Below are 55,871 nucleotides of genomic sequence, written 5' to 3'. Positions count from 1 at the left end.
CACGGACAGGACGCGCTCGCGGCGCTGGGCGCGTGGGACGGCGAGGACCATCCTTGCGGTCCATGGATCAAGTGCAAGGGCGCCGGCATCGACCTGCTCAACCCGGCCCTGCAGGTCTGAGGGCGGCTGCGGAGCGCCCACCGCATCGGGAAAGAGGCCGGCGCGCGGGAACCGGCCGCATGCGCCCTTGAAGGCGCAAGGCGAGGCGATAGCCTGGAAACACACAGGAGCCTCGCCATGCCATCTTCCCTTCTCGATCTTCCATCGCGCGACGCGCCGGCCAAGCGCCCGCCCTGGCCCGACTGCACGACGCGCAGACAGACGCCCTCATCGGCGCCGTCCGCACCCTGCGCGCACCCCGGGGCGTTGTCGGCCAAGCAGGCGCACCCGCACCCGCGTGAGGACGGGGTCGTCCCGCCGGCCGCCGCGCAAGCGTCCCTGCGCTGCCGCCTGTGCACCTGCATCCTCGGTGCGGAGGAGGACGACGACCCCTCGCTGGCGCTGTGCGGCGCCTGCAAGCGCCGGCCCGAGGCGCGCCGCCTGGGGCTGGGCCAGCCCGGCGCCTCGCCGCCCACGGCGCCCGCGGCCCTGGCCGCGCGCGCGCCGTCGGCGCCTGCGCGCGAGTTCACCGAAGCCGAGCGCGCGCTGATCCGCAAGGTGCACGGCTTCATGCCGGCCCAGCAGTTGCTCGCGCTGCTCAACGAGCGGCTCGCCTGCGACCTCGGCCCCGATGCCACGCCGTACGGCATGGACCAGCTGCATGCGCAGATCGGCACCTTCACGGCGGCAGCCCCTGCGGGCGGCCACGGCTGGGCGGCCCAGCGCAAGCTGATCGCCCAGGCGCGCCGCTCGGGGCTGCTGGCCGCCATCACGGAGCAGGTCATCGACGACTTCGCCGTGGTGTTCTCGCTGAACCCCAAGCAGGTGCTCTGCCTGCGCGACACGCTGCTGCAGCCGGAGGACGGGCAATGAACCACCCTATGGTCCCCCACGCCGTCATCCGGCGCGAAGAGATGCTGACCGCGCACCTGGACCTCGGCGGCGCGCCGATCGACCTGGCCGAGTACGCCACCACGGGCCTGCTGGCGGTCGCGGTTGGCCCGCGCGGCATGGGCAAGACCAATGCCGGCCTGCTGATGGCCGAGCAGCTGTCGGCCCAGGGCTGGGTCAGCGTGCTGATCGACCCTGAAAGCGAGATGGAGTCGCTCTACGGCGCGGCGGTGCGCGACGCGGAGCATCTGGCCGCGCTGCTGCAAAGCCGCGCGCAGTCCATCGTCGTGGTCAGCGCGCGCGATGCCACCGCGTTCCTGCCCTATGGCCGCGCCATCCTCGACGCGGCCGAGCGCATCCGAAAGCCGCTGTTCGTCGTGGTGGACGAGGGACAGTTGTTCAGCACCGCCAAGAAATGCGCCGAAGATGCGGGCGAGGCCGCCGGCATCATCAACGAGTTCGCCGGCCGGGGCCGCAAGCGCGCCCTCGACCTGTTCATCACTGCCTTGCGGTACACCGGCACGCTGCACCGCACGCTCTTCGCGAACAAGAACCTGACCTTGATCGGCTGCCAGGAGGACGCGACTGCCTGGGCGGCACTGGCGCCGCAGTTCCGGGCATCGCGCATCGAGTTCACGGACCTCAATGCGCTGGCGCCGGGCGAATTCTTCTGTCTCTCGCGCCGCGGCGTCGAGAAGGTGCGCATGCCGATGGCGCAGGCGTTGGCCAGGGTGGCGCCCAAGGCCCGGCCCGTGCGCCGGACCCTGCCGGCCACCTTCAGCCAATGGGACCGCGCCATGCGGGGCATCCCGACCGGGCGCCTGCAGGCCTTGACCGATCCGGTGGTGGGCCTGCTGGGCGCCATCGCGGGGCTGTCCACCCAGCAGATGCTGGCCGGCGCTGCCGCGCTGCAGGACGAACTGGAGACGCGATGATGGAACGGCACGATGCTGCCGCGCTTGTTCCGGGCGGCGCGGACGAGGAACCGCGCTGGGTGGACTTCGTGCTCGCGCACGGCTGGCGCGCGGCCGTGCACCATCTGGCCACCGTGCTCGGGGTCGCCCGAGGCGGTCGCGTCGGTGCGGCGGACGGGCGCCTGCGAGAGGCGGGACAGGCCGCTCGACTTCGCCGAACTGTTCGCCCTGCGGCACGGCCGCGCTCCGGCCGAGGAGGAATGGCCCGCGCCGCGCAGGACGGGGCGGGGCGGCTACGAGTGGCAGGCGCCGGAGGTCGCTCTGCTGGCTGGGCTGGTGGGCCAGCTCGGGACGGAAGAAATCGCGCAGGTGCTCACGGCGCGCCTGCGCGAACGCACGGGCGATGCGGCCGCCGAGCGCACCGCCGTGGCCGTGCAGGGGCGCGTCCATCTGATCGGCCTGCAGTCGGGCGACGTGCTCGGCGGCATCACGACCACCGAGGCCGGGCGCGAGGTTGGCTCGACGGCGCTGATCCACCAGGCCATCCGCAGCGGCGCGCTCGCCGCGCACAAGGTCGGCCGCCGGCTCGTGATACCGCACGCGGCCTGGGCCGCCTGGAAGGCGCAGCGCGCCGCGCCACCCGAGGGCTTCGTGCGCCTTGCATCCCTGCGCGAACCCCTGGGCATCCGCAGCGACAAACTGTCCGAGTTCGCGCGCATGGGCCATGTGCCGACGGCCCTGCGCTGCAACCCCTTCGGGGTGCCCGGGCCGTCCACGCAGTTCGGCACCTGGCACATCGCGGCCGACATGGCGCGCCAGCTCATCGCGGACCGGCGCGCGGGCCGGCCCATGCCCTGGCATGGCAAGCCCCTGGCCGACAACCTGCGGGCCACCTGGCGCCGGTGGCAGCAGCGGCGCCACCCCGAGGACTGCGCGACCTGCCGGGACATCTGGGGCGTGCAGGGGGCGCCGAAGGACTTCGACGACTTCGCGGCGCGCTACCCGGGCCTGGCCCAGGGCGCCAAGCGCCACCTGACGCGGCCCTGGACGCCCGGAAGCACGGTGGCGGAGGTGGCCGCGGCGGCCTGCTGCCCGCAGAGCCACGTGCGCCGCGCCATCGCCAGCGGCGTCCTGGCGGCCGCGTCCTGCAACGGCACGCTCTACGTGACCCGCACCGACGCCACGCGGTGGATCGCTCGCCGCTGCCCCAGCGGCGAGGGAGAACGGTCCTGGATCGCGCTGGAGACGGCCTGTCGCCAGTACCTGTTCACGCCGCGCGAACTGCGCCAGCACATCGCGGCGGGCACCCTGGGCTCCAAACACGGCACGGAGGGCGCGATGCGCGGCAGGGACTACGTGCTGCGCCAGCAGTGCGCGCAGTTGCGCGAGCGGCTGGGGTTCAGCGAAGCGGAGGCCGCGCGCCGCGTGGGCGTCTCCATCGAGCGCCTGCGCGTGCTGCTCGACGGGCTCACGTGGCGGACGGCCCGGGGCATCCCGCTGGTGACGGTGCAGGCGGCCATCAAGCGGCGGGAATCCCAGGAGGGCCACACGCTGGAAGAGGCGGCGGCACTGCTGGACGTGCCGCTGGCCTGGGTGAAGGCGCGCAAGCGCGACGGCACCGTCCGCGTGGCGCAGGCGCGCTGGGACCGGCGCCGCCAGTACCTCACCGGGCCGATGGTGGAGCGGCTGCGTGAAGCGCTGCGGCATCCCCAGGCAGTGCGCGAGCCGCAGGCCCCCGAATGGCTGAGCCTGGGCGCCGCCGCGCGCGAGGCCGGGGTGAGCGCCACAACCATCCAGCACTGGGTGAACGCAGGGGAGCTGGCGTACCGGGGCACGCCGGGCCAGCGGCGCTACCACCAGGAGGCCTTGCGCGCACGGGCCCGGCGCCACTGGGCCACCTGCCGGTTCCACCGCGCCCGGCGGCCGGCGTGGCTCGAGTGCGCGCAGGACCCGTCCCCGACCCCCTGAGCGGCAGCGCCGGCCTGGAGCCGCCATCGGCGCTGTCCGATGCGCCGGCGTCCAGGCCACGGCCCTGGCCGGGCCCCGCCGGACGCGGGGTTGATCCGCCTGCTTTGCCTTCGAACCTGTCTCCGACGCCTCGCCATCGCGAGGACGAAGGAGAACGTGATGAAGCAACACCCTTCCGGCCGGGAAGGCCGGGGAATCGAGGATCCACGGCGCGAGCTTGTCGCGCTGCTGCAGGGCATGGCGCCGCGCTGGAGCGTTCGCGACGTGTTCGCCGACTTCATCGAGCTGTCGTGCCTGTCGATCAGCAACGCGGTGGACAAGGCCCAGTTCGACCAGCGGGAGGCCCGCTACCACGACATCGTGAAGAAGTACCCGCGCGAGGACTTTGAGCGCTTTCCGCGCATGCTGGGGTACCTCTCCCTCGCGATGGAACAGTGCTGCGCGCAAGGCGAGTTCGAGGACCTGCTCGGCAGCCTGTACATGACGCTGGACCTGGGCAACGACAGGGCGGGCCAGGTGTTCACGCCGTTCCACGTCTCGCAGCTCATGGCGCGGGTCCTCGTGGGGGACGCGGCCGCCGCCAGGGGCGAGGTCGAAGCCAATGGCTTCGTCGACGTCATGGAGCCCGCCTGCGGGGCAGGGGGGATGGTGATCGCGATGGCCGACGCGCTGCATGCGGCGGGGCTGAACTACCAGCAGGTCCTGCACGCCACGTGCGTCGACATCGACGTGCGGTGCGTCCACATGAGTTTCCTGCAGCTCGCGCTGCTGCACATCCCGGCCGTCGTGGTGCATGGCAACTCGCTGAGCGGAGAGGTCTGGAGCCGGTGGCATACCCCGGCCCATGTGCTCGGCGGCTGGCGATACCGCCTGCAGCGCCGGTTCGCCAGCGAGGAGGCATCCGCGCCCGAGGGGCAACCGGCCGCCGGAGCCGGCACCGGCGAGGTGCCGCGGCATGGGGGCGATGGAGGCCACGGGGCTTCGGCGTCGGCGACGCGCACGCATGCCGCCGCCCGCGAGCCGGGCTCCGCGCCGCACCTGCCACGCGCGCACGTGCAGAGGCTGCTGTTCGGGCCTGACGGCACCCAGGATACGGCGCGGCCGCCGCCCGGCGGGGTTGAACCCGCGCGCAAGCGCGGGAAGCTTGGGCAACGCGGCGACAGCGGCCGCCCCGACGACGAAACACCCCCTTCATCATGAACACGACCCGATTCTGCGAAGAAGTGCGGCGCCTGCTGCAGGCCGATGGCTACGAGGTCCACCGTGGCCGGCCGGAGGACGGCGCCGATCTGGCCGGCGCGTGCTGGTTCACCTGGATGCGGCCGGGCATGGCTAGCGCCGAGGTCGGCCCCACGGTCGCAGGCGAGCGGGAGGCGTGGGCAGCGGCGCTCGCACCGCCTGGACAACAGCGCCATCGCGCTGCAGCGGCTCGAGACGCCCCTGCCGCCGATGGGCCCCTTCGAAGCCGCGCGCCTGCCCGATGGCGCGTTCAATCCGCGTGTGCTGGCCGCGCGCTTCGGGATCGACGTGGAAGCGGCGCGCGCGCAGGCTGCGGCGCTTAGGCGCCAGCGCGTCTACGTGAACGAGCGCTACCAGGTCAACGTCCAGCGGATCGCGGCGCCCTTCGGGCCGGACACCAGCGACATGCTCTGGCTGTCGATCAAGCGCCGCGACCGCGCGCCCATCCACGACTGGCGCGATCTGCAGCGGATCAAGAACGCCATCGTCGGCGAGGAGCACGAGGGCTTCGAGGTCTATCCGGCCGAGTCGCGGCTCGTGGACACGGCGAACCAGTTCCATCTGTGGGTCTTCGCCGACCCCCAGGTGCGGCTGCCGGTCGGGTTTCGCACCCGCGAGGTGATGGATGCGCGCGCCGCAGCGGCGCAGGGGGCCCGGCAGCGGCCGCTCGATGGCGCGGCCCCTCCCGCGCACGCTGCCAAGGATGAGGACTGAGCGGCCGCGAGGCCGCACCACCACACATAGGAGCATTTGCCATGGAAATCAGAATCACGGATGCCGACGGATTCGGTCGCCTGTCGCCGAAGGCGGACCTGGCCATCGTCGTCATCACCCGCGCCGACATCGAGGCCTTCCGCGTCGGCAGCACGGTCGAGCGGCTCCTGCTGTTCAGCGATGACGCGAACCAGGTGATGCGCTTCGCCGGCCGCATGGTGATCCAGGTCGAAGGCTACGACGACGATCCCCGGCCGCTGCCGCTGATCCCCGAATGCGTGCGCTTCTTCCGCGCGGTCGATGCGCAGTGGGGCTATTGGCTGCACTTCCTGCTGCCCCTGCCCGACCAGTTGAAGCTGATCGTGCTGATGCTGGTGGACGCGGAGCCGCAGCCCGGGCAGGGCGCCGCGGTCAGCTACCGGATGCGCGCGCCCGAACAGCTGGGCCGCGTGATGCACCGCCTGTTCCATGCGATGAACACGTTGCACGAGACCTTCGACGTGCCGCGCGCGCTCAATGAAGCGATGACCGAGGCGCTGGTGGCGGCGTTGGAGTTGCCGGGCTGACCCCGACCCCGGTCCTCAGCCTGTGCGTGCACTCGCCGCAGCAGCTTTCGCGGCGGGTGATGCTGATGCTGCTGCAGGTCGTGGAGGGTCGCACCGACGGCCTGTAGCCGCCGCCAGCATTCCGGTGCAGCGCACCAAGCCGGGCACTGCCGCATGTCGGCTGCTGCGTTCTGGTGCAGCAAGCGCAGGCTTGTCGGTGTACCGGCGCTATATCCGTGGAGGTATATCGCTGGCACAAGTCTTGCGACACCGGATCCATGATCTAGGCAGATCCATGGACCTCGCCCGATGTTGGGCGTGATTCAGGCAGGACAACGGCGTCCGCACGTTCCTTCATCGCTTCAGCGCGGTGGTCAGGAAGGTGCGGACGCGTTTTTTTTGCGCATTCGACAGGCTGCTGTTGCCGACCGCCGCAGGACCCCCTGCGCCGCGCGCAGCGGCTCTCCGGGAGGACGGGATGAACTCGGCGACCACGACCTCGGTGAAGACCGTGTGCCCCTATTGCGGGGTGGGCTGCGGCATGGCCCTGGACGTGCAGGGTGGCAAGGTGGTCAAAGTCTCCGGCATCAAGACCCACCCCACGAACTTCGGACGGTTGCGGGAGCAGGGCGCGCTGCTGTGGGCCTGGTTGCAGGAGGGCGCGCACTTCTATGTTTGCGGCGATGCCGGCCGCATGGCCAGGGACGTGGATGCAGCGCTCCGGCAGATCGTGCAGGAGCATGGCGCCATGACGGCGGATGCCGCCACGGACTACCTGGCCTGTATGTCGAGAGACCGGCGCTATGCCCGCGACGTCTATTGAGGAGAACGTGCGCTGCTGTTCAGAGCGCGCGGGACGACAGCCTCCCTGCAGCCCCGGCGGCAAGCTGGAGGCGAATGAGGAGGGCGCGCGTGCGGGGCCGCCCTTGAATGCGCGCTGTTCGCAGGGATGCTGGGAGCATGACAACCCGCCCTGGCTCCGTTCCCGCACCGCGCTTCGACATCGCCCGCGATCCCATGATCGACGCGGCACTGGCGGAGCACGCGCCGGCCTATGTGGGGGTGAGCGGTGGCAAGGACAGCCAGGCGCTCGCGTACCGCGTGTGCAGCCATCTCGACGCCATCGGGCATATGGGGCAGCGGGTCCTGATCCACAGCGACCTGGGCCGGATTGAGTGGAAGGATTCGGCGCCGGTGTGCGAGCGCCTCGCGCAAAGGCTGGGCTGGGAACTGGTGACCGTCCGCAGGCCGGCCGGCGACATGGTGGACCGCTGGGGGGTGCGCTGGGAGACCAACGTGCGGCGTTACCGAGCGCTGTCGTGCGTCAAGCTCATCATGCCGTGGAGTTCGGCGTCCTCCAGGTTCTGTACCAGTTATGGGGAACGAGACATTGTAAATAGCGCATGCCCCATGTCGAACTGCCATCCTCGAGCAGCAGCAAACGCAATTGGATTGCGACCTTACGGTCGGAGGCGAAGAGGAAGTGTGAATTGACACGAGAGTGTGTGTTGGAACCTCGTGAATCTGTTGGATTCAGCAGTGGGAGCAGGTGTTCACGGCTTTGCAAACTTTCAGCCCGGTCATCGCACTAGAGCGTCATCTTCACCCACAGGTGGCGCAAGTGGATTGAAGGCAGACTGTTCCGGCTATGCACTGACTCATGTACCGCAATGCCGGCCGTGGGGTCTTGACCATGAGTTACCAGCGCATCGGCGACCGACCAGCCGGGAGTACCACTGGTGTGTAAGTCATGAATCCAGCCACTGATCAAAGCAAGCCAATGATCGAAGCTTTGTTCCTGCACGTACGCGATCAAGGCTGCACGAACATGCGCAGCACCATGCTTGCCCTCCTTGTAGCGTTGGATACCTCCACCCACTCCAACGCGTGTCACGACGTATTCGCGCTCGTCTCGTCCCGAGCCGACGGGAATGGGCAGTCGCTTGCATTCAATTGGCAAAATCGTCTCGAAATCACTGTAGCTCCGACCTTGCACGATCAGCGCATCGCCTGCAGCCGCAGCCACGAGATCGATCTTGCGCGAGACATGTGTCTCATCAGCTTCCTCCACACGAAATTGCAGGCAATCCCAGCCTGGAGTCTTGCGTGCTGCACTGTTGAGGTGGGCGCACAGTTGCGACGTAAGCATCGTCTCGCTGGTGCGTAGAGGTCGATCAGGCCGGTCTCGCCAGCGGGGGAGCTGTCCGAGAATAAAGTCCAGGATGGCGGCACGAGATTGGCCTTCGGCAAGAAACCCCGAGGCCAATTGGCCCAATGCGTGAGAGGTAGATCCGTCCGCCAGCATCGCGCCTCGCTAGTAGCCCTGGGCCCGCAGATCTGCCAAGATGTCATCGGCATCGCGCAGTCCGACGGAGCGCATCCAGTAGCGCAAACGGTCAGGTTTCAGTATGAACAGGAAACGGTGGTCATACAGTCGGCAGATGCGCGTGAGAGCCAGGTGCTGGTGCGATGGTGCGTGCAGCAAAGCCGAGATGCGGTCTCGCAGTTCTTCCGCCCCTGACCAATCGATCTGAGCGTCGCCAAACGCGTAGGCTTGGCACACCGCACCCGACCAACTGAACTGGCCACGCAGCCCGAAGCTGGGTGACCCGTATAGTGCGTTGACCTGATTCGCCAGAACCTCCGCGTACACCTGGAGGTCTTCATCGGCGACCTGGCGCATCGCTATCGACGATTCCCCCAGCCGTATCAGATCCGACTGGTAGTCCACGATGTCGTCGACCACGATGCGCTCGTTGTCGCTCAGATCGAACGATCCGTCAGCAGGGTATGGAATCGAGTAGATATCGTCGGCCTGCAGCGCAGTCGCCTTTTGAGCGAACAGCCCGGGGCTGGTCAGAGCCAAATAGGCCCGCAGAGTGCGCTTTTCGGCGCTCATCCAACGATCAATGGCGTTGAGCTTTGGCAAGTCCTTCTGCGGCGCGCAGAAGCCAACCATCCGCTGGCTATACGTTAGGTAGTGCCCTTGCCATACTGCGTGGGCGAGGTGCATCTGTTCACGCACCAGCAACATTGGCGGGGTGAAGCGTCGCTCGGTATACGCCGAGCGGAAAAACTCGTCTTTCAGGGGCTGAATCTGGGACTCGTCGATGCCGCTTGTCGTCAACGCCTTGGAGGGCAGATAGGGATGTCCTGTTAGATGGGGCGCGCGCTTACGCTGGACTTTTTTGCCAACAATGAAGCCTTCGCCAACGTCCCAATCCCGCTGTTCCGCATATTGGCGCAGCGTGCGCATCTGTGCTAACCGGTTCACAAGCGACAAGGTTCGACCGCCTCCCAGGAGGTTTGCACGCCAGAGGCGGTCGTTCGTCTGTGCAACGCGATATGGCACGACGTGCAGGTCGTAGTAGTCCAGATCCAGTCCCTGCTCGGCGTCAATGCGGCCGGTTCGGCGGAACGTTGCATGGAGCAAAGTGGCGGTGTCGGGACGGACTCGCTTTTGCGCCACGACAACAATGACTTTGGTATCGGCATCGCCCTTCTGGAAAAGGCCACGCACCGAAACGAAGTCCAGGATCTCGCGCACCCAGTAGCGCTCCAGGTACTGCTGCCGAAACGCGAGCGCATTCTGGTTGTACAAAAAGTTGTACTGCTGCAGCATGGAGATCGTTGCACCGTCCTCCATGATCTCGCTGGCCTCGTGCAGAAAGAGGTAGCCCGCCTGCTTGTCGGGGAGTTTCTTGTGATGCTCGGTTTGATACCGTGCATAGGCCCGTTGGGTGGCCGGTGTCTGCAGTGTGGACGCGAACGGTGGATTGCCCAGGACGGCCCCAATTCGGGCCGGCAACTGCCCGGCCTCTTTGGCTGCAAAGAAACAGCCATGATGCAATGTCTGTTGACGCAGGTTCGGGAACAGCTTGATGCTGCGCCGGATCTGTGCCGGCTGCAAGGCGTCGCACATGGCCAAGCACAGGCTGAAACCGGCGAGTTCGACGGCGTCCTCCTCAAGATCGACCCCATGGACGAAAGCCAGCAAGCTCTGCAGCACATGCTTGTCCGGGCGCCGCCACTGATGACGCAGGCGCCAGTGCAACACTAGGCGCTTGTAGGCCTCCACCAGGAACACGCCGGAGCCGCAAGACGGATCCAGCACCACTTGGTTGTGCGAAGTGATGTGGTCAAGTGCATCCCAGTTCAGGGCTTCCTCCACCAGGAACCGCACTAGGAATGGAGGGGTGTAGACCGAGCTGTCCTCGTTCTCCACAAACAACTGGTAGATCTGGCTGATCAACTCGACCGGCAAGTCCCGGAACGAATACAGATCCCACAGCGACAGCTGGCCCGTCTGATTCTCACGTGCTTCGATCATTCGAGCGAAGCGCTCCAACTGCTGGGTGCTCAGAAGCTTGTCCACTTCCGACGGTTCCAGTGTGAACACGTTGCCGTTGAACCGGTCTTCCAAGGCTGCAAGCAACTTGACCAGAGCCGGTCCGTTACCCAAAACCTCGAAAAAGCGTTGTGCATCGGGCTGAAAAGCTGCAAAAAAACCTTCGCCGAAAACGCCTCGTTGTTCTAGGTAGGCAATCAGCAACGACAGGATCAACAACCGGCGACGCAAACGCTTCGGAAGAATGTTCTTCTCGTCGAGATAGCTGCTCAGCCGCTTGAACGCATCGAACAGGCTTTTGTGTGCTGCCTTGCTGTTCGACAGAAGCAGGTCACAGGTTGCAGGATCCGTCCACAGTGTTCCGCTACGGATACTGTCCTCATCCCACCAGGGATCGAGCTCTATTGCCGTAGCCAGATCCAGATACTTGATTGGGTTGCACTGGATGCGCCCGTCATCAGTGAGAAAGTCGGGACGATGCGCACAACGGAACAACTGCAGCAATCCTGGCGTACGCCGATACACCAAGGGCACGCCACCCCAACTCCAGAGCATGCGGTGACGCTCGGCAAACTCCCGATCATCAGCCAACGTGTTGACGCCATAGATGAAGGCTTGCGCCGAGGCACGTCTACCGTGCTGTTCAATCTCGAAGAACACGGCGTCAGCCCCGTACTCGGCTGCCTTCTCCATGGTGGCGACTTCTTCGGGTGGACGGCCATCGGGCAGGTAGCCGAGTACCCGCACAAGCCCCTTTACTTGTGCGCCGGTGTCTGGTCGCAGCCAAGCATCCCACCAAGGCGGACGATTACCCATGGTTCGACCGCTCTCGATGTCGAGGCACCATCTCACGCGCGACACGTCCTTGACGTCCGACAGCCTTTGCGGTGGCGGGGTTGTGTTGCGTGCCAGTGGCGGAGAGTCCCACGTCTCGCTGTACCAGCGGCGTCGGTAGTAGATAGGAGTCGATGGCCAGGAAAATAGGTCCCAGCGCGACAACCAAGCCATCGTCGATCAGAGGTGCTGTATCGACGTATTCGCATGTTGCATCGTGGGCCCGCAAGATCAAGCAGGCCTGCTTGCTGACTTTGCGCGGTGCCGTCAAGCTCGCAGCGATCGATTCGCAGAGAGCAGAGACGATGCTTCTCCTAAGACCATACACCGTCTCCAGCCGACAGAGCACCACCACCAACATCACATCATGGTTTGAGTACACGCGAGCCACCCGCGCCTCAGCATGCCTACGCGCGAAACGTGGCAATTCAGCCAGCAGCCCGCGCATCTGGTCGCGCGAGTAGCCCGTGAGTTCGCACAGGTCGCTGATGGTTATGGATCGCATCTGCGTATTTTACACGCAGACATGCGTATGATCAACGCAGCTCTATGCATTTGCAGCGCAGAACGGTCCGGTTCTGCGAGGAGTGATATCTCCGTTCAGAGCACGAGGCGTGCCAATCATTCTTGAGCTACGTCGAGCCAGTGTGATGTGGTTGGTGGGGAGGTGTGCGATTGCCCCTGCGGTTCAGTGGTGGCAGCGGCTGATCCAGGAAGTGCTGGGTCAGCCCGCGCGAGCTGGCGTGGTAGGCCCACCGATGGAACTGCTCGAGCAGCAGCATCTCGCGCCTGCGGAGTTCCGCGTTCTCCTGTTGCAGGCGATGAACCCGATCCATCGCGGCCTGCAAGGCAGCGGATACAGGCCGGCCCGGCTTGACTCTCACCGACGCTGGAGTCGCGTTGCGGCAGACGTCGTACGCGATGCGGATCGGAGCGTGCTTGAACAGGGCCTGCCGTGTGTAGGCGCAGCCAAACCGTTTTTCGGCGGCCTGGATGAGCGCCGGCCACGTCAGCCGGCCCTCCCAGGCGCGGACCATCGTCAGGATGGCCTCTACCCGCTCTGGCGTGAGGTTAGGGGAACGTCGTGTCATGAATGGGATTTCCTGGATGAGGGGGTGGAAGTTGCGCCGGTCGGCGCTGCGAGCCGCAGAGCGTCGACGCCGGCCAGCCGATCACGGGCGGCGCTCTCGGAGAGGGAATCGGCTCCGCCGGTGCTGAGCTGGATCACAGCGCCGTCCTCGATCGCCGGGTCCCGCAAGATGGTCAGCAACTGGTCCAGCCGCTCCACGGTGGCTAGGTGGGTGGCAACCCAGTCCGCCGCGCCGTACACCCCCTCGGCAGCGGCGGCCTGCGCGGTCCTGAGTTGCGCCGACGCCTGCTCCAACGCGGCGGCCACGCGTTCGGTCTTGCCATCGATCCCCTTGATGCAGACGTGCTCCCGGCAGTCCAGGCAGTTGCGGAACATCTCGCACGGAGCCGAGGCGAAGTCATGGATGCAGAAGCCGTACAACGTTGTATGCGCTGTCGGCACGGCCATCGCCGCGTATTCGTCGCGCGACACCGGTAGATGCTTCGGAATCTCCGCCAGCGGGCCGATGACTTTCGCGTGATCGCCCACCACAGAACGGATGTGTGCCACGATCTCCTGGCTGGAGACGTGGTCGTAGGCCGCGTTCTGACGGATGTCCCTGCGGCCGCTCCACTTGGCGATGTCCACCTGGGACAGATTCGCGCCCTGGGCCAGGGTATTGAGCCAGTGCCGGAACTGGTGGCTCTTGATGGACAGCGTGCGATTCGGGTCGAGCCCGACGCGCTGGAACACGGTGACACTGCCGGCCTTGGCGTTCTGGCCGAGCCCATTGCCCACATGGTGGTACTTCAGCGGCTCCAGCATGCACGAGCTGCCGACACCGGTTCGGAACAACCTCGCGGGGATGACCAGCAGCGCCTCACCGTACTTCAGTCCGGTCCTGGCGTCTGCATAGGGAAAGTGCGGCGGCAACTGGTGGACGACGTGGCGCTCGAAGTCAGCGAATCGAACCACCATCGCTGGGATGTGGCCCGCCACGCGCACCACCATCGTGACGGGAAGCCCCGCGCTCTGCACCCAGGTGCGCGCGTGGTTCCGCTTGCTCACACCCCCGAGTCCCAGGAGATCGGCGATGTCCTCGAAGTCGATGAACTCCTGCGTGCGCAGGTGCTCCCATTCCGGCGGCAGGTAGATCCGCGTCGGGTTCGCCTCGTACCATCGGGCGAGGTGGCGGGCGTGTTCCGTGAGGCCGCGAATCCTGCGCAACGCCTCGCGCACCACGTCCGCCATCCCGGGCAGGATCAGCTTGACGTGGCCGTCGTAGCCTTTGGAGCCCGCCCAGCGCAGGCCAAGATGTCGTACCTCGCCATCGCCCGGAACGTCCACCTCGCAGTCCGCAGGCAAGGCCAGCACCTCGTTGAAGCGCTCCGGCGCGGCGCACAGGATGGCCGCCACGGACGTGATGAGCACGTCCCTCGGGTCGGATGCCAGATGGAATGCGCGCGCCAGGGCGTCCAGGGCTGCGGGGGCAGGCATCAGCCTGCGCTTGCGGGCCTCGAAGGCTTCGCCGATGCGACCGTAGGTACTGCCCCGGCGCATCGCGTAGCGCCAGGTGCCGGTCGTGTGGGCGCACAGCATCCGGTCTTCCAGAAACCGGGCGATCTGCCCGAGGCGGAAGCCGATCCCGTCGAGGGATGCATCGCCGCGGCCGTCGTCCATGGCAGTCACGGCGGCGTCGAAGGTGGTCCGGTCGATCTCTGCTGCGGAGGCGAGCCGCTGCTTCCTCATGGCAATGCCGAGTACGTGGAACGCCTGCACCGCCCGCAGCGCCGCGCTTGCCGAGCGCTGGGCCAGCTCGCTTCGCACGTAGGCCTTGGCCAGCGCGCGAACCTTGGGCGACAGTGTTTGCCCGCCGGCGCCGGGCACCTTGATGAAGAAGAAGCGCACGCGGGCCTGCTTGGCCCGCCGGTCCCCCTGGGCCAGGTAGTGCTCGGTCACGTCCCAGCAATCCGAATCGAACTCCAGGTCCTTCCCGAAGGCCGTGAGTTCGTTCCGAGCGTTGGCGATGAAGGCGTCCAGCTTGGCCTGCGCATCGCGCAATGCCCTGGGTTTCAGTCGGGTCACGGTGGTCATGCGGCCTCCCGTTCATGCTGAGAGTCCCGGCAACGCTGGACCACCTCGGCCACCGCAAGGATCGTCAGGTCGTTCACGGAGGCGACGCGAAGGTCGGTCGATGTCGCCAGCGCCGACCGCTCGCTGAGCAGGCCATCGAGCAGCGCCTCATGAGGGGCGTCGATCCAGGGGTGGAAGTACGAGCAGGTGTAGCAGGCCAGTGGCGCAGCGAGACGGCAGAAGTCGTGCTTGCCGCACCGGCCGATCGCGTCGAACGCTTCGGCCGACACGTGGTGAACGAGCCGTCCCTCGCTACTGTCGTCGCGCACTGCCAGGGTGCCGGCGAAGGCCTGGGCAAGCGGAGCGATCTGCAACGCAAGTGCCTTGTCGATGCGCTCGATCATGGCCGACCGCGTTTCGACATAGACCAGGCTGGAATCGAACCAACTGTGATCCAGCAGGTCCGCGATGACGGGCGCCGAGCATCCTTCGGCCGCCGCCCGGGTGCCGAGCGTGCGTCTCAGGCGGATGGGCGACATCACCAGAGGTTTCCCCGTGCGATGGGAGACCACTTCCAGTTTCTGGAACAGCCGACAGAGCTTGTCGCTGACGCCCCGGCCGGTGAAATGGCCGAGCAGCCCGATCTCGGCCATATGCGGGGTTCTGGTGAACTGCGCCGAGGGGAAGATGGGCGCCTCGCCCACAGGCAGCCCGTGTCGCTGTGCCCAGTCCGCCGCTGCCTTGCATTGCGCCTGCACCAGGGCGCCGAGGCCGCTGGACAGCTCGCGCGGCCTGAACAGCGTTCGGGGACGGATGCCCTTGCCTTGCTTGAGGCGGGTGACCTGCAGGATGAAGATGCTGCTGCCGTCCTGCCGCTGTGTCGCGCTGAAATCCTTGCACTTCATCGCTGCGAGTTGCAACGGCCGGGTGCCCAGGGTCACGGCCAAGGTCAGGAGGGTGTAGTCGGCCAGGCCAAGGTGGCCGGCAGCGAACTCGCGCCGCATGGCCGTGGTGACACCCTCGTACTCGATGTCGGTCAGCGGGCCGGCGTCCACGTCCATCATGCGCACGGCATTGCCGACCTCATGCGTCTGCGTGACCAGCCGGGGCAAGGCACGATGGAGGTCGACGTCCAGCCCCGGGGTTCCCAGTTCCACCCACAGCAGCAGGTGTTCCTTGAGCCGGCGCAGCCGGTAGCGCTGTCGTACTTCGAGGGATTCACCGTACCGAACCACGTCGTTCAAGGCGATGGCGTCGAGGGGGTGTGGCGGCGCTGCGTGGCGAAGCAGCCTCCGGTATGCCGACAGCGCCTGGGCGGCACGCGATGGTGAGATCGAGACCAGCAAGGCGGCGCACACGTCCTTGATGCACTGCCGCAGCCGGGTTGACGCCCCGGGCAGGTTGTCGAAGTTGAAGGAAGCGATTCCTCCGGCCGTCGGAATCTTCCAGATGTCGTCGGCGGGATCGAACAGGTAGCCGTCGAGCGTCCGCGACATCGTGCGGTTGCAGGACCTGGTCGAGGTGCGGATGGGTTGTTCAGGCATCGCGAGACACCTCCTCGCCCAATACCTTGCGCTGGATCTCCACCGAGGCCTGCACTGCCAGGCGGCGGGTGCGGCGGTGCAGGTAGGTTTCTGCGCTGCGCGAGGATTCGGACCATCCCATGGCGTGGTTGCGTGCCCGGCGCTCGTCGCCCGGCGTCATCCCGGCGCGGTCGGCGATCTCAGAGAAATCCTCGTTCCAGGTGTGCCGCAGTACATGGGAGGAGAACGCATCACCAAGCTGGGGATGGTGCCGTCGCAACCCCTGGAAGATCTTTGTCACGGCAGACAGCGACAACGGATCGCCTGTGGCGGTGACGAACAGGAAGTCGTGCCGGAGCGCGCCAGCGATCCTGGCGCGGTGCTGCACGATGTGCTGGTGCGTCAGGTAAGCCAGTTCCTCGCTGATGCCGATGCTGCGCTCGCGCGTCTTGGTGTTCGGCTGGGCCATCCGGGGATCGGTCTTGTCATCGGGCCGACGCACGACGTCGGCCAGGTTGCGGCGAAAGTCGATGCTGCGTATCCGCAGGCCCAGCAGTTCCCCACGCCGCAGGCCGGTGCCAAGACCCCAGAGAGCCAGCAGCCGGTTGCGGTCGCGCAGGAACGCGGTCGACCAAGGGTTCTCCGCCGATGCGGGGTCGATGGCATGGAGCAGAAGTGCTCTGGCCTGCGCGTCCAGGCCGACCCGATGCCTGCTGGAGCGCGCCGAAGGTGCGCGGGCGGTCAGCCGCGCAAGGAACTCGCGCAGCATCACCATGTAGTTCGCCCGCTGTTCGAGGGTGGCGCACGTTTGTGAGGCAGCGGCCTGACCCAGCCACGACAGATAGGCGCGGCAGTATTGCAGCCGGATGGCGGCCGTGCTGACGGCGACCGTGGCTGGCGTTGCTCGCGCCAGAGGGGCCTCTTCTTTGCGATCGGTTCCGCCACTGCGAAGTGGCAGATACGCCAGCGCGGCGAGGTCATCCAACTCGTGCAAGTCGAGGAACCGAGCGTTGGCGAAACGATTCTGCAGGTCAATGCCGCGGAGGTCTTCAAACGCGAGGAGGAACTGGACCCCTCGCAGGGCCTGTTCGATGGTCGCGGGAGAGCCACTGCGCGGGCGAACCTCCGTCATGGCATAGACGCAGGCGGCGAACACCGGCATGCCGGTGTTCGCCGACACCAGCGCGGGCATGCGCTCGCCGGTGCTGAACAGGATGGTGCGGATGCGATGGTGGGATTGGAGTTGTCTTGAAGGGGATGCTCGGAATCTGGGAATCAAGGTGATCGCTTTCGGAGTTAACAGATGGGTCAAAGTACCCCATAACGCCAGGCAACCATGTCCTGCTCTGTGAGTGTCAACAGCCCCGCGCCCCTCTTGGATCAAGGGGGTTCAGGGAGGTTGTTCACACAAAGCAGATTCGGTCGCCCTAATACCTCGGAGATGAAGACGCAGATCATCGCCAGGGCAATCCGCGCACGGCACCCTGTCGGCCCCGTAGTCTCCGCGCTCGGGCTGCGCTGGGAGGAGAGCGCCGCGCGGTCGCGCCAGCCGGTCGCCAAGCGCGATGCGGCGCTGACCCGCGCGCGCGGCCTGGGCCTGACCTGGAACGCCATCATCCATTGGCCGCGCCGCGACGTGCTCGACTACATCAGCCTGCACGGCGGCGTGCTGCACGAGGCCTACCGCATCTACGGCAGCAGCCGCGTGTCCTGCGCCTTCTGCGTGCTGGCCTCGCGCAGCGACCTGGGCGCCGCATCGCGCTGCGGGGACAACGCCGCCGTCTACCGGGAACTGGTGGCGCTGGAGGCGCGCAGCACGTTCTCGTTCCAGCCGGGCGGCTGGCTGGGCGACGTGGCCCCCGACCTGCTCGACGCGCCGCTGTGGGCCGGGGTCGCCGAGGCCAAGGAGCGGGCCGCGGCGCGGCAGGCCGCGGAAGCCGAGATTCCCCCGCACCTGCTCTATGAAGCGGGCTGGCCGGTGTGCATGCCGACGCCCGCCGAGGCCCGCCACCTCGCCTCGGTGCGCCGACGTGTGGCGCGGGCGGTCGGTATCGCGGTGGATTGTCTCGACGGCGCGGCCGTCAGCGCTCGCTATGCCGAACTGATGCGCCAGCGCGCGCAGCGGGGCGCGCGGGCTTCTCAGTTCACGTGCTGATGCACGAGCCGCAGGAACTCGGGACGCAGCATGCGCCCGGGGTCGACCTTGAGCGCGTCGCACAGGCCGCTCGGCCAGATTAGTTCGGCCCGCTCGCCGTCCAGGGCCAGGACCGCACGGTCGAATGCCTTCCTTGACGGCGTTCCCGTGCCGATGGCCTGCAGCTCCGTGACGGTTCTCTCCTCGATCCAGAGCCAGTGGCTGCGCGTGCCGACCGGCAGGTCCGCGCGCGTCAGCTCGATCTCGGCCAGGCTGCCATGGGGGGCATCTAGCAGCAACAGAACGGAGAAGGAGACGGGAGCAGACACGGAAAGCAAGACGGACAAAGCGCGTATTGTCCCCGACCCGGGTTCGTGGCGGCAGCATGTGGACGGGCCGGCAGGTGCGCCGGGCACGCAAGTGCCAGTGGTGTGCGGGGCCGGGCGAGGCTCCCACCCATGGACTACGTCACGGGCCTCGTTGCGGTGCGATCCGCCTGCAGCGGCATCGCCTCCGACGCGGCAGCGCTCGGATGAGACCTCGAATTTCCGCGTGGTTGCGGAAGGACTGCCGGGTGCCCCGGCAATGGATGGAGCGGGAGACAGGCTGCTGGCGATGCGAACAGGCGCCGGCTCCCTGCCCGATGTCGCCGCGAGGGTTCGCGCGATTGCGCAACCGCGGCGACCCGGTTGCGCAGCCGCGCGGACCCGCAACCGGTTCCGGATCCGGACGCGCGCCCGGACCCGGACGGGGTCAGAGGGCGGCGTCCTTGAGCTTCTTGAGCGCGCGGGCCTTGATCTTCACCGATGCCGGCTTGGGCGGGAACCAGCGCTCCTCGCCGGTGAACGGATCCTTGCCGAAGCGCTTCTTCTTGGCCGGCACCTTCACCACGTCCAGCTTGAGCAGGCCGGGCAGCGTGAAGGTGCCCACGCCCTTCTTGTCGACCGAGCCGAGGACGGCCGTTTCGAGCGCGGCCAGGACCGCCTTGACCGACTTGGCGTCCACGTCGGCCTGCGCGGCGATGTGATTGACCAGCGCGGTCTTGTTGAGCGCGTCCTTGATGGGCTTGATGGGCGCGGCGGCCTTCGCCGCAGGCGCATCGGCCCGGGCGGTCTTCTTTGCGGGAGCAAAGGCCCTCGCGGTCTTCTTCGCAGGCGCAGCGGCCTTGGCGGTTGTCTTCGCAGTTGCCATGGAATGTTTCCCTTCTTTTGCGTTTGCGGCTGGGGGCGCATGCCCCCGCGTGCATCGAAGCTGCACAGCGGGAATTCTAGAGGGGGCTCGTCGGGCGCTCCCGTTGCCGCGCCAGCCGGTCCCGCGCGCCGCTGCGGGGGGGCAGCCGCGCGTGCCCTTGATGAAGCGCCGGCGGGTGAGAACCTGGACTCACGGACGAGGCATCCCGCCGCGTCCGGCGTCCATCCATCAGGAGCACCCATGAAGATTTCCAAAGCGGAAGTCGAGGCCATCATCGAGGCCTCGCCGCGCACCTACATCCCCTTCAACCAGCTGGTCCTTTCCGTCGACTACCAGGCACGCACGCCCAGCCCTGCGCCGGGCGGCAAGCCGCAGATGAGCCTCACCGAGCTGGCCGCCTCCATCAAGGAATGCGGCGTGCTGCAGAACCTCATCGCGGTCAAGGGCCCGCGCAACCTGCACGAGGTCTGCGCGGGCGGCCGCCGCCTGCAGGCCATCGGGCTGCTGGTGGCCGCAGGCGACCTGCCGGAGAACTACCCCGTGCCCGTGCTGGTCGTGCCCGCCGACCGGGGGCTGCTGTCCAGCCTCACGGAGAACACGTACCACGTGCCGATGCACCCGGCCGACGAGTTCCTCGCCTTCGCCAAGCTCATCGGCATGGGCAGGTCCGTCGAGGACGTGGCGGCGGCGTTCGGCGTCACGCCGCTGGTGGTCAAGCGCCGCATGAAGCTCGCCTCGGTGTCCCCCAAGCTCATGGCGCAGTACCGCGAGAAGAAGATCGACCTCGAATGCCTCATGGTGCTGGCCTCGGTGGACGACCACGAACGCCAGGAACAGGCCTGGGCCGGGCTCGATGCGTGGAACCGCCACCCCGACCACCTGCGCCGCATCCTCACGCAGGGAGAAATCGAGTCCGACCGCAACCCCGTGGCACGCTACGTCACGGTCAAGGCCTACGAGAAGGCGGGCGGTCCCACGCGGCGCGACCTGTTCAGCGAAGACGAGAAGAAGGTCTACCTGCTCGACCCGGTGCTGCTCGACCAGTTGGCCGTGGCCAAGCTGCAGCGCAAGGCCAAGCAGGTCGGCGCCGAGGGCTGGAAGTGGGTGGACGTCCGCGCCCGCTACGTCAGCGACGAATACGCCAAGCATGGCGAGTTGCGCAAGGCCGCGCGCGAGCCCAGCGCCGAGCAAGCCGCCGAACTGGACAACCTGGAGGCGCAGGTCGCCGAGCGCACCCAGCGCATGGACGACATCTGCGACCAGGAGGAAGACGACAGCGCCGCCGAGGAAGAGTACCGCCGCCTGGAAGCCGAGTGCGACGACCTGAACGCCAAGATGGAGGCGATCACCGAGGCGCTGTCGGTCTGGCCGCCCGAACTCATGTCGCAGGCGGGCTGCGTGGTCTACGTGGGCACCGATGCCGCGCCCGCCGTGCGCTACGGCCTGATCCGCCCGGACGACCGCGCCGACATGGCGCAACTGGCCCAGGCCACGCGCAACGGCAGCGCGCTGGCCGGCGAGGGCGATCCCGCGCTGGTGTCCCTGCCCGCCGCGAAGACCCGGCCCGTCCATTCCGACCGCCTGACGCGCAACCTCACCGCGCACCGTGTCGCGGCGATCCAGGCGGAACTGCTGGGCCGTCCCGACGTGGCGGTCGCGGTGGCCACTGCGCAGATGGCGACCAAGCTGCTGATCGACGGCTACCAGCACCTGTACAGCAGCGGCGATCCCCTCACGCTGGGCGTCTCCGACACCCACGCGATCCTGCACCAGGACGCCGACGACATCAAGGCATGCGCGGCGTGGCAGGCGCTGGAGGCCGAGCGCAAGCACTGGCAGGCGCTGCTGCCGCAGAAGGTGGATGCCGTGCTGCCCTGGATGCTCACCCTGGATGCGGCGGCCATCTCGCGCCTGTTCACCTTCCTGGTCGCGCTCACCGTCAGCGGCGTCTATCCCTCCGAGCCGAAAAAGCAGCGCACCGATGGCCTTGCCCTGGCGCTGGGCCTGGACATGAGCAAGTGGTGGAAGGCCACGGCGGGGTCCTACTTCAACCACGTGTCCAAGGCCCGCATCGCCGAAGTCGTGACCGAGGCGGTCAGCGCCCAGGCCGCCGCCCCGCTGCAGGCGCTCAAGAAGGACGCAGCGGCCAGCGGTGCCGAGCAGGCGGTCGCCGCGACCGGATGGCTTCCCGCCATGCTGCGCCTGCCGTCCCCGGACGATGCGGCGCAGCCGGATGCGGCACCCGCCGACGAGGACGAAGGCGAGAGCGACGACGTGCCGGGGCCGCAGGCCGGCGCAGCAGACGACGCCCCGGGCGCGGCCGGGACCGGCGAGGGCGATGCAGACGCCGACGCCGCTGATCCGCAGCCCAAAGAGGCCGTGGCCGAGGGTGCCTGATCCCCGGGCCAGCCCCCCCAGCCCGCGCAGGGCCGAGAGGGCGGCCTACTCAAGCACAACCGCCCCGTCCGGGGCACATCGACGACAGGAGTACAAGGCATGAACATGAAGGACTGGCGGGTTCTCGTGGTCCGCGACGGCGTTGCCGTGGACATCGGTAAGGTCAGCGAGACGGACGAACCCCTTGCCCGCTGCGCTGCCCTCTGGCGGTACGGGGTCAGCGAAGAGGAAATCACCGTGGGCGAGGCGCGGCGGCGCGGCGCCCGGATCTATCCCGACGAGGACTTCGAGGTGTTGCCGATGCCATGAGCCTCGCGAAGCCCATGTAGCTTGCGCCCCCGGTTGGTCCATTGCGGACGCCGGGGGCGTTTTTGTTGCCGGGGCAGTCTGGCCGTTGCTGCGGCGAAGCACAGGCGCTGCAGCAGCATGGACCGCCGAATACCCCTCGGGCTTCCCCTTCATGGCTGCCTGACGGCAGAGGGATTCGCAGCGCCTTCGTCGCCGGCCGTGCCCTGGCCGCGGGACGGGCCGTCCACCGTGGCCCGTGCCGTAGGACGCAGCGCGCGGACCGATCCGATGTACGCCCCGGCCGCGCGATTGCGGGCATGGCCCGCCATCTCGGCGATATCCTGCTGCGCGGCCTCCCGCACATCCTTCGGCGGGAGCGTGCCTCCCCGCACCGGGGGCTGGGTGCCGGTGCCATTCACCCAGACCTCCACGAAGACCTCGTGCCGAAGCCCGTGGCCGGTCGCGCCGCGTTCCTTGAGGGACAGGCCAAAGCGCCGCATCACGTAGCTGAAGTGGTTGAGGTTCTGTTTGAGGTCGCGCGACGGGTTGCTCAAGTGGGCGTCGGCAGCACCGGCCACGGACTTCGCATACGCGAGGGCCTGCCGCTGCTGCGCCGTGGCGATGGCCACGAAACGGGGTCGGCCCCCCTTGCTGCCCTGGCACACCCAGAGGTAGCTCTCGGCCTTCTGGCGCTCCGGCGGCAGCCTGGTGGCCGAGAAGGGCACCACGCAGGCATGGGGCCGCATCATGACGGCTTCCTTGCGGCGCAGCCCGAAGGCACGAATCAGCCGCAGGGCCGCTCCCACGTGGCGGTCGTAGGCGCACACCTGCGCGATCAGGGCTTCGATGTCGATCCCGGCACCGCTCCAAGTCCTGTCGCGCTGCGCGACTTCGTGCCGCTGGTATTCCGTGACGTCCAGGCCATAGGCGTCCGGCTTGCGCACGAGCCCTGGCTTCCCGATCCATTGCGCCAGCCCCCGCAGGAAGCTGAGGTAGGTCTGGATGGTCGCGGCCGCGAGCCTATCCTGGCGCCACAGGCTCACCATCGCCTGGATGTGGCGCCCCCCGATGTTGCGCGGGTCGGGCATCGTGGGGAACCCCGCCTTGGCCTGGAGGTCGCGCAGGAAGCGCCGCAGGAACACCGCCCGGTCGTGGCGCGTCTTGTGCGACACGCTCTTGAGCATGGCCGTGTGCTGTTCGTTGAACAGCTTCAGCAGGATCTCCAGTACTTCCTCGGGCGGCGTCGATCCCGGCGGATGGCGGGCCAGCACGTCGGCGGCGCTCAGGCCCGACCAGTCCCGGTGGCGCCGCCCGGGGTGGCGGCGGGATGTGTTCTTCGGCCGCGCGGGCCGCCTGCGGTTCCGGGTGGGCGAAGGGGCATGGGCATTCATCGGTCTCTCTCCTGTCGTGCGGCCCGCGTCCCGAGCGCGTGCCATCGGGTGTGAAAGGAAATCCGGGGGGTGTTGCGTGCCGTCGCTGGGGAATTCCGGTGCCAGCGGCGGACGGTGGCCGATGCGTCGAGCGCCGTGCGCGGCCACGCCGCACGGCACCTACCCAGGGTTTCGCTGCACGGCTGCCAGGGGCAGCGCGGCGGCGCGGTCGTTCTTAAAAATGAACACGGGTTGATCCGGTCCTGCGCGCGCGTTTCCGCGGCAAACACAGGGTGGGGTGCGCCAATGACCTTGGAGGTTCACGGCCTTGGAGGTCCGTGAGCGCCGCGCACCGGTCTGGCCGGTGCACGTCTGCGGGATCAGTGCTGGATTCGTAGCGCCACCCATCTGCTGGGTCGCTCTCCTGACCGTGGCCGGAGAGCGTCAGATGTCCGAGCGGGGACACACGTGGAGCCCATCAGGGCAAGCACGACCGTGTGCCGCGCGATGCGCGTGCTCGGAAGGTGGCGGGAACAGTGCCTGGGCATCGGGTGCCCGGCGAACGGTTTGACCTGCACCGCGACGCGTCCTTGGAGGACGCCCAGCCGCAAGGGCTGGCAGGTCGCGGGCTTTCACTACGAATGGATTCCTCGGAGTGCTGCTCTGTGGCAGGACTCGGTCCGGGCTCGGGGCCGGGACATGAGGGGCGGGTAACGACCGCTACGCCTTTTTGCGCTCCACCGATGGGAGCGAGGGCAAGGAGCCTTCGGGAGCCCTCAGTGGACACCGGCGCTGCGGCGTCGTCAAGGCCATGCGCGGGGCTTCGGGGTGGCGATCACAGCTTCCTGCGAGGCCGCTCTATGTCTGGATTCCCCCTGGGGGGCGCTCGCGCGAGAGGGGGTTGACAAAGAGGGGGTATGACTCTGGTTGTGAATCCGACCTGGAAGGCGGCGCCGGCGATACGGCGTGAGACGCGATGAGGCGAAGGCCGCAGTTGAAGGATGCTCGAACAACGGCGCGGAGCGAGCGCTTCGAAGTGCGGGCGCCTGAACTGTCCTTGAAGCAGCGGCGAAGGGCGGTCTGACCGCATGGCGAGCGGAAGTTTTGTCCAGACGGCTCTCGGCACGCCCCTTTGCAGCTCCTCGCCCAGCCACAGCCCCACCCTGGACGGCTACGGAAGACGCTTGACCCTCTCACAGTGTCAAGGTCGATAGTCTCCCCATCAACCTCGACGTGAACTCCTGATGGGTCGTCTCAAAGTCCTCGACATGAGCCACAGGCACTGCGGCAGTACGATCGCAAGGTCCTTAGCCGGCAGGGAAAGACCTGCCGCGATCGAAGGCCGACATCCCTGGGAAACAGGTGTCGATCCCGGTAGCCGTGGCTGGGATGGTGGCGATCGCACAGAGGGTCTGCATCCAGGGTTGTCCGCAGGTGCGGTCCGCGGTCGGAACGGCAGGGCCAAGAGCGCCGCTGCCGCTGCGGCTTATCTCCGAGAGTTTTGTGCCGGGCGCATGGGTGAATTTTGGCCTGCACCTGGTGGGAGCGACATACAAGCCATGGACAAGAACGCGACCTCCTCCTCCGCCAAACATGTTCACAGCCATCACGAGCACGAGGGGCCATCTCGCGCCGCCGAGCCAATGGCTCCGGCGCCGCGCGCGGGCTACGCCTGCCCGATGCATCCGGAGGTGAGACAGGCGGAGCCCGGGAAGTGTCCGAAGTGCGGAATGTTCCTGGAGCCGGTCGGCCTCCCGCCCGGCCACGGCGGACCCGGACCTGCGCAGCACGGGCATGACCATCATCGGCATCACGCGGCGGCACCGCTGGCTGCACCTGCAGCGGCGGGCAAAGGTGACAAGGATGCGGAATACACGTGCCCGATGCACCCGCAGATCCGCCAGAGGGGACCAGGGAACTGCCCGATCTGCGGAATGGCGCTGGAGCCGGTGATCGCGACGGGCACCACGGGCGAAAGCGCCGAACTGCGCGACATGACGCGCCGGTTCTGGATCGGGCTGGCGCTGGCGCTGCCCGTGTTCGTCCTGGAAATGGGCGGTCACCTCGTGGGCTGGCATCTCCTTCCGGCGCAAACCTCGAACTGGTTGCAGTTGCTCCTTGCCACGCCGGTGGTCCTCTGGGCAGGCTGGCCGTTTTTTGCGCGCGGCTGGGCGTCGATCCGGAACCGCAGCCTCAACATGTTCACGCTCGTCGCGCTGGGAACGGGTGCCGCCTGGCTCTACAGCATCGTCGGCACGCTTGCGCCCGACCTGTTTCCCGCCGAACTGCGGGGCCATGAAGGCGCGGTGCCAATCTACTTCGAGGCAGCGGCTGTCATCACGGTGCTGGTGCTGCTCGGTCAGGTCCTGGAACTGCGCGCGCGCGAGAAGACGTCGGGCGCCATCAAGGCCTTGCTCGACCTGGCGCCGAAGACGGCCCTGCGCGTGCGGGCGGATGGCAGCGACGAGACGGTCCAGATCGACACCATCCAGGTCGGCGAGCGCCTGCGGGTGCGGCCGGGCGAGAAGGTGCCCGTGGACGGGGAACTGATCGAGGGCAAGGGAACGGTCGATGAGTCCATGGTCACGGGTGAACCCATGCCGGTGCCCAAGGCTGCCGGTTCCAAGGTCACCGCCGGCACCCTTAACCAGACGGGCGGCTTCGTGATGCGGGCGGACAAGGTCGGTGCCGACACACTGCTCTCCCAGATCGTCCACATGGTGGCGGCCGCACAGCGCAGCCGCGCGCCGATCCAGCGCATGGCCGACGAAGTGGCGGCCTGGTTCGTGCCGATCGTCATCGCCGTGGCCTTGCTGACCTTCGTCGTCTGGCTGGTGTGGGGGCCCGACCCCTCGCTCTCCTACGCGCTCATCACTTCGGTTGCCGTACTCATCATCGCCTGCCCCTGCGCCCTGGGGCTGGCCACGCCCATGTCCATCATGGTGGGCGTCGGCCGAGGGGCCCAACAGGGCGTGCTGATCCGTGATGCCCAGGTCCTCGAACGAATGGAGAAGGTCGACACCCTGGTCGTGGACAAGACCGGGACCTTGACCGAGGGGCGGCCGAAGGTCGTGCACATCGAGGCGGCCGAAGGCTTTGGACGCGACGACCTGCTCCAGAAGCTGGCCAGCGTGGAGCGGGCGAGCGAGCATCCGCTGGCGATGGCAGTCGTCCAGGCTGCCCAGGCACGAAAGCTCCCGTTTTCCGAAGTGAGCAACTTCGACTCGCCCGTGGGCAAGGGCGTCGTCGGACGGGTCGACGGTGTGGACCTGATCAGCGGGGCAGCCAAGTTCCTGAAGGAGCGCGGCATCGACGTTTCGCCCTTGGAGGCGGCGGCGGAGAAGCAGCGTGCCAGGTCGGCGACGGTCATCTTTGTTGCGCTGGGCGGCAGCCTGGCGGGCTTCGTGGCGATCGCGGACCCCATCAAGGAGACCACGCCGGAGGCCCTGCGAGGACTGCGCGAAGCCGGCGTGCGCATCGTCATGCTCACGGGCGACGGCAGGACCACGGCGGACGCCGTTGCCAGAGAGCTTGACATTGACGAAGTGGTCGCGGAGGTGTTCCCCGAGGACAAGGCAAAGATCGTACAGCGCCTTCGGGGCGAGGGCCGCGTGGTGGCCATGGCCGGTGACGGTGTCAACGACGCGCCGGCGCTTGCCGCGGCCGAGGTCGGCATCGCGATGGGCACCGGGACGGATGTGGCGATGGAAAGCGCCGGGGTAACCCTCCTCAAGGGCGACCTGACGGGAATCGTCCGTGCGCGGAAGCTGTCGCACGCCACCATGCGGAACATCCGGCAGAACCTTTTCTTCACCTTCGTCTACAACGTGGCGGGCATTCCGCTCGCCGCGGGCGCGCTCTATCCCTTCCTTGGGATGCTCCTCTCGCCCGTGGTGGCCGCCGCCGCCATGGCGCTGTCGTCCGTCAGTGTCATTGTCAATGCGCTACGGCTGCGGACTGCAAAGGTGGATTGAGATCAGCCAGCGACGAATGCAAGCTGCAGGCATTGAGCCCGGCACCCGTAGCCGCAACTTCAGCCGAAGCGGCGCCAGGCGCTGGAACCGATCGCGCAGGACCACACCCGCCACGCCAGCCGCGAGAGCATCGAGCTCAAGCGGAAGGGCCCAGCCCGGGGTGGCGTACCGCCTGCAGGGTTCCATCCGATCGGTGGGATGGCTGATGTCGGATTGCCGGGGTAGTTCAGGCCACGCACCGGCGCGCGCCACTTCGAAGGCAGGCTGGCGACGATGCCCAGAGCCCACGCTCTTCGGCCGTTGACAGGAACTCGCTTGGGTAGGCCGGTCGCATCGGCTGCGCTGGCGCAGCGGCGACGTCCTTCCGGCTCGCGCGGGAATTCGACGCGGTGCAGACCCATCATGCACCGGTCGACGAGAGCGGCCTGACGGCACCTGCCCTGAAGCACCTGGTGCCACTGCGCCGGGCCAGCGGGCGAAGCCGCGGGCGGTCGGCGGCGGAGCCCGCTACCGGGGCAGACGCCTTTCGGCCAGACCTCGGCTTGCGCCGCCGCAGGCTTGCGCACAGGCGCCGCCGTGGCGCGCACCGGCACCAAGGCATGCCTCGCGGGCCGTCCGGTGGAGCTGTCGGCGAAATCCGCTCACAAACGCTCGACTTTCTCGTTGCGCATCCGGAGCGCGGTAGACGACCCTTTCGGATGTTTGTGTCCACGGCAAGGAGCCTGCAATGAGCAAGATCGTCAGGGCCATCGACGTCGGCTTCGGCAACACGAAGTTCGTCGTCGGGCACACGGAGCAGGAGATCAAGTGCGCGTCCTTCCCGTCGCTGGCCTATACCAGCGCCAAGGACCCGGCGACGAGGCCGGCAGCCGAGCGCCGCAGGACGGTGGCCATCCCGATCGACGGAACCTTCTACGAGGTCGGGCCGGAAGTCCACCTGGCGGCGGACACCTTCCGGGCGACGCAGTTGCACGACCAGTACGTCGAGACGCCCGAGTACATGGCGCTGGCGCGCGGTGCGATGGCCTACATGAAGCTCAGCGCGATCGACCTGCTCGTGGTGGGGCTGCCGGTGTCGTCCTTCCAGGCACGCAAGGCCTATCTGGAGAAGGCGATGGTGGGCGTGCACGATCTCGGCGGCGGCAAGACGGTGGAGGTGAGGAAGGCCGTCGCCGTGGCCCAGCCGCAGGGCGCACTCGTCTACTACACGGCAGCGTACCACAAGCAAAAGAGCATCGAGCACGAGCAGAGCCTCATCATCGATCCGGGCTCGCGCACCTTCGACTGGCTGCTGTCGCGGGGCATGCGGCTGGTCCTGAAGGTCAGCAACTCCGTCAACCGCGGCATGTCCGATGTCCTCAAGACGATCGCCCAGGAGATCAGCAGCGACATCGGCCGGCCCTACAGCGACCTGCCTGCCATCGATGCGGCCTTGCGCACCGGCAAGCCGCTGATGATCTACCAGAAGCCCTACGACCTCGCTCCGATCCTGCCGACCGCGCGCGCGGTCGCGCGCCGCGCCGTCTCGTCGATGATGGAGTGGATCACGGAGGACTACAGCATCCAGAACGTGATCCTCGTCGGTGGCGGCGCGTTCATGTTCAAGGACGCGGTCAAGGCGGCGTTTCCGAACCACAAGATCTACGTGGTGAAGGAGCCGATGTTCGCCAACGTGAAGGGCTTCCAGATCGCGGGGGACAACCTCCTCAAGGCCCAGGGCACTGCCGGCGAGGACCGAGATGGACAGCGATGAGACACGCCGGTCGCAGGCCTTGCGCATCCGCGTCACCCTGGAGCTGAGCCGCAGCGACGATCCTCTCCTGTTCGACGCACTCGTGCAGTTGAAGAAGGGGCGCAGGCGCGTCGCGCGGCTGCGCACCCTGGCCCATGACGGTCTGCTGGCGAGCCAGCTGAAGCTGTCGGGTCCCGCCGCGCCAGCGCCGGCGCAAGCCGGTCCCGCCCTCGGCAGCGAGGACGGGGGCGAGCATGCAGACCTCGCGGCCTTGGACCCCAGCGTGACCTCCGGGCTCTTTGAAGCGCCCCTGAGGGAATGAGCCTCGGGCCGAGCCCTCCGATCCCAGACGCCCCCTTGACGCGTGGGACTCCCGTGAGACCGTGGTGAGACGGAATGCGCAGCGCCCGGCCTGTATGGGACGGCGCGGGACGAACTGAGACCGTGGTCGGGGTGGAGTCGCGCCCGAACGGAATCATGGGATGCCCAGGCGCGGTCCGCGTGGGCGCCGTCGATGGCCGCCCGTTTCGCAACACAGTTCAGGAGAACCATATGAATCCAGTGGTCAGGGCCGTAGACGTCGGGTTCGGCCATACCAAGTTCGTCACGGGGGTGGCCGGCACCGAGATCCGGTGCACGAGCTTTCCTTCGCTGTGCTATCCGGCGGCGAGGGATTCCTCCAAGGCCGCCGCGATCGAGAGCCGCGCGACGATGTGCATCCCCATTGGCGGCCTGTTCTACGAGGTGGGGCCGGATGTCGTGCTCGCCGGCGATGCCTTCCGGCCTTCCCAGATGCACGACCGCTACACGGAGACGCCGGAGTACCTGGCGCTGCTCAGGGGTGCCCTTCGCATGATGAAGGTGTCGGAGATACACCTGCTCGTCGTCGGTCTGCCCGTGGCACTGCTGGCGGCGCGCAAGGCAAAGCTCGAGCGGGCCATGACGGGGACGCACGATGTCGGCGGAGGCCGTCGGGTGGTCGTGCACAAGACCATGGCGGTCGCGCAGCCGCAGGGTGCCCTGGTCTACTTCGCGTCCGTCGCCGGCAAGATGGACCGGATCGCGGGGGAGAACAGTCTCGTGCTCGACCCCGGATACCGGACCTTCGATTGGGTGGTCGCGCGGGGCGTGCGCTTCGTGCAGAAGCGCAGCCATTCCGTGCCCCGAGGCGTTGCGGACGTGCTTCAGGCACTGGCCTCGGAGATCACCTTGGACATCGGCGTTCAGTACAGAGACCTCGATGCGGTCGATGCGGCGCTGCGAGCGGGCAGGGCGCCCACGATCTACCAGCGGCCGTACGACCTGCAACGGATGCGGCCGATGGTCGAGAAGATCACCGGCCAGGCGATCTCGTCGATGCTGCACTGGATCGGAGATGCGACGGGCTTCCACAACATCGTGATGGCCGGTGGCGGCGTCCATCTGTTCAAGGGCGCCGTCCGGGCGGCGTTTCCGCGCCAGCGGGTGCTGGTGCTCCGGGACGGCATGTTCGCCAACGTGCGCGGGTTTCAGATCGCGGGGATGAACTACCTTGCCGGCCGCAGCGGCGCCGATGCCGGAGGTGTGCGATGAGCGAGGAAAGCCGCAACGATGGCACGATCCGGCTCCTGTTCGAGATGTCGCGGGACGACAACCCGCCGCTCTACGACGACCTGATCCGGTTCGGCAAGGGCGTGAAGCGGGTGAACCGGCTGCGTCTGCTGGCACATGAGGGCTTGCGCGCCGTCACCTTGCCGGCGCCGGCGCCCGCAGGGGAGGCGATCGCGGGCCGTCCCGCCACAGAGGCGCCGCAAGCAGTTGCCCCCGCGGGCTTCGGGTCCGGTGCCGTGACCGACCTGGTGTTCGCCGAGCCGCTGGGCGAATAGGGGGCGGTATGGGACATGGAACGATGGATCGCGGCGAGAGCAGCGGTGTCAGTGCATCCGAGTTGGCCGCCATGGGCATGTGCGAGCGCAGGGTGGCTCTGGATCACCGCCACGGACGGAAGGTCTCCGCCGCGCAGCACGAAGCGCTCCAGCGGGGCCTGCGCCTGCACGCCGCATTCGACGCGCAGGCCGCGGCGGAGCGGCCCGGCCGGCGGGGCCGGTGCTTCATCGCGACCCACATCTTCGGAAGTGCCGCCCCGCAAACCGAGGTCCTGCGACGCTATCGGGACGGCGTGCTGCGCACCAGCGGCCCGGGATGCCGCCTGATCGTGTGGTACTACCGCGCAGCGCCGCTCGTCTGTGCCTGGCTTTGCCGCCATCCGTGGGCCTGCATCCCGCTTCGCCACGCCCTGTCGCTGATGGTCTGGTACGCAGGGTGGCGCTGCCGGCGCATGGAGGTGCATCATGTCCGCTGAAGTGGTCGTCGCATGCGGGCTTGCTGTCGGCCTGCTGCTGTGGAGCGCACGGCGTTGGCTCATGGGCCGCCCCAACGGCTGGGCCCGCCTTCCCGGAGAGCTGCGGCGCGCCGAGCTCATCTACAGCGAGCGGCCTTTCCGCGTCGGGGAGCCAGAGGCGATTTCAGCGAAGGTCGACCGTGCGTACCGGCGCCGGGATGGGGTGTTCGTGCTGCTGGAGCTCAAGACGCGCGCGCATGCGCGGGCCTATCCCTCGGACGTGATCGAGCTGTCTGCGCAGCGGATGGCGCTGGGCAGCGAGTCGGGGCAACCCGTCGCGTCGCATGCGTACGTGCTCATTCAGGCCCCGGACGGGCGGTTTCTAGGCTGCCGACGCGTGCGCCTCTTGCCCGCGCGAGAGGTGGTGGCGCTGGCCAGGCGTCGCAGGCAACTGCTGAGGGGAGCCCTTCAGCCACGTGCGAACGGGGCTCCGCATCTGTGCGGGGACTGCGCTCACAGCCAGCGCTGTGGCCGATAGCCGGGCCATCGAACGCAGCGCTTGCCGCTCCGAGGTATCTGCGAGGACGTCGACGGTTGGGCCAGGGCCGGACGGACCGCATGGCTCTACGCCATTGAGGAATCGGCGAGCGCTTTGCGGTCTCCTTTGGGCGGCCGTCAAGCGGCCAGCACGCATTGGGGACGGTTCGCAGCAGCTTCGCATCTGGCGATGAACTCGGCCCAGCGTTCGAGCGCCACGCGGCGTTCGGGTATTTCCTCGCGAACGTCGTAGATGCCTTCCACACCCTTGAGCACGTGGTTGAGCGCGATCTCTGAGATCTCCCGGCTGATGCCCATGTTGCGCATGTGGCCCTTGGCCGTGCTGCGCGTGTCGTGCGGCGTGAAGCGCCGGATCTCGATGTCGCCCCGCTCGAAAGCGCGCGTGATGGCGGCCCACAAGGTCGTGCCGCCCACATGGATGTCGCCGCCGAAGCGCCGCCTGCGGCGCTCCACGCGGCAGGGCAGCACCCAATCGGAGTCGCCCGCCAGTTCCTTGAGCTCCTTGAACCAACCGACCACCGTGGGCGTGAGGGGCACGAGAAAGCCTGCCCGTGTCTTGACCACGGTATCCGGCACCCACCAGTCTCCCTTGTCGAGATCCACGTGCTCCCAGCGGGCCTTCGACAGTTCGACGGAGCGGACGCAGGTCGCCAGCAAGATCCGGAAGGCCAGGGCGTTCTCGAAGCCGATGTCCTCGATGTCCTTCAGCAGGATGCAGAGTTCGTCTTCCGAGAGCATGACCCGCTTGCGCACGGGTGGACGCGGTCCCATCAAGGAGGTGATGTCGATCCCCAGGGCCGGATTCGAATAGATCAGCTTCTTGCCACAAGCGTGTGCGAACAACTGCTTGCAGGAGGTCAGGATCCGCTTCGATACGGTCCAACTGCGTTCCGCGGATTCGATGACATGCACGACGTGGGCTGGCGAAACCTTGTCCACGCGCATCGAGCCGAGCTTGGGTAGGATCACGTTTTCCAGATCCCACTTGCGGTAGTAGATGGTGCCCACGGCGAGATCGTCCGGACCGAGCTTCTTCTCCTTGAAGTCTGCAATCAGCGCGCGGACCGTCCAAGACATCTTGGACTCCATCTTCACGACCTTCTTACGGTTCGCGGGGTCTTCGCCTCGGTCGATGGCTGCGCGTTCCTCGCGCGCTATCTGCCTGGCCTTAGCAAGGGAAACGTCCGGGTAGTTGCCTATCGTCAGCTCTCGCCGACGACTACCTGGCAGGCTGTACCGGAGCACCCAGGCCGCGGTTCCCGAGGCGGACAGCGTGAACGTCAGTCCGTCGCCATCGGACTTGGCGACCGGCGCTCCCTGCTTCATCCAGTGCTTGATCTGGATGTCGTCGAGTAAATGAACTTGCTTGCCCATGTTTGCGTCTCCCACCCCAGGCAAGGCCTCACCTGCGGCTATATTGGAGACACTCTACGCCGTTCCAGGACTGGTAGCTAGACCTAGAGAATCCGCCTAGCTACCAGCGTAGCTACCGGCAGATCACGCGCTTGGATGCGCTCTCGTGAGACGCTATGATCCAATAACTCATTGTCAGCAAAGGAGATTTAATACTTTGCTGACACGTCGTTGGAGGATGTGGGGCCACTGTTGATATTCCAGGTGGCGATCTGCATCGTTGATTCTCTATGGGAAGCAGTGAAGGTGCGCCATTGTCGTCTGGCCGCACTCAGCTCGGGCAATGCCGTGCCAGCTGGGATGGTTGCGGATTTTTCCGGTTGCCCGCACTCTGCGCGGCGGCGGCTCGGTGGGGGCCATCGTCACCCACGGCAGTTGCATGGAGCTGGGGCTGGCCGTGGGCAGCACGGCTACGGCGATCTTCAAGGCGTCCAGCGTGATCGTCGGCGCTCCGGCGTAGGCGTTCAGCCCCGGCGCTCGTAGCGCACAAAGGCGAACGGCAGGCCGCTGGCGCTGGTGTGTTCTTTGCGCGTGGTTTCCAGCCATTCGGGGCCGAGTTCGGGGGCGTAGGCGTCGCCGTCGAAGCGCTGCGCGATTGCGGTCACTTCCACGCGGTGGGCCAGGGGCAGGGCCTGGGCGTAGATCTGCGCGCCGCCGATCACCCACACGGTGGTGGGATTGGATTGCTCTGCTATTTGCAGCGCCTCGTGCAGGTTGGACGCACGCTGAGCGCCGACTTCACTCCAGTCCGGTTGGCGCGTGACGACGATGTTGCTGCGCCCCGGCAGTGGGCGGAACCGCGGCGGGAGCGAGTCCCAGGTCTTTCGCCCCATGATGACGGGGCTGCCCTGCGTGAGCTGCTTGAAATGCGCCAGGTCTTCGGGCAGGTGCCAGGGCATGGTGCCGCCCTTGCCGATGACACCGTTGGTGGCGCAGGCGTAGATGAGGGCGATTTCCATCACACCGCCACCGGTGCCTTGATGGCGGGGTGGCACTGGTAGTCCAGCACTTCAAAATCTTCGTACTGGTAGTCGAAGATGCTGTCGGGCCGGCGTTGGATGCGCAGCGTGGGGTAGGGGTAGGGCGCGCGCGCCAGTTGCGTCTGCACCTGCTCGGTGTGGTTGCTGTAGATGTGGCAGTCGCCGCCGGTCCAGATGAAGTCACCCACCTCCAGATCGCATTGCTGCGCCACCATGTGCGTGAGCAGGGCGTATGACGCAATGTTGAAAGGCACGCCGAGGAAGATGTCGGCGCTGCGCTGGTAGAGCTGGCAGCTCAAGGTGCCTTTGCCGCCGGGCGTGGTGGCCGGTGCCACGTAGAACTGGAAGAAGGCATGGCAGGGCATGAGGGCCATCTTGGAAAGCTCGGCCACGTTCCAGCTGCTCACGATGATGCGGCGCGAATCGGGGTTGGTCCTGAGGGTGTCTATCACCTGGCTGATCTGGTCGATGTGGCCGCCATCGGGGGTGGGCCAGCTGCGCCACTGCACGCCATACACCGGGCCGAGGTCGCCATCGGCGCGCGCCCATTCGTCCCAGATCGTGACACCGCGCTCTTTCAGCCACAGGTTGCTGCTGGAGCCGGTGAGAAACCACAGCAGTTCCACGATGATGGATTTGAGGTGCACCTTCTTGGTGGTGACCAGCGGAAAACCCTCGCGCAGGTCAAAGCGCATCTGGTGGCCAAACACGCTCTTGGTGCCCGTGCCCGTGCGGTCGCCTTTGTCCACGCCGTGCGTGAACACATGGCGCATGAAATCTTCGTATTGCGAGCGGATGGGGCGCAGGTGAGGGGTAGAAGTCATGGAGTAAAAACTGGCGTTTGACAAGCGGCGGCCCGCGGTGGCGCCGAGCCCGGTAGTGTGCCACCGATGGCCGGGCGGCCCCTGGGTCTAGGCGTCAAACCCTGTGGTGCCCACCTCTGTGCCATCTTCGAACAGCAGCGTGCGCTCGGGCCAGCGCAGTGCGGCCAGCCGGTATTGCGGGTCGTGGGGCGTGCCGGCCTGGCGGGCACGCCAGCGTCCGCCGACCGAGTAGTCCACGCAAAACACGTTGCGGCGCTGGCCGTGCCAGGCAAAGGGCGGGATATGGCCGAACAGGCCGGCTTCTTCGGGCGTCAAGCTGCCCAGGGTTTCGGGCGCGGCCACGACGGGGCGCCGCCAGTAGTGGCCCACCACCACGGGGGTGGCGTCGGTGTAGCTGTCCCACCAGGCCATGCGTTCGACAAAGCGCCATTTGCCGCCGGCAACAAAGGGATCGGTGCCCTGGCGCTCGACCCCCGAGGTCAGCACCTTCAGGGGGTTGAGCATGGCCTTGAGCAGCTCGTTGTCGGCATGGGCCTGCAGAAAGGGCGGCTTGTGCTGCGGGTCTTCGAGATCGTGCGGCCATTGCTGGCGTTCGGCCGCCATGCGCCGGGCGAGCGTGCCGTCCTGGGCCTGGCGGCGTACCTCGGCTTCCCAGTGGTCGTATTCGCTGCGGACGCTGCCGGGCGGCAACTGGCGTGCGGCGGCGATCTGGCCTGGCAGCCATGCGGCGTGCACGATGCGCAGGTCTGGCCGTTCCAGCGCCACTGGCAGGGTGCTTAAAAAGGCGACGATGGCCGCGCGCTCGCCGGCCGTGGGGCGCGCAAAGGGCGCGTATTTGTCGTGGTCGGAGGCCAGGCGCGCATCAAAGTACCAGCCGGCGCCGTCCTTGGCGTCGTTGCGCAGCAGGTTGATCTCGTGGTTGCCGATCACGGCCACCGCGCGGCCGCTGGCCATCAGCTGCGCCACACGCATCAGCACGGCGGGGCTGTCGGGGCCCCGGTCGCAGAAGTCGCCCACAAAGACCAGTGTGCGGCCACCCGGGTGCCGGCCCTGGGCGTCGTAGCCCAGGTGGGACAGCAACTGTTCCAGCGCATCGATTTCGCCGTGGATGTCGCCGACGATGTCGAGTGCCCCCGAGGGCAGTGCCTGGATGAGACTCATGCGGCGCCCAGTACACGCCCCGGGTTCATGATGCCCTGCGGATCCAGCGCCGCCTTGATGGCGCGCATCATCGCCAGCGCCGTGGGCGACTGGTATTTCTCCAGCTTCTCCACCTTGAGCGCGCCAATGCCGTGTTCGGCCGAGAACGAGCCACCGAACTGCGCCACGGCTTCGTAGACGAGGTGGTTCACCCGGTCTTCCTGCTCGCGCAGGAAAGCCTTGGCGTCGCCGCCCTCGGGGGCCTGTACGTTGTAGTGCAGGTTGCCGTCACCGAGGTGGCCGAAGTTGACCAGGCGCACGCCCGGGATCTCGCGCACCATCAGCGCGTCGGCGTATTCGACAAATGCCGGAATGCGCGAAATGGGCACCGAAATGTCGTGCTTGATGTTCAGCCCCTCTTCGGCTTGCGCCAGCGGAATGCTTTCGCGGATATGCCACAGGTTGTGCGCCTGCGCGAGGTTTTCGGCCACCACGGCGTCGGTCACACAGCCGGCCTCGAAAGCCGTTTCGAGCAGCGCCTCGAAGCGCGCGCGGGCGTGGTCCTCGGATTCGCTGTCCGAGTTTTCCAGCAGCACGCCGTAGGGCACGTCTTCCTGGTCGATGAAGGGCACGCGCAGCTGCGGCATGTGCTTGTCCACCAGGCCCAGGGCGAAGCGCCCCATCACCTCGAAGCCCGTGAGCCCTGCACCGAGGTACTGGTGCGCCAGGCCCAGCAGCGCCACGGCATGTTCCATCGAGGGCACGGCGGCCCAGGCGGTGAGCTGCGCTGCGGGCTTGGGATACAGCTTGAGCGTCGCGGCGGTGATGACGCCCAGCGTGCCTTCGCTGCCAACAAACAGGTTGCGCAGGTCGTAGCCCGTGTTGTCCTTGCGCAAGCCCTTGAGGCCGTTCCACACCTCGCCCTGGGGTGTGACCACTTCCAGGCCCAGGCACAGGTCGCGGGCGTTGCCGTAGCGCACCACCTGCGTGCCGCCGGCATTGGTGCCCAGGTTGCCGCCAATGGTGCAACTGCCCTCGGCCGCCAGCGACAGGGGGAATAAAAGTCCCGCCTTGTCGGCCGCGTCCTGCACGTTCTGCAGGATGCAGCCGGCCTCCACCGTGAGGGTTAGATTGTCCTTGTCGAGGTCGCGCACGGCGTTCATGCGGGTGAGGCTCAGCACCACCTGGGTGCCCGACAGATCAGGCGTCGAGCCCACGGCCAGGCCGGTGTTGCCGCCCTGCGGCACGATGGCGGTGCCCGCGGCGGCGCAGGCGCGCACCACGGCCGCCACCTCATCGGTGCTGCCCGGGCGCACCACGGCCAGCGCCTTGCCGCGCTCGCGGCGGCGCCAGTCTTGTTCCCAGGCGCTCAGGTCGCCGTCGGTCAGAACATGGGCGGCACCCACAATGCGCCGCAAGGTGTCGAGCAGGGTGGACATGGAGATGGCTCTTTCAATGGAACAGTGAGGGGTGCAGTGAGGGAGTTATCAAGGCGCGAGGGCTGCCGGGTCGGCGTTGGCCTGGGCCCGGGCGTTGCGCTGGCGCAGCCGTATATGCAGCGTGCAGGCCGTGAACAGCACCACGCACAGCACGATCTCGCCCATCGCCAGCCAGGAGCCGGGGCGGGCGTCGCCCCAGGCGCGTACCACGCCTTCGATGAAATACAGCCAGATCACCAGGCTGACCCAGCGGTAGGTGTACATGCGGTTCTTGAGGATGCCGGCCAGCGGAATGCACAGCGGCAGCGCCTTGAGCGCCAGCCACGAGCCGCCGGGACGCAGCGGGGCCAGTACCAGCTCCCAGGCCAGGCACAGGGCGATCAGCGCCAGCAGGCTGCCCGCGGCGAGCCAGCGGGTGGCGGCAACGGCGTTGTCAGGAGAGGGGCGGGATGAATTCATGGAATAGGTGGTCGGGATGGGGCGGCGCGGATTGCGCTCAAGCCAGACGGTTGGGGCCACAATGCACGCTCGATCCCAGCACAAATCGGCAGCGTCCATGCAGCGTTTTCTCATCCACCTGGCGGCCCCAGGATCATATCGGCCATGTCCTTGACCCCACAGACCGTGGTCCAGCGCCTGCAGGCGCTGCTGACCGAGCTGTCGCACTTTCCCTGGAAAACCACCGCCCAGACGCTGCGCGAGCGCTTTCGTGAAGACCGCCTGGGCCTGACCGCCAGCAGCCTTACGTTCACCACCGTGCTGGCCCTGGTGCCGTTTGTGACGGTGGCGCTGGCCGTGTTCACGGCGTTTCCCATCTTCGGCAAGCTGCAGGAGGTGCTGCAGCGCTGGCTGGTGGACAGCCTGGTGCCCGACAGCATCTCGCGCCAGGTGCTGGGCTACCTCACGCAGTTCGCGGCCCAGGCCAGCCGGCTGGGGGTGGCGGGCTTCAGCATTTTGCTGGTGACGGCGCTGGCGTTGATCCTGACCATCGACCGCACCCTCAACAACATCTGGCGCGTGCGGCGCCTGCGGCCGCTGGGCCAGCGGGTGTTGATCTATTGGGCCGCGATCACGCTGGGGCCGGTGGCGCTGGGCGCCAGCCTGGCGCTCACCTCGTATGTGATGTCGGCCTCGGGCGGGCTGGTGCGGGCCGTACCCGACGGCGTGCGCCTGCTGTTCGACTCCATAGAGTTCTTCGTGCTGGCAGCCGGCATGGCGGCGCTTTACCACTATGTTCCCAACACGCCCGTGAAGTGGCGCCACGCCTGGGCTGGCGGCCTGTTCGTGGCCGTGTGCATCGAGCTGGCCAAGAAGGTACTGGCCATCTACCTGGGCAAGGTTCCGACCTATTCGGTGGTGTATGGCACTTTTGCCACGCTGCCCATTTTGCTGGTCTGGATCTATGTGGCCTGGGTCATCGTGCTGCTGGGGGCGGTGGTGGTGGCCTATCTGCCCAGCCTGCTGGCCGGTGTGGCGCGGCGCGGCAAGGTGCCGGGCTGGACCTTTCAGCTGGCGGTGGAGGTGCTGCAGGAGCTGCAGCGCGCGCGCCGCCACATCGGCAAAGGCCTGCGTGCCAGCCAGCTGGCGCAACTGCTGCGCGTGGATGTGCTGCAGCTTGCGCCGGTGCTCGACGCCCTGACGGCGCTCGACTGGGTGGGGCGCACCAGCGACCCGGCGCAAAGCGCTGCCGACGACCCCGAGCCGCGCTATGTGCTGCTGGCCGACCCCGGCACCACCCTGCTGGAGCCCCTGCTGCAACGCCTGCTGCTCGACCGCACCGACCGCCTGGAGCCACTGTGGGGCAGCGCCGGGCTGGCGCAGTTGCATCTGTCGGATGTGCTTCCAAAAGAATAGCTGCTAGCGTTTATGGAAAAAGCGCCGGATGGCGATGGAGCCGTGTATTCCGCTGCGAAGTGCGCGGCTGTCCGGTAAAGGTGTTCTGCGTCGTTGCGCCGGCCTGGCCAGCCCATCGTGGCACTGCCGGGTGCATCCAGCTGCCGTTTCACGGGTTTCTGCAGGCCTTGCTGGCGGCGCTTGAACAATGGGTGCTGGCTCGCAGATTGCATTTTTGAAAAATGACCAATGAACCTGTTGAGCAGGAACTGGTAAATCAAGTAAGTCTTTATTCCAGATGGCGGATTGCCTTGCAAGGACTGCGGCGTAGTGCTAAACCGCACCAGCGGTAAATTTCTCACGCAACTGATCAGGAGCGACCGGTCGGTCTTTCTCCATCCTTTGTGCAAGGGGCGAATTCAGCCGCAGCGAAGGAGAAGGTCATGAAAAATTTGCAAACCCAGCAGGTGCGGACGTTGAAAGAGGGGCTTCAGGGTCCGGTGATTCTTCCGGATGACTATGCCTACGAAGCCGCGCGCAAGGTCTGGAACGCGATGATCGACAAGCACCCTGCAGCCATTGTCTGCTGCACGACCACCGCGGATGTGGTGCATGCGGTGAATTTTGCGCGCGACCAGGGCTTGCCGCTGGCCGTGCGCGGCGGTGGTCACAACATTGCCGGTAGCGCGCTGTGCAACGACGGCATCGTCATCGATCTGTCGGAGATGCGGGCGGCGCAGGTGGATGCCGACGCGCGCCGCATCACCATCGAAGGCGGTGCCACACTGGCGGATTTTGATGCCGCCACACAGGTCCACGGTTTGGCGACGCCGCTGGGCATCAACTCCACTACCGGCGTCGCCGGTCTCACGCTGGGCGGCGGCTTCGGCTGGCTCAGCCGCAAATACGGCATGACTATCGACAACCTGGAATCGGCCGAAGTGGTGACGGCGGCGGGCGAGGTGCTGCACGCCAGCGCCACCGAGCATCCAGACCTGTTCTGGGCGCTGCGCGGCGGCAGCGGCAATTTCGGTGTGGTGACGCGCTTCGAGTTCCGCTTGCATCCCCTCGGCCCGGATCTCTTGGCTGGGCTGATCGTGTTTCCGATTGCCGAGGCAAAACGGGTGCTGCAGCAGTACCGCGAATTCATGGACAAGGCGCCTGACGAATTGTCGGTCTGGGTTGTTCTGCGCAAGGCGCCGCCGCTGCCGTTCCTGCCCGAAAGCATCCACGGCAAAGAGGTGGTCGTGCTGGCGCTGCTGTACGCCGGCGACCCGGTGCAGGGAAAAGCGCTGGTCGAGCCGCTGTACCGCTTTGGCACACCGGCTGGCTCCCATGTCGACGTGATGCCCTATGCGGCCTGGCAAAAAGCCTTTGATCCGCTGCTCACGCCCGGTGCACGCAACTACTGGAAGTCACACAATTTCTCGGAACTCAAGGACGGACTCTTCGATACCGTCATCGACTACATCGCCAGCTTGCCGTCCTCCCAGTGCGAGATATTTTTCGGTGCCATTGGCGGCGCCACCACCGAGCCTGCGCCCGATGCCACCGCCTATGCCCACCGGGATGCCCGCTTCGTCATGAATGTTCACGGCCGCTGGGACGACTCGGCCGATGACGCGCGCGGCATGGGCTGGGCGCGCGACTTCTTCAAGGCCTCGGCGCCCTATGCCAGCGGCGGTGTCTATGTCAATTTTCTGACCGACGATGAGAGCGACCGGGTGAAGGCGGCCTATGGCCAGAACTACGAGCGGCTGGCGCAGATCAAGCGCCAGTACGACCCCGCCAACCTGTTCAGCACCAACCAGAATATCCGACCCGCCTGAACGCGATCCCCGCTGGGGCAGGGCGGAAAAAACTGTTCTGGAATCAAACAGGCGGCATGCTCATGCGTTCAAAAAATCCCGGATGGTCGTGAGCGTGCCGTCGGGGGCCTCCGTCATCTGGTTGTGCCCCACGGGCAGGCTGACCACCTGCACGGTCTTGCCGGCGGTGCGGGCCATGGCGATCAGGCCTTGTGCGGCTTTGGGAGCGGTCATCTGGTCTTGCGCACCCAGTGCAAACAGCACCGGGCACTGCACCTGCGCCATGGCCTGCTCGCCGTGGGCATAGCTGTCGCAGGCCACGAAGCCCCGGTGGAACAGGTTGACCTCGCGGTTGCTGTGCAGCACCTTGCGGCCCAGCGCCATGCCGGCGCCAAACACCCAGAAGCCCGCACCTGAGGGCGGTGCCAGCGTGCTGCGCGAGAACACATTGACCATGCGCAGCGCCTTCTCGGGCGCATTCAACGCCGATTCGATGAGCGCGGGTGACACCTTCATGGGGTAGGCCGTGCCCACCAGCACCAGGTGGCTCACGCGCGGGCCCAGTTGGGCCGCCGCTTCCAGCGCGATCAGCGAGCCCCAGCTGTGGCCCACCAGCGCGGCGCGTTCAATGCCCAGGGCGTCGAGCAGCGCCGCCACAAAGGCAGCGCCTTGCTCTACGCTGGCCGGGGCATCGCCACCGCTGCGGCAATGGCCGGGCAGGTCCACGGCCAGCACGTTCCAGCCGTGATGGGCCATGTAGCGGCTTTGCAGGGCCCACACGCTGTGGTCGTTGAGCACGCCGTGGATGAAGACCACCGTGGGCTTGGCCGCATCGAAGGCTTTGCCGCCGGTGTAGCAATAAATCGGGGCGCCGTTGATTGGGATATGCATGGTCAGGCCCCCGCTTTCTCGGCGGCCTTGAGGGCGCGCTTGAGATCGTCAATCAGGTCGTCGGCGTCTTCCAGGCCAATCGACAGGCGGATGGTGCCCTGGCTGATGCCCGCATTGGACAGGGCCTCGTCGCTCATGCGGAAATGCGTGGTGCTGGCCGGGTGGATCACCAGGCTGCGGCAGTCGCCCACATTGGCCAGGTGGCTGAAGACCTTGAGGGTTTCGATGAACTTCTTGCCCTGCTCGCGGTTGCCCTGGAGGTCGAAGCTGAACACCGAGCCGGCGCCGCGCGGCAGCAGCTTTTGCGCCAGCGCGTGGCTGGGGTGCGACTCCAGCATGGGGTGGCCCACACGGGCCACAAAGGGCTGTGCCGCCAGAAACTCCACCACCCTTTCGGTGTTGCGCATGTGGCGCTCCATGCGCAGCGGCAGCGTCTCGATGCCCTGCAGGATGAGCCAGGCCGTGTGCGGGCTCATGCAGGCGCCAAAGTCGCGCAGGCCTTCGCGCCGCGCGCGCAGCAAGAAGGCGCCCACGGTGCTTTCCTCGGTGAACACCATGTTGTGAAAGCCGTCGTAGGGCTGGGTCAGTTCGGCAAACTTGCCCTGCGACCTGGGGCCGTCCCAGTCAAAGCTGCCGCCGTCCACCACGATGCCGCCGATGACGGTGCCGTGGCCCGAGAGGAACTTGGTGGCCGAGTGGTAGACCAGATCGGCGCCATGCTCGAATGGCTGGATGAGCCAGGGCGAGGTGAGAGTAGAGTCCACCAGCAGCGGCACGCCGGCCTCGTGGGCTATTGAAGACACGGTGGGGATGTCCAGCACTTCCAGGCCCGGGTTGCCCACGGTCTCGCCAAAAAAGAGCTTGGTATTGGGCCGCACGGCGGCGCGCCAGGCGTCGATGTCGCCAGGCTTCACAAAGGTGGTCTCGATGCCGAAGCGCGCCAGCGTGTAGTGCAGCAGGTTCTGCGAGCCGCCATACAGCGCGGTGCTGGCCACGATGTGGCTGCCCGCGCCCATCAGCGTGGCAACGGCCAAGTGCAGCGCGGCCTGGCCGCTGGCCACGGCGATCGAGCCCACGCCGCCTTCCAGCGCCGCCACGCGCTGCTCCAGCACGGCATTGGTGGGGTTGCTGATGCGGCTGTACACATGGCCTGGGCGTTCGAGGTTGAACAGCGAGGCGGCCTGGTCGCTCGATTCAAAGACAAACGAGGTGGTCAGGTGGATAGGCACGGCACGCGCGCCGGTGGCGGGGTCGGGTGCTGCGCCTGCATGCAGCGCCAGCGTGTCAAAGCCGGGGTCGGAGTAACCGGGCATCTTGTGTCTCCAGGGTTGTCGGGTCAGCCGGGCATTGTGGGCTATATTTGCCGAGAACCAGCCTGTTGCGCCCAGCGCGCCCTCGGAGAGCACACCATGAAAGTCAGCGACATCCTTCGCGTCAAGGGAAACACCCTCTACACCGTGACACCGGACGAAACCATTGCCGTCGCCTTGAGCGTGATGGCGGAAAAAGACATAGGTTCGCTGGTGGTGATGGAGCTGGGCGACCTGGTGGGCATGCTCACCTTTCGCGAAGTGATCCAGGCCATGGTGCGCAACGGCGGCAGCATCGGCAGCATGCTGGTGCGTTCGGCCATGGACGACCACCCCCTGACCTGCACGCTCGAAACCGACATGGATGAGGTGCGCCGCATGATGCTCGACCGCCACGCGCGCTACATGCCGGTGATGGACCGCAGGATGCTCATGGGCGTGATCAGTTTTTATGACGTGGCCAAGGCCGTGGTGGACGCCCAGAACTTCGAGAACAAGATGCTCAAGGCCTACATCCGCGACTGGCCGGACGAAGACACGCGTCCGGCGGCCTGAGTCATTTCTTTGGTCGAAAAGGGCTGCAGCGCTTGATGGTAAAGCGGTTGCAGCTTTTTTTTGGGATCGATGGTTTTGCCGCCTGCATTGCGGGGCAAGTGCCGGGCTCTGGGATAATCCAGCGCCATGAGCGGCAACACCTTCGGCACCCTATTCGCAGTCACCAATTTTGGTGAATCCCACGGCCCGGCCATTGGCTGCGTGATCGACGGCTGCCCGCCCGGCATGTCGCTCTCCGAAGCCGACATCCAGGCCGATCTGGACCGGCGCCGCCCCGGCACCAGCCGCCACGTCACGCAGCGCAACGAGCCCGATGCGGTCGAAATCCTCTCGGGCGTGTACGAGGGCAAGACCACCGGCACGCCCATTGCTCTGCTGATCCGCAACACCGACCAGCGCAGCAAGGACTACAGCAACATCGCCGAGAGCTTTCGCCCCGGCCATGCCGACTACACCTACTGGCACAAATACGGCATCCGTGATCCGCGTGGTGGTGGCCGCTCGTCAGCCCGCCTCACGGCGCCCACGGTGGCGGCCGGCGCGGTGGCCAAGAAGTGGCTGGCCCAGCAATATGGTGTGCAGTTTCGCGCCTGCATGACGCAGCTCGGTGAGCTGCCCATCCCGTTCGAAAGCTGGGACCATGTGCCTGGCAACCCCTTCTTTGCACCGGTGGCCGAGGTGGCGCAGCTGGAGGACTACATGGACGCCTTGCGCAAGGCGGGCGATTCCTGCGGTGCCCGCATCCGCGTGCAGGCCACGGGCGTGCCGGTGGGCCTGGGCGAGCCCCTGTTCGACAAGCTCGACGCTGACATCGCCTACGCCATGATGGGGCTCAACGCAGTCAAGGGCGTGGAGATCGGTGCCGGCTTTGCCAGCGTGGCCCAGCGCGGCACCACGCATGGCGATTCCATGAGTCCAGAGGGCTTTCGCAGCAACAACGCCGGCGGCGTGCTCGGGGGCATCAGCACCGGGCAGGACCTGGAAGTGAGCATCGCCATTAAGCCCACCAGCTCCATCATCAGCCCGCGTGAGTCGATCGACATCCACGGCCACAGCGCCGAAGTCATCACCAAGGGCCGCCACGACCCCTGCGTGGGCATCCGCGCCGCGCCCATTGCCGAGGCGCTGCTGGCCCTGGTGGTGATGGACCACGCCCTGCGCCATCGCGCCCAGTGCGCCGATGTGGTGGCCAGCGTGCCGCCCATCCGGGCGGCGTTGCTCTAAACCCGCATGCCCGCGATGCGGCGATGGCTACACCGCTTCCGCGCGGTGATGGCCATGGCGGCGGGCCTGCTGGCGGGCTGTGCCGCACTGGCGCCGGTTTTGCCTATACCTATGATCTCTCGCAGCCGGCCGGTGCGCGCATCAGCCGCATGTTGCTGCATGGCCAGCCCCTGGCCGATGCGGCCACCGTGCGCGTCGCCCTCAGCAACTATCTGGCCGGTGGCGGTGACAATTTCACGGTGTTCGCGCAGGCGCCAGCCCTGTGGAGTGGTGGCCAGGATCTGGGCGCGCTGGAGGCCTATTTTCGCACCCATGGCCCCGTGGTGGTGCCATCGATCCACGGCTTGCTATTTAAGTGATGGCTGGTGGCGCCTGGTACAGAAGCGCTTTGGGCCCAAACGCTCTCAATCTGGCGCAATTTACTTGCGCACCTCATCGACCATCGCGCGGAAGTCGTCGATGTCCTCGAAGCTGCGGTACACGCTGGCAAAACGGATGTAGGCCACCTTGTCGAGCTTCTTCAATTCGCGCATGACCAGTTCGCCGATGCGGCTGGAAAGCACTTCGCGCTGCCCCAGGTTGAGCAGCTTTTCCTCGATGCGCTCGATGGCGCTGTCGATCTGGGTGGTGCTCACGGGCCGCTTGCGCAGGGCCAGGTTGAACGAGGCGAGCAGCTTGCCGCGCTCGTACTCGATGCGGCGGCCATCCTTCTTGACGATGGCCGGGAAGTTCACTTCCGGCCGCTCGTAGGTGGTGAAGCGCTTGTCGCAGGCGCCGCACTGCCGCCTGCGGCGAATGAAGTCCCCGTCTTCCGACACCCGGGTCTCGACGACCTGGGTTTCCTGGTGGCTGCAGAAGGGGCACTTCATCGGAGCAGCGCGCCGGACTTAACCGTAGACCGGGAAGCGGGCCGTCAGCGCGTTGACCTTGGCGCGCACGGCGGCGATGTTGGCTTCGTCGCGCGGGTTGTCCAGCACGTCGGCAATCAGGTTGGCTGTGATGCGGGCTTCTTCTTCCTTGAAACCGCGCGTGGTCATGGCGGGGGTGCCAATGCGCACGCCGCTGGTCACCATCGGCTTTTCAGGGTCGTTGGGGATGGCGTTCTTGTTGATGGTCATGTGGGCGGCGCCCAGCACGGCCTCGGCTTCCTTGCCGGTGATGCCTTTGGCGCGCAGGTCCACCAGCATCACATGGCTCTGCGTGCCGCCGGAGACGATGCGCAGGCCGCGTGCGGTCAGCGTCTCGGCTACCACCTTGGCGTTCTTGGCGACCTGTTCCTGGTAGGCCTTGAATTCGGGCTGCAGTGCTTCCTTGAAAGCCACGGCCTTGGCCGCGATCACATGCATCAGCGGGCCGCCTTGCAGGCCAGGGAAGATGGCGCTGTTGATGGCCTTCTCGTGCTGGGCCTTCATCAGGATGATGCCGCCACGCGGGCCGCGCAGGCTCTTGTGCGTAGTGGAGGTGACCACGTCGGCGTGCGGCACGGGGTTGGGGTACACGCCGGCGGCGATCAGGCCGGCATAGTGGGCCATGTCCACCATGAAGATCGCGCCCACGTCCTTGGCCACCTTGGCAAAGCGCGCGAAGTCGATGTGCAGGCTGTAGGCCGAGGCACCGGCGATGATGAGCTTGGGCTTGGTTTCGTGGGCCTTCTTCTCCATCGCGTCGTAGTCGATGGCTTCGTTGGCATCCAGGCCGTAGGAGACCACGTTGAACCACTTGCCCGACATGTTCAGCGGCATGCCGTGCGTCAGGTGGCCGCCTTCGGCCAGGCTCATGCCCATGATGGTGTCGCCGGGCTTGAGGAAGGCCAGGAACACGGCTTCGTTGGCCGAGGCGCCGCAGTGCGGCTGCACGTTGGCGGCCTCGGCGCCGAAGATCTGCTTGACGCGGTCAATGGCCAATTGCTCGGCCACGTCCACATGCTCGCAGCCACCGTAGTAGCGCTTGCCGGGGTAGCCTTCGGCGTATTTATTGGTCAGCTGCGTGCCCTGTGCCCACATGACGGCGGGTGAGGCATAGTTTTCACTGGCGATCAGCTCGATGTGCTCTTCCTGGCGCTTGTTTTCGGCCTGGATGGCGGCAAAGAGTTCGGGATCGGTTTGCTCGACAAGAGTTTTGCGGTCGTACATGGTATTGGCAGTCCTATGAACTTGTGTCCCTTGAAACAGGGGCTGCCCAGGCGAACGGCGGAACGCAGAAGGTTCTGAGCCTTTGCGGCACGCTCCCTAGTGGTTCGCAAGGGGCATGTCCTTGCCGGTTTCCACGTCAGCGGCGGCCTCCTGTGGGAAGCCGCGCCTATCGCCAGTCGCGTACGTCGCTAGTGTAGCCGACCAGCACCTGGCGCCTGCTCTGGTCGCCCGGGGTTCCAGGGCCTTACAGCAGTGCGAGCTTGTCGCCGGCGGTTTCGGGCGCAGCGGCGGGCGCAGTGACGGGAACGGTACGGGTCGGGGCCTGGGTTGACAGGGTGGCGGGTGGATTCATGGGGGCAGAACGTCCACCAGCGACCTGGCGCAAGCGGAAATGCTCGGCCAGCACCTTGGCGGCGTAGCCACCGTCATCCGGCAGATTGGCCGCGCCCACGTAGTAGCGCAGTCCGCCTTCCACCGATCCGGCCCGCGCTATGCATTCCTGCAGCACCTTCACACCCACGCGCAGGTTGGTGACCGGATCGAACGCCGCGAAATGGCCACCGAAGTTCTCGTACTTGTCGGTGTGGACCCGCGTCATGACCTGCATCAGGCCCTGGGCGCCCACAGCGCTCTGGGCAAACGGGTTGAAGCTCGACTCGATGGCCATGATGGCCAGGATCAGGGTCGGATCGATCTTGGTGCGGGCGCCGGTTTCATAGGCTTCGGCCACCAGCGCGCTCAGGGGTTCTGGCGCGACGCGGTACTTCTTGCTCAGCCAGTAAGCCACCGCGGCCTGCTCTTTGGGCAGATCCTTGGGATTGGTGGCGGTGGCGCGCTCGCTGGCATCCAGCTCGACCGGCATGTCCAGCAGGGCCACCTGACGGGACTGCAGCCAGTCTCTCAGCTGCTCCTCGCCTGCCTGGCGCAAGTCCGGGCGGGCGGTAAGGGTAAGGACGACAAAGGCAACGGCCAGCCCGATGAGGGCAAAACTGTTGTGGGTGATCTCAAGGAAACCTTCGGTCACATCGGTCACGAAGGTTCGCACACCGGAGACAATTTTTCCTGACGCTGTCATAGCTCTTCCTTTCTGAGGCGAGCTCTGCAGACGATGCCGCAGTCAACGACAGCATCGGTTCAGTCACTCACCTGGATTGGTACGCCATCAATTTCGTGCTTCGTTCATAAGGCGAAGCGAGGAACTGACTTAGCCGGGTTCGGCAGCGGGTTGGGGTTTTTACCAGCCTTTTTGGGGGCTGGCGGATTCTAGAAGTTCACTAAATGCCAAGTCAATACTAACAAATTTGTTTTAAATACTAATTTGTTATAAAAAAACTGTAAAAAATCACAGTAATAGGTTGATTTTTGCCCATTTCAAGGAAATGTTGAGACGCATTCTGTGACGACCGTGTGTCAGATTCAATCGTGTTCGCACGACCCATTGAGAATGCGATTTGAGTCGGTCCCGCGAATTTGGTAAGGTGGCGCTGCCTGTGGATTTCAGGCATCGCCAGACAAGGCAAAGTCTCCCGCCGAAGGCATGCAGTGCCCAGGTGCAGCAGATGCTGCTTTTATGGCAAACCTTGGAGGCAATCCCTTGCCTCCTCGCAATGTGGATCTTCATCTCCAGATTGCGAAACGATGGCAAAGACCGTTGCGTCAGCCGTCAAGCCCGGTGGGCAGGCCATGCGGCCTGTTTTCCGGGCTTTCTTGTTGGTGCATCGTTCAGCGTGCGGCCCTGAAGGCCGCGGGCGGCTGACGGGGCACGCTGGCCTGTTCGTTGGTTGCACATATATATAGATAATGGGGCAGTTTTCCTGGGTGCATTCCGTTGTACCGGGAGATGAAGTCCATCAACCGACCTGTCTGCGTCCGCTGGCCTGACCGGCTTGCGTCAGATCATTGCTTGATGCGTGGTCCAGGACCGTGGTGTGGTCTTTTGCTGGAACCCGGTGAAAATAGTCTTCTCACCTGCAGGCACGCATTGCACAGGGCCCCAGCGGCCAGCTTTCCACCGCAGCCTGTCCGGTTTTCGTTATCCATTGGATCCATGTTTCCTTTTTTTTCTCGCAGCAAAATGTCCGACGCACCTGAAGTGAACCCGGCCCCGGCCAAAACCCAAGAGTCGCATCCACTGGATGCACTGACTGGCGGCGCTTTTTCGGCCGCCACGTCCAGTGAGCGGGCTTCCCGCATCCGTGACTGGCTCGCTTCCCAGCCGGCGCCCGAGCAACTGCAGGAGGTCTTCAAGGAGCTGAGCGGGCGTGACAAGGGCGCCGCCCGCGCGGTGCGTGAACGGCTGGATGAAATCCGCCGCGCCAAGGGTCAGGAGGTCATTGCGGCTGAATGGGCCGAGAAGGCCCAGGCATTGCTGGCCGCTCCCAAGCTCAATATTGCCGACGCCCTGGCGTGGCAGCGCGATGCGGCCAAGGCCGGTGCACCTTTGTCGCGCGAACCTCTGTCGCTGCTCAAGGTGCAGGTGGCCGAGCGGGTGAAAGTGATCGAAGACCTGCAGCACCGCGTTCAGGTGCAGCGGGAAGCCGCCGTGTTGCTCGCCCAGCGCATCGAAGTGTTATCCACCAAATCCTGGAAAGATGCCCAGGCTGCGCTCGAATTGCTGCGTGCCGACGTTGTGCGCTGGCAGGAGCAGGCCCAGGAACTGACCGGAGACGCCAGCTGGGTCAGCGTGGAGGCGCGCTTTCCGCCCCTGCTGGAGGCCTCGCGCACGCAGCTGCTGGTCGTGTGGGATGCCTTCCAGCCGGCCGTGGCGCAAGCCGCTGCGGCTGCTGCAGACGCAGCTGCCCCGTTGCCTCCCGTTCCCTTGTGGGCCGACGAGTTGCGTGCTGCCCGTGGCTTGCCCGTGGAGGCGGCCGCTGCCGCAGCGGCCAAGCCGGCCCGCGCGGCGCGCCCCAAGGTGGACCCGCAGGTGCAGGAGCAGGCCATGCAGGCGGTGCGCGAAGCGCTGGCCACCCTGGAGAAGGAAACCGCCGAAGGACATGGCAAAGCCAGTGCGGGCGCCGCTGCTGCGCTGCGTGCGGTGCTGAAAGTGCATGGCAAGCACATCGACACCCCGTTGGAGCACCAGGTGCATGCCGCGCTGGTGGCTGCCGGTGAGCTCGAAGGCTGGCAGCGATGGAGCGCAGACCAGGTGCGCGAAGAGCTGGTGGCCAAGGCGCAGGCGCTGCTCCAGCGTCCCGAGGGCCAGGCCTTGGGTGGCCGCAAGATGCAGGAAACATTGCGCCAGTTGCGCGAGCAGTGGAAGCAGTCGGACCAGGGCGGAGCGCCCAACCACGGCCTGTGGAAGAAGTTTGACGAGGCGTGCAATGCCGCGCACAAGGTGGTCGAGGCATGGCTGGACAAGATTCGCACCGAGGCGGCCGAACACAAGGCCCAGCGCCTGGCTCTCATCGAAGAGGTCAAGGCGTGGGCGCAGGAGCATGCCGCCTCCGGTGACTGGAAGGCCATCAACCGCGCGCTGCACCAGTTTGGCGACCGTTGGCGCGAGGGCGGGCATGTGGGGGAAAAGCTGTTTGCCGAACTGCAGCCGCTGTGGAAGCAGGCCATCAGTGCGGCTGCCGCGCCGCTGGAAAACGCGCAAAAAGACAGCCTGGCCCGGCGCCACGCGATGATTGATGAAGCGGTGGCGCTGGGCGCTGCGCCCACGCTGCGCATCGATGCCGTGAAGGCCTTGCAGCAGCGCTGGCAGGTCGAGGCCCAGGCCGTGCCGCTGGACCGCAAGCATGAGCAAAAGCTGTGGGATGCCTTCCGCAAGCCCATTGATGAAGCCTTCAACCGCAAGTCGGCAGACCGGGAGAAGGCGGTCACCGAACTGAGCGCCCGCGACCGGGTGGTGCTGGAGGCCTCCAAGGCGCTGGAAACCGCCAATGCCACGGGCGATGCGCAGCAGATTCGCACCGCCATGCAGGCGCTGGAGGCCGCGCTGCACGGACAGGCCCAGGCGGCACAGGTGGTGGCTTCGGCGCAGAAAGATGCACAGAACCAGCTTGAAGCATCCCCCCCATCTGCGCAAGCAGCGACTGAAAATGCAGCCGCAGAGGGCGCGGCAGAAGGTGCTGAAGAAGTGCCTGCGCCTGCGGCTGCCCCTGTCGTTCCCAAGCCGGCCGCACGCCCGGTGGTGGCGGTGCGTGGCGATGACCGCCCTGGCATGAAGAAGGATGCGCCCGCAGCGCCAGGCCGGGGCGGGCGTCCGGGTGATCGCCGTGAGGGCCGCGCTGATCGCGATGGCGGCCGCGGTCCGCGTGCCGACAGCCATTTTGGCGATCGCAATGACCGTGGCGGCCGCTTTGGTGATCGTCCTGCATATGAAGAGCGCGGGCCGCGCCTGGGTGACACGGCTTTCCGCGCCCAGCGTGAAGCGATGGAGCACGCCCAGCTGGCACTCAAGAAGCTGGCTGCACAGGCCCATGGTGAAGCGCTGACGCAGCTGCTGACGGCCTGGGAAAAGCGCGATGCGGCGCTGTTGCCGAGCACGCAGGAGTTGGGTGGCCGGGTCACGGCCGGCGTGCGTGCTGCCTGGTCGCAGGCGTTGTCCGCCCCTGCGGCCGGCGATGCTGCCGAGGCCTTGCTCCGGCTGGAGATGGCGGCCGAGGCGCCAACGCCGGCGGAACATATCGGTGCGCGCCGGATGCTGCAATTGCAGCTGCTCACGCGTCGCAACGATCCGGCGCCGGCCCAGACCTGGGGGCAAGATGCTGCGCGTGTCCTGGCCAGCGCCAACGATGCTGCCAGTGCGCGTCGCCTGCAGAACGTGCTGAAAATCCTGCTGCGCAAGTGACCCCGTGACCACTGCCTTCCAGATACGTCCTTTTGAAATGGAGGACGAAGCGGCAGCGGTGGCGCTCTGGCACGACTGCGGTTTGCTGCGCCCCTGGAATGATCCCCACAAGGACATTGCGCGCAAGCAGACCGTGCAACCCGGGCTTTTTCTGGTGGCGATGGCACGGGGGCTGGATGGTGAGAATGTGCTCGTCGCAACCGCCATGGCGGGGTATGACGGCCATCGCGGTTCGGTGTATTACCTGGCGGTGGCGCCGGGGCGCCAGCGGCTGGCCATTGGCCGCAGCCTCATGGAGCGGGTCGAGCAGCAATTGCTGGCCATGGGTTGCCCCAAGGTCCATGTGCTGGTGCGTACCGCCAATGTGCAGGTCATGGCGTTCTATGAAAAGCTGGGCTATGCCCGGGATGATGCCCTCAGCCTGGGCAAGCGGCTGATTCCCGACCTTTAGCTTCCAGTGCGGATGGAATGCACCACCGGGTTTTCATTCGGGCACAGGACCGGAAAACAAAAAGGCCGTTGCAGTTGCAACGGCCTTTGAATGTATTGGTGCCCAGGAGAGGACTCGAACCTCCACGATGTTACTCGCTAGTACCTGAAACTAGTGCGTCTACCAATTCCGCCACCTGGGCTTTCAGATCAGCTTCGAATTATAGAACAAGTTTTTCGGGCTTTCGGCGAATCGCTGGCAAATTTTGTGGAGAGCGAGCAATCACGCGCCAACAGGAAGTGATGGGGAAGCTCTTGGCAAATAAAAAAGCCGCTGTAGATACAGCGGCTTCAATATTCTGAAAACCGTAACCGGTTCTCGTTAAACTTGGTGCCCAGGAGAGGACTCGAACCTCCACGATGTTACTCGCTAGTACCTGAAACTAGTGCGTCTACCAATTCCGCCCACCTGGGCATTTCAGGAAAGTCTAAGATTGTATATCAAAAAAATCACCCCCGACGCATCCGCTGCACATCTGTCGGACGAGATTGAAGGCAGCGTGCAGGGGCACCGTGATGGCCATGGTTTCGTCATTCGCGATGATGGCGAAGGCGACATCTACATCCCCCCCAATGAAATGCGCGCCGTCCTGCACAAGGACCGGGTGCGCGTGCGCATCGTGCGCCAGGACCGCCGGGGCCGCCCCGAGGGGCGCGTGGTGGAGATCATCGAGCGTCCGCCGCAGCCCCTGATCGGCCGCTTGCTCCAGGAAAGCGGTGTCTGGCTGGTGGCCCCGGAAGACAAGCGCTACGGGCAGGACGTGCTGATTCCCAAGGGGGCCACCGGCGCGGCCAAGCCGGGGCAGGTGGTGGTGGTCGAGTTGACCGAACCCCCGGCGCTGTTTGGCCAGCCCGTGGGGCGCATCACCGAAGTGCTGGGCGAGGTGGACGACCCGGGCATGGAGATTGAAATCGCGGTGCGCAAATATGGCGTGCCGCACGAGTTCTCGGCCGAATGCCTGGCGCAGGCCAAAGAGCTGCCCGACAAGGTGCGTGCGCAGGACAAGAAGCAGCGGGTCGATCTGACCGACGTGCCCCTGGTCACCATCGACGGCGAAGATGCGCGCGACTTCGACGATGCCGTCTATTGCGAGCCCGCCAAGGTGGGGCGCGGCAAGGGCTGGCGTCTGCTGGTGGCCATTGCCGACGTGAGCCACTATGTGGAGACTGGCAGCGCCATCGACATCGACGCCTACGACCGCGCCACCAGCGTGTACTTTCCGCGCCGCGTGATCCCCATGCTGCCTGAAAAACTCAGCAATGGCCTGTGCTCGCTCAACCCCGAGGTGGAGCGCCTGTGCATGGTGTGCGACATGCTGGTCACCGCCAAGGGCGAGGTGCATGCCTACCAGTTCTACCCGGCCGTGATGTACAGCCACGCGCGCTTCACTTACACCGAAGTCGCTGCCATTCTGGCGAACACCCGTGGGCCGGAAGCGGGCAAACGCAAGGACCGGGTGAAAGACCTGATCAACCTGCACGACGTGTACCGGGCGCTGCTGCTGGCACGCCGTGAGCGCGGCGCGGTGGACTTTGAAACCACCGAGACGCAGATCATCTGTGATGAGAACGGCCGCATCGAAAAGATCGTGCCGCGCACCCGCAACGATGCCCACAAGCTGATCGAAGAAGCCATGCTGGCCGCCAATGTGTGCAGTGCCGACTTCATTGCGCAGGGCGGCCAACCCGGCCTGTTCCGGGTGCACGAAGGGCCTACGCCCGAGAAGCAGGAAATCCTGCGGGGCTACCTCAAGGCGATGGCGGTGGGCATGACGATCGGTGACAACCCCCATCCGTCGGAGTTCCAGGCGATTGCCGAGGCCACCAAGGACCGGCCCGACGCGCAGCAGATCCACACCATGCTGCTGCGGTCGATGCAGCAGGCCATCTACACCCCCATCAACAGCGGGCACTTCGGTCTGGCCTTCGAGGCCTACACGCACTTCACCAGCCCCATTCGGCGCTACCCCGACCTGCTGGTGCACCGTGTCATCAAGGCCATTCTGGGCAAGAGCAAATACAAGCTACCCGCGCTGCCCACACCCGGCGAGGCGCACGCCAAGCTGGCCAAGCGCCTGGCGGCCCGCGTGGCAGCGCCCGGTACCAAGCCGCGTAAAGAGCTGGCGCCCCCCAGCCGTGAAACGCAGGCCTGGGAGGCCGCCGGCCTGCATTGCAGCGCCAACGAGCGCCGCGCCGACGAGGCCAGCCGCGATGTCGAGGCCTGGCTCAAGTGCAAATACATGCGCGAGCACCTGGGCGAGGAATACAGCGGTGTGGTCAGTGCGGCCACGAGCTTCGGCATCTTCGTGACGCTGGATGCGATGTATGTGGAAGGTCTCGTGCACATCACCGAACTGGGGGGCGAGTACTTCAAGTTCGACGAAGCGCGCCAGGAACTGCGCGGTGAACGAACGGGCATCCGCTATTCCATTGGCACGCGGGTGCGGGTGCAGGTCAGCCGTGTGGACCTCGATGGGCGCAAGATCGACTTCCGCCTGATCCGAGAGGGCGAGGAACTGATCGGCCGTGCGCTCAAGGACAAGGGCGTGGCCCCAGAATCCGCAGCCCGCAAGGTGGGGCGTTCGGGCGGGCGCAAGCGCGTCCAGGCGCCGGACCCCTCGGTCACTGAGCGCGCCGGTCTGACGCGTGAGCAGGCGGCGCGCTCGCCTGCCGGTGTAGCCAAGGCATCGGTCAAGAAGGCGGCCGCGAATGGCAAGGCGGGCAAAAGCAAGAGCCGCAAGCCGCGCCGCAGTTGAGCCGCCTGCAGCGCGCGCTGCAGGGAACAGGGCAATCGCATCTAAATAGTGATACCCAAGACGCGCTCCAGATAGCCCAGATTCCACCCCGCACGCTTGCGCTT

The 55,871-nt window shown here is 66.5% G+C and carries 47 protein-coding genes, 2 tRNA genes, 3 pseudogenes and 1 riboswitch (1 of these 53 running past the window's edge); of the genes and pseudogenes, 29 read left to right on the top strand and 23 right to left on the bottom strand.

Translation table 11 applies throughout. The features are described from left to right. The 10 genes and pseudogenes from AC1RDS_RS18920 to AC1RDS_RS18875 form a co-directional block, all read left to right on the top strand. Positions 1 to 120, top strand: the 3' portion of a protein-coding gene (locus tag AC1RDS_RS18920) for a hypothetical protein (RefSeq protein WP_059400417.1). Its footprint begins 159 nt before the window's first position; only the last 120 of its 279 coding nucleotides appear in the window; the start codon falls outside the window, past its left edge; it ends in the stop codon at positions 118 to 120. Between the two features lie 117 nt (positions 121 to 237). Continuing rightward, positions 238 to 972 carry a hypothetical protein gene (locus tag AC1RDS_RS18915; RefSeq protein ID WP_139222810.1) on the top strand — a complete coding sequence of 245 codons (735 nt, stop codon included), beginning with the start codon at positions 238 to 240 and terminating at the stop codon, positions 970 to 972. Next, entirely contained in the window at positions 969 to 1,925 is a 957-nt protein-coding gene (locus tag AC1RDS_RS18910) for a hypothetical protein (RefSeq protein WP_139222811.1), read from the top strand. The genes AC1RDS_RS18915 and AC1RDS_RS18910 overlap by 4 nt, the downstream gene beginning before the upstream one ends. A gap of 144 nt (positions 1,926 to 2,069) precedes the next feature. After that, positions 2,070 to 3,872: a helix-turn-helix domain-containing protein gene (locus AC1RDS_RS18905; protein ID WP_059400420.1), complete on the top strand. Its 1,803-nt coding sequence runs from the start codon at positions 2,070 to 2,072 to the stop codon at positions 3,870 to 3,872. Between the two features lie 159 nt (positions 3,873 to 4,031). Continuing rightward, a complete protein-coding gene (locus AC1RDS_RS18900) occupies positions 4,032 to 5,072 on the top strand; it encodes an N-6 DNA methylase (protein WP_059400421.1) in 1,041 nt (346 codons plus the stop codon). Between the two features lie 249 nt (positions 5,073 to 5,321). Then, complete coding sequence (locus AC1RDS_RS18895; protein WP_059400422.1) at positions 5,322 to 5,825, top strand: DUF7694 domain-containing protein; 504 nt, start codon at positions 5,322 to 5,324, stop codon at positions 5,823 to 5,825. A gap of 41 nt (positions 5,826 to 5,866) precedes the next feature. Then, positions 5,867 to 6,391, top strand: a complete 525-nt coding sequence (locus AC1RDS_RS18890; protein ID WP_059400423.1) for a hypothetical protein — start codon at positions 5,867 to 5,869, stop codon at positions 6,389 to 6,391. A gap of 457 nt (positions 6,392 to 6,848) precedes the next feature. Then, positions 6,849 to 6,932 (top strand): annotated as a pseudogene (locus AC1RDS_RS18885) (hypothetical protein); the annotation flags it as partial. 51 nt (positions 6,933 to 6,983) lie between these two features. Further along, a pseudogene (locus AC1RDS_RS18880) lies at positions 6,984 to 7,193 on the top strand (diflavin oxidoreductase); the annotation flags it as partial. Positions 7,194 to 7,330: 137 nt separating this feature from the next. Continuing rightward, positions 7,331 to 7,864 carry an adenine nucleotide alpha hydrolase family protein gene (locus tag AC1RDS_RS18875; protein WP_175518477.1) on the top strand — a complete coding sequence of 178 codons (534 nt, stop codon included), beginning with the start codon at positions 7,331 to 7,333 and terminating at the stop codon, positions 7,862 to 7,864. A 94-nt stretch (positions 7,865 to 7,958) separates the two neighbouring features. Here the strand turns inward: AC1RDS_RS18875 and AC1RDS_RS18870 are convergent, their stop codons facing one another. From AC1RDS_RS18870 to AC1RDS_RS18840, 7 genes are all read right to left on the bottom strand, one after another. Then, entirely contained in the window at positions 7,959 to 8,519 is a 561-nt protein-coding gene (locus tag AC1RDS_RS18870; RefSeq protein WP_139222812.1) for a hypothetical protein, read from the bottom strand. Positions 8,520 to 8,684: 165 nt separating this feature from the next. Continuing rightward, positions 8,685 to 11,534 carry an HsdM family class I SAM-dependent methyltransferase gene (locus tag AC1RDS_RS18865; RefSeq protein WP_047783224.1) on the bottom strand — a complete coding sequence of 950 codons (2,850 nt, stop codon included), beginning with the start codon at positions 11,532 to 11,534 and terminating at the stop codon, positions 8,685 to 8,687. Beyond that, positions 11,527 to 12,057, bottom strand: a complete 531-nt coding sequence (locus tag AC1RDS_RS18860; RefSeq protein WP_103738758.1) for a hypothetical protein — start codon at positions 12,055 to 12,057, stop codon at positions 11,527 to 11,529. Before AC1RDS_RS18860 ends, AC1RDS_RS18865 begins: the two co-directional genes overlap by 8 nt. A gap of 127 nt (positions 12,058 to 12,184) precedes the next feature. Continuing rightward, a complete protein-coding gene (locus AC1RDS_RS18855; protein WP_047783154.1) occupies positions 12,185 to 12,643 on the bottom strand; it encodes a hypothetical protein in 459 nt (152 codons plus the stop codon). Next, positions 12,640 to 14,715: a hypothetical protein gene (locus AC1RDS_RS18850; protein ID WP_047783153.1), complete on the bottom strand. Its 2,076-nt coding sequence runs from the start codon at positions 14,713 to 14,715 to the stop codon at positions 12,640 to 12,642. Before AC1RDS_RS18850 ends, AC1RDS_RS18855 begins: the two co-directional genes overlap by 4 nt. Then, positions 14,712 to 16,238 (bottom strand): site-specific integrase, encoded by a 1,527-nt coding sequence (locus tag AC1RDS_RS18845; protein WP_139222813.1) that lies wholly within the window; start codon positions 16,236 to 16,238, stop codon positions 14,712 to 14,714. Before AC1RDS_RS18845 ends, AC1RDS_RS18850 begins: the two co-directional genes overlap by 4 nt. Then, positions 16,231 to 17,409 carry a tyrosine-type recombinase/integrase gene (locus AC1RDS_RS18840; RefSeq protein ID WP_059400425.1) on the bottom strand — a complete coding sequence of 393 codons (1,179 nt, stop codon included), beginning with the start codon at positions 17,407 to 17,409 and terminating at the stop codon, positions 16,231 to 16,233. Before AC1RDS_RS18840 ends, AC1RDS_RS18845 begins: the two co-directional genes overlap by 8 nt. A gap of 249 nt (positions 17,410 to 17,658) precedes the next feature. On the opposite strand from AC1RDS_RS18840, the gene AC1RDS_RS18835 reads away from it, so the two are divergent. Further along, positions 17,659 to 18,372 carry a phosphoadenosine phosphosulfate reductase family protein gene (locus AC1RDS_RS18835; protein WP_242455315.1) on the top strand — a complete coding sequence of 238 codons (714 nt, stop codon included), beginning with the start codon at positions 17,659 to 17,661 and terminating at the stop codon, positions 18,370 to 18,372. Here the strand turns inward: AC1RDS_RS18835 and AC1RDS_RS18830 are convergent. Continuing rightward, positions 18,357 to 18,680 carry a hypothetical protein gene (locus AC1RDS_RS18830; protein ID WP_059400453.1) on the bottom strand — a complete coding sequence of 108 codons (324 nt, stop codon included), beginning with the start codon at positions 18,678 to 18,680 and terminating at the stop codon, positions 18,357 to 18,359. The genes AC1RDS_RS18835 and AC1RDS_RS18830 overlap by 16 nt on opposite strands. Positions 18,681 to 19,104: 424 nt before the next feature. Then, positions 19,105 to 19,542 (bottom strand): HU family DNA-binding protein, encoded by a 438-nt coding sequence (locus tag AC1RDS_RS18825; RefSeq protein ID WP_059400426.1) that lies wholly within the window; start codon positions 19,540 to 19,542, stop codon positions 19,105 to 19,107. Between the two features lie 240 nt (positions 19,543 to 19,782). On the opposite strand from AC1RDS_RS18825, the gene AC1RDS_RS18820 reads away from it, so the two are divergent. Both AC1RDS_RS18820 and AC1RDS_RS18815 read left to right on the top strand, forming a co-directional pair. Beyond that, on the top strand, positions 19,783 to 21,939 hold the full coding sequence (locus AC1RDS_RS18820; protein WP_059400427.1) for a ParB/RepB/Spo0J family partition protein: 2,157 nt from the start codon (positions 19,783 to 19,785) through the stop codon (positions 21,937 to 21,939). Between the two features lie 99 nt (positions 21,940 to 22,038). Beyond that, positions 22,039 to 22,248: a hypothetical protein gene (locus AC1RDS_RS18815; protein WP_059400428.1), complete on the top strand. Its 210-nt coding sequence runs from the start codon at positions 22,039 to 22,041 to the stop codon at positions 22,246 to 22,248. A gap of 149 nt (positions 22,249 to 22,397) precedes the next feature. On the opposite strand, the gene AC1RDS_RS18810 is transcribed toward AC1RDS_RS18815, so the two are convergent. Beyond that, the gene (locus AC1RDS_RS18810; protein ID WP_059400429.1) at positions 22,398 to 23,618 is read right to left on the bottom strand and encodes an integrase domain-containing protein; all 1,221 of its coding nucleotides are present in this window, start codon (positions 23,616 to 23,618) and stop codon (positions 22,398 to 22,400) included. A gap of 1,538 nt (positions 23,619 to 25,156) precedes the next feature. Between AC1RDS_RS18810 and AC1RDS_RS18805 the strand changes: the two genes are divergently transcribed. The 7 genes from AC1RDS_RS18805 to AC1RDS_RS18775 all read left to right on the top strand — a co-directional run bounded on the left by AC1RDS_RS18805 (position 25,157) and on the right by AC1RDS_RS18775 (position 32,161). After that, the gene (locus AC1RDS_RS18805; RefSeq protein ID WP_092939584.1) at positions 25,157 to 27,571 is read left to right on the top strand and encodes a copper-transporting P-type ATPase; all 2,415 of its coding nucleotides are present in this window, start codon (positions 25,157 to 25,159) and stop codon (positions 27,569 to 27,571) included. Between the two features lie 727 nt (positions 27,572 to 28,298). Then, complete coding sequence (locus AC1RDS_RS18800; protein ID WP_059400431.1) at positions 28,299 to 29,324, top strand: PRTRC system protein D; 1,026 nt, start codon at positions 28,299 to 28,301, stop codon at positions 29,322 to 29,324. Next, positions 29,311 to 29,625 (top strand): hypothetical protein, encoded by a 315-nt coding sequence (locus AC1RDS_RS18795; protein WP_059400432.1) that lies wholly within the window; start codon positions 29,311 to 29,313, stop codon positions 29,623 to 29,625. The genes AC1RDS_RS18800 and AC1RDS_RS18795 overlap by 14 nt, the downstream gene beginning before the upstream one ends. 230 nt (positions 29,626 to 29,855) lie before the next feature. Next, the gene (locus AC1RDS_RS18790; RefSeq protein ID WP_059400433.1) at positions 29,856 to 30,875 is read left to right on the top strand and encodes a PRTRC system protein D; all 1,020 of its coding nucleotides are present in this window, start codon (positions 29,856 to 29,858) and stop codon (positions 30,873 to 30,875) included. Further along, a complete protein-coding gene (locus AC1RDS_RS18785; protein ID WP_059400434.1) occupies positions 30,872 to 31,168 on the top strand; it encodes a hypothetical protein in 297 nt (98 codons plus the stop codon). Before AC1RDS_RS18790 ends, AC1RDS_RS18785 begins: the two co-directional genes overlap by 4 nt. A 23-nt stretch (positions 31,169 to 31,191) precedes the next feature. Continuing rightward, the gene (locus AC1RDS_RS18780; RefSeq protein WP_059400435.1) at positions 31,192 to 31,644 is read left to right on the top strand and encodes a CFI-box-CTERM domain-containing protein; all 453 of its coding nucleotides are present in this window, start codon (positions 31,192 to 31,194) and stop codon (positions 31,642 to 31,644) included. Continuing rightward, complete coding sequence (locus AC1RDS_RS18775) at positions 31,634 to 32,161, top strand: PD-(D/E)XK nuclease family protein (RefSeq protein WP_059400436.1); 528 nt, start codon at positions 31,634 to 31,636, stop codon at positions 32,159 to 32,161. The genes AC1RDS_RS18780 and AC1RDS_RS18775 overlap by 11 nt, the downstream gene beginning before the upstream one ends. A 137-nt stretch (positions 32,162 to 32,298) precedes the next feature. Here the strand turns inward: AC1RDS_RS18775 and AC1RDS_RS18770 are convergent, their stop codons facing one another. Next, positions 32,299 to 33,555 carry a tyrosine-type recombinase/integrase gene (locus AC1RDS_RS18770; protein ID WP_059400437.1) on the bottom strand — a complete coding sequence of 419 codons (1,257 nt, stop codon included), beginning with the start codon at positions 33,553 to 33,555 and terminating at the stop codon, positions 32,299 to 32,301. A gap of 370 nt (positions 33,556 to 33,925) precedes the next feature. Here AC1RDS_RS18770 and AC1RDS_RS18765 point away from each other — a divergent pair. Continuing rightward, positions 33,926 to 34,054 (top strand): annotated as a pseudogene (locus AC1RDS_RS18765) (TOBE domain-containing protein); the annotation flags it as partial. Between the two features lie 4 nt (positions 34,055 to 34,058). Here the strand turns inward: AC1RDS_RS18765 and AC1RDS_RS18760 are convergent. The 5 genes from AC1RDS_RS18760 to AC1RDS_RS18740 form a co-directional block, all read right to left on the bottom strand. Further along, positions 34,059 to 34,553 carry a dihydrofolate reductase gene (locus tag AC1RDS_RS18760; RefSeq protein WP_348682313.1) on the bottom strand — a complete coding sequence of 165 codons (495 nt, stop codon included), beginning with the start codon at positions 34,551 to 34,553 and terminating at the stop codon, positions 34,059 to 34,061. Then, positions 34,553 to 35,398 (bottom strand): thymidylate synthase, encoded by an 846-nt coding sequence (locus tag AC1RDS_RS18755; RefSeq protein ID WP_348682314.1) that lies wholly within the window; start codon positions 35,396 to 35,398, stop codon positions 34,553 to 34,555. The genes AC1RDS_RS18760 and AC1RDS_RS18755 overlap by 1 nt, the downstream gene beginning before the upstream one ends. Before the next feature lie 87 nt (positions 35,399 to 35,485). Beyond that, entirely contained in the window at positions 35,486 to 36,559 is a 1,074-nt protein-coding gene (locus AC1RDS_RS18750) for a metallophosphoesterase (protein WP_348682315.1), read from the bottom strand. Beyond that, positions 36,556 to 37,977, bottom strand: coding sequence for an FAD-binding oxidoreductase (locus AC1RDS_RS18745; RefSeq protein WP_092700035.1), 1,422 nt, complete (start codon positions 37,975 to 37,977; stop codon positions 36,556 to 36,558). Before AC1RDS_RS18745 ends, AC1RDS_RS18750 begins: the two co-directional genes overlap by 4 nt. A gap of 48 nt (positions 37,978 to 38,025) precedes the next feature. After that, complete coding sequence (locus AC1RDS_RS18740; RefSeq protein WP_092700033.1) at positions 38,026 to 38,436, bottom strand: DUF2069 domain-containing protein; 411 nt, start codon at positions 38,434 to 38,436, stop codon at positions 38,026 to 38,028. Positions 38,437 to 38,580: 144 nt separating this feature from the next. On the opposite strand from AC1RDS_RS18740, the gene AC1RDS_RS18735 reads away from it, so the two are divergent. Continuing rightward, a complete protein-coding gene (locus AC1RDS_RS18735; protein WP_092700031.1) occupies positions 38,581 to 39,831 on the top strand; it encodes a YihY family inner membrane protein in 1,251 nt (416 codons plus the stop codon). A gap of 422 nt (positions 39,832 to 40,253) precedes the next feature. Next, complete coding sequence (locus AC1RDS_RS18730; protein ID WP_348682316.1) at positions 40,254 to 41,639, top strand: FAD-binding oxidoreductase; 1,386 nt, start codon at positions 40,254 to 40,256, stop codon at positions 41,637 to 41,639. Between the two features lie 60 nt (positions 41,640 to 41,699). Here AC1RDS_RS18730 and AC1RDS_RS18725 read toward each other — a convergent pair whose 3' ends face one another. Both AC1RDS_RS18725 and AC1RDS_RS18720 read right to left on the bottom strand, forming a co-directional pair. Beyond that, a complete protein-coding gene (locus AC1RDS_RS18725; RefSeq protein ID WP_348682317.1) occupies positions 41,700 to 42,509 on the bottom strand; it encodes an alpha/beta fold hydrolase in 810 nt (269 codons plus the stop codon). 2 nt (positions 42,510 to 42,511) lie between these two features. Next, complete coding sequence (locus AC1RDS_RS18720; RefSeq protein WP_348682318.1) at positions 42,512 to 43,822, bottom strand: O-acetylhomoserine aminocarboxypropyltransferase; 1,311 nt, start codon at positions 43,820 to 43,822, stop codon at positions 42,512 to 42,514. A gap of 96 nt (positions 43,823 to 43,918) precedes the next feature. Between AC1RDS_RS18720 and AC1RDS_RS18715 the strand changes: the two genes are divergently transcribed. The 3 genes from AC1RDS_RS18715 (at position 43,919) to AC1RDS_RS18705 (ending at position 45,957) form a co-directional block, all read left to right on the top strand. Next, positions 43,919 to 44,374, top strand: coding sequence for a CBS domain-containing protein (locus AC1RDS_RS18715; RefSeq protein WP_092700023.1), 456 nt, complete (start codon positions 43,919 to 43,921; stop codon positions 44,372 to 44,374). A gap of 126 nt (positions 44,375 to 44,500) precedes the next feature. Then, the gene (gene aroC, locus AC1RDS_RS18710) at positions 44,501 to 45,598 is read left to right on the top strand and encodes a chorismate synthase (protein WP_092700021.1); all 1,098 of its coding nucleotides are present in this window, start codon (positions 44,501 to 44,503) and stop codon (positions 45,596 to 45,598) included. 23 nt (positions 45,599 to 45,621) lie between these two features. After that, positions 45,622 to 45,957, top strand: a complete 336-nt coding sequence (locus AC1RDS_RS18705; RefSeq protein WP_092700019.1) for a 5'-nucleotidase C-terminal domain-containing protein — start codon at positions 45,622 to 45,624, stop codon at positions 45,955 to 45,957. 60 nt (positions 45,958 to 46,017) lie between these two features. Here AC1RDS_RS18705 and nrdR read toward each other — a convergent pair whose 3' ends face one another. From nrdR to AC1RDS_RS18690, 3 genes are all read right to left on the bottom strand, one after another. After that, on the bottom strand, positions 46,018 to 46,467 hold the full coding sequence (nrdR, locus tag AC1RDS_RS18700) for a transcriptional regulator NrdR (protein WP_026436839.1): 450 nt from the start codon (positions 46,465 to 46,467) through the stop codon (positions 46,018 to 46,020). Positions 46,468 to 46,485: 18 nt separating this feature from the next. Continuing rightward, positions 46,486 to 47,730 (bottom strand): serine hydroxymethyltransferase, encoded by a 1,245-nt coding sequence (gene glyA, locus AC1RDS_RS18695; RefSeq protein ID WP_092700017.1) that lies wholly within the window; start codon positions 47,728 to 47,730, stop codon positions 46,486 to 46,488. 37 nt (positions 47,731 to 47,767) lie between these two features. Continuing rightward, positions 47,768 to 47,920, bottom strand: a riboswitch (ZMP/ZTP riboswitch). Between the two features lie 54 nt (positions 47,921 to 47,974). Then, entirely contained in the window at positions 47,975 to 48,805 is an 831-nt protein-coding gene (locus AC1RDS_RS18690) for a lytic transglycosylase domain-containing protein (protein ID WP_092700015.1), read from the bottom strand. 972 nt (positions 48,806 to 49,777) lie between these two features. Between AC1RDS_RS18690 and AC1RDS_RS18685 the strand changes: the two genes are divergently transcribed. Together AC1RDS_RS18685 and AC1RDS_RS18680 are read left to right on the top strand one after the other, a co-directional pair. Continuing rightward, entirely contained in the window at positions 49,778 to 52,522 is a 2,745-nt protein-coding gene (locus AC1RDS_RS18685; protein WP_287879469.1) for a DUF349 domain-containing protein, read from the top strand. Between the two features lie 4 nt (positions 52,523 to 52,526). Beyond that, positions 52,527 to 52,973, top strand: a complete 447-nt coding sequence (locus AC1RDS_RS18680; protein WP_287879467.1) for a GNAT family acetyltransferase — start codon at positions 52,527 to 52,529, stop codon at positions 52,971 to 52,973. Between the two features lie 96 nt (positions 52,974 to 53,069). On the opposite strand, the gene AC1RDS_RS18675 is transcribed toward AC1RDS_RS18680, so the two are convergent. Both AC1RDS_RS18675 and AC1RDS_RS18670 read right to left on the bottom strand, forming a co-directional pair. Next, a tRNA-Leu gene (locus AC1RDS_RS18675) sits at positions 53,070 to 53,154 on the bottom strand. A gap of 186 nt (positions 53,155 to 53,340) precedes the next feature. Next, a tRNA-Leu gene (locus AC1RDS_RS18670) sits at positions 53,341 to 53,426 on the bottom strand. 19 nt (positions 53,427 to 53,445) lie between these two features. Here AC1RDS_RS18670 and rnr point away from each other — a divergent pair. Further along, positions 53,446 to 55,767 carry a ribonuclease R gene (gene rnr / locus AC1RDS_RS18665; protein WP_287879465.1) on the top strand — a complete coding sequence of 774 codons (2,322 nt, stop codon included), beginning with the start codon at positions 53,446 to 53,448 and terminating at the stop codon, positions 55,765 to 55,767. The last annotated feature ends 104 nt before the right edge of the window (positions 55,768 to 55,871 follow it).

The sequence above is a fragment of the Acidovorax sp. GW823-FHT02H02 genome (assembly GCF_058797075.1).
Note: the sequence above shows the minus strand (reverse complement) of the source record. Positions and strands in the feature narration are given on the sequence as shown.

What these genes read in the sequence shown, in the direction of transcription:
- AC1RDS_RS18875 (WP_175518477.1), top strand. Translation starts at nt 7,331, where the DNA reads ATGACAACCCGCCCTGGCTCCGTTCCCGCACCGCGCTTCGACATCGCC.
- AC1RDS_RS18730 (WP_348682316.1), top strand. Translation starts at nt 40,254, where the DNA reads ATGAAAAATTTGCAAACCCAGCAGGTGCGGACGTTGAAAGAGGGGCTT.
- AC1RDS_RS18915 (WP_139222810.1), top strand. Translation starts at nt 238, where the DNA reads ATGCCATCTTCCCTTCTCGATCTTCCATCGCGCGACGCGCCGGCCAAG.
- AC1RDS_RS18820 (WP_059400427.1), top strand. Translation starts at nt 19,783, where the DNA reads ATGAAGATTTCCAAAGCGGAAGTCGAGGCCATCATCGAGGCCTCGCCG.
- AC1RDS_RS18815 (WP_059400428.1), top strand. Translation starts at nt 22,039, where the DNA reads ATGAACATGAAGGACTGGCGGGTTCTCGTGGTCCGCGACGGCGTTGCC.
- AC1RDS_RS18745 (WP_092700035.1), bottom strand. Translation starts at nt 37,977, where the DNA reads ATGTCCACCCTGCTCGACACCTTGCGGCGCATTGTGGGTGCCGCCCAT.
- AC1RDS_RS18785 (WP_059400434.1), top strand. Translation starts at nt 30,872, where the DNA reads ATGAGCGAGGAAAGCCGCAACGATGGCACGATCCGGCTCCTGTTCGAG.
- AC1RDS_RS18735 (WP_092700031.1), top strand. Translation starts at nt 38,581, where the DNA reads ATGTCCTTGACCCCACAGACCGTGGTCCAGCGCCTGCAGGCGCTGCTG.
- AC1RDS_RS18835 (WP_242455315.1), top strand. Translation starts at nt 17,659, where the DNA reads ATGAAGACGCAGATCATCGCCAGGGCAATCCGCGCACGGCACCCTGTC.
- AC1RDS_RS18800 (WP_059400431.1), top strand. Translation starts at nt 28,299, where the DNA reads ATGAGCAAGATCGTCAGGGCCATCGACGTCGGCTTCGGCAACACGAAG.
- AC1RDS_RS18795 (WP_059400432.1), top strand. Translation starts at nt 29,311, where the DNA reads ATGGACAGCGATGAGACACGCCGGTCGCAGGCCTTGCGCATCCGCGTC.
- AC1RDS_RS18805 (WP_092939584.1), top strand. Translation starts at nt 25,157, where the DNA reads ATGGACAAGAACGCGACCTCCTCCTCCGCCAAACATGTTCACAGCCAT.
- AC1RDS_RS18895 (WP_059400422.1), top strand. Translation starts at nt 5,322, where the DNA reads ATGGGCCCCTTCGAAGCCGCGCGCCTGCCCGATGGCGCGTTCAATCCG.
- AC1RDS_RS18740 (WP_092700033.1), bottom strand. Translation starts at nt 38,436, where the DNA reads ATGAATTCATCCCGCCCCTCTCCTGACAACGCCGTTGCCGCCACCCGC.
- aroC (WP_092700021.1), top strand. Translation starts at nt 44,501, where the DNA reads ATGAGCGGCAACACCTTCGGCACCCTATTCGCAGTCACCAATTTTGGT.
- AC1RDS_RS18855 (WP_047783154.1), bottom strand. Translation starts at nt 12,643, where the DNA reads ATGACACGACGTTCCCCTAACCTCACGCCAGAGCGGGTAGAGGCCATC.
- AC1RDS_RS18705 (WP_092700019.1), top strand. Translation starts at nt 45,622, where the DNA reads ATGGCTACACCGCTTCCGCGCGGTGATGGCCATGGCGGCGGGCCTGCT.
- AC1RDS_RS18690 (WP_092700015.1), bottom strand. Translation starts at nt 48,805, where the DNA reads ATGACAGCGTCAGGAAAAATTGTCTCCGGTGTGCGAACCTTCGTGACC.
- AC1RDS_RS18715 (WP_092700023.1), top strand. Translation starts at nt 43,919, where the DNA reads ATGAAAGTCAGCGACATCCTTCGCGTCAAGGGAAACACCCTCTACACC.
- nrdR (WP_026436839.1), bottom strand. Translation starts at nt 46,467, where the DNA reads ATGAAGTGCCCCTTCTGCAGCCACCAGGAAACCCAGGTCGTCGAGACC.
- AC1RDS_RS18720 (WP_348682318.1), bottom strand. Translation starts at nt 43,822, where the DNA reads ATGCCCGGTTACTCCGACCCCGGCTTTGACACGCTGGCGCTGCATGCA.
- AC1RDS_RS18750 (WP_348682315.1), bottom strand. Translation starts at nt 36,559, where the DNA reads ATGAGTCTCATCCAGGCACTGCCCTCGGGGGCACTCGACATCGTCGGC.
- AC1RDS_RS18850 (WP_047783153.1), bottom strand. Translation starts at nt 14,715, where the DNA reads ATGACCACCGTGACCCGACTGAAACCCAGGGCATTGCGCGATGCGCAG.
- glyA (WP_092700017.1), bottom strand. Translation starts at nt 47,730, where the DNA reads ATGTACGACCGCAAAACTCTTGTCGAGCAAACCGATCCCGAACTCTTT.
- AC1RDS_RS18910 (WP_139222811.1), top strand. Translation starts at nt 969, where the DNA reads ATGAACCACCCTATGGTCCCCCACGCCGTCATCCGGCGCGAAGAGATG.
- AC1RDS_RS18725 (WP_348682317.1), bottom strand. Translation starts at nt 42,509, where the DNA reads ATGCATATCCCAATCAACGGCGCCCCGATTTATTGCTACACCGGCGGC.
- AC1RDS_RS18865 (WP_047783224.1), bottom strand. Translation starts at nt 11,534, where the DNA reads ATGGGTAATCGTCCGCCTTGGTGGGATGCTTGGCTGCGACCAGACACC.
- AC1RDS_RS18790 (WP_059400433.1), top strand. Translation starts at nt 29,856, where the DNA reads ATGAATCCAGTGGTCAGGGCCGTAGACGTCGGGTTCGGCCATACCAAG.
- AC1RDS_RS18900 (WP_059400421.1), top strand. Translation starts at nt 4,032, where the DNA reads ATGAAGCAACACCCTTCCGGCCGGGAAGGCCGGGGAATCGAGGATCCA.
- AC1RDS_RS18770 (WP_059400437.1), bottom strand. Translation starts at nt 33,555, where the DNA reads ATGGGCAAGCAAGTTCATTTACTCGACGACATCCAGATCAAGCACTGG.
- AC1RDS_RS18810 (WP_059400429.1), bottom strand. Translation starts at nt 23,618, where the DNA reads ATGAATGCCCATGCCCCTTCGCCCACCCGGAACCGCAGGCGGCCCGCG.
- AC1RDS_RS18760 (WP_348682313.1), bottom strand. Translation starts at nt 34,553, where the DNA reads ATGGAAATCGCCCTCATCTACGCCTGCGCCACCAACGGTGTCATCGGC.
- AC1RDS_RS18870 (WP_139222812.1), bottom strand. Translation starts at nt 8,519, where the DNA reads ATGCTTACGTCGCAACTGTGCGCCCACCTCAACAGTGCAGCACGCAAG.
- AC1RDS_RS18860 (WP_103738758.1), bottom strand. Translation starts at nt 12,057, where the DNA reads ATGCGATCCATAACCATCAGCGACCTGTGCGAACTCACGGGCTACTCG.
- AC1RDS_RS18840 (WP_059400425.1), bottom strand. Translation starts at nt 17,409, where the DNA reads ATGCCCGCGCTGGTGTCGGCGAACACCGGCATGCCGGTGTTCGCCGCC.
- AC1RDS_RS18780 (WP_059400435.1), top strand. Translation starts at nt 31,192, where the DNA reads ATGGATCGCGGCGAGAGCAGCGGTGTCAGTGCATCCGAGTTGGCCGCC.
- AC1RDS_RS18755 (WP_348682314.1), bottom strand. Translation starts at nt 35,398, where the DNA reads ATGACTTCTACCCCTCACCTGCGCCCCATCCGCTCGCAATACGAAGAT.
- AC1RDS_RS18845 (WP_139222813.1), bottom strand. Translation starts at nt 16,238, where the DNA reads ATGCCTGAACAACCCATCCGCACCTCGACCAGGTCCTGCAACCGCACG.
- AC1RDS_RS18825 (WP_059400426.1), bottom strand. Translation starts at nt 19,542, where the DNA reads ATGGCAACTGCGAAGACAACCGCCAAGGCCGCTGCGCCTGCGAAGAAG.
- AC1RDS_RS18685 (WP_287879469.1), top strand. Translation starts at nt 49,778, where the DNA reads ATGTTTCCTTTTTTTTCTCGCAGCAAAATGTCCGACGCACCTGAAGTG.
- AC1RDS_RS18890 (WP_059400423.1), top strand. Translation starts at nt 5,867, where the DNA reads ATGGAAATCAGAATCACGGATGCCGACGGATTCGGTCGCCTGTCGCCG.
- AC1RDS_RS18775 (WP_059400436.1), top strand. Translation starts at nt 31,634, where the DNA reads ATGTCCGCTGAAGTGGTCGTCGCATGCGGGCTTGCTGTCGGCCTGCTG.